The following is a 57,671-nucleotide window of genomic DNA, read 5'->3' on the forward strand; positions in this document are numbered from 1 at the left end:
GCAAAGACAGTCCTACAAGAGAACCTTGAAGAAGGTCCATCGTGACCAGCGTTTTCGCAATCACCCGAAGAACGCCAAGAAGGCGCGCAAGGCAGATCGCAGGCAGAAGACAATCGCGGGACGGCTCGTCCGTGAATTAGAGCGAAATCTCGCCAGCAAGAACTTGTTGAACACGCACAAAGAAAAAATCGAGCTTTTCAAAAAAGTTCTGGAGCAGAAGAGGTGCGACAAGAACAAAATCTATTCGCTACACGAACCCGAAGTAAAATGCATCGGCAAGGGCAAGGAATACAAGAAATACGAGTTCGGCAACAAGGTGTCAATCGCCCGGAGCTACAGCGGCATCATTGTCGGCGCGGTCTCGTTCAGGGACGAGTATGACGGACATACGATAGACGATACGCTTGACCATGTCGAACAAATGCTTGGATTCAGGCCGAGCCAGGCCGCATGCGACCGAGGCTACCGCGGACAAAAGGAATCCGGAACGACAAAGATCGTGATACCGGACGTCCCGAAGAAAAACGCGACTTACTACCAGAAGGAAAAGGCTCACAAGCTTTTTTGCAAGAGGGCAGGCATCGAGCCTATCAACGGCCACCTGAAAAGCGACCACCGTATGGGTAGAAATTTCTACAAGGGAATCTTTGGCGACATGCTCAATGCAAAGCTTGCAGCAGCGGCGTTCAACTTCAAGAGGGCCATGAGGCGCTTTTTTGTCCTGTTGGAATGGCTATACTGTTTTTGCCTTCTGTGGAACGGAATGAACAAAAAATGCGAACGTCCTTATCTTGCGTTCGCAAAGTGACCTTTTTAAGGGACGACTAAATAATCGACATGCCCGTGTTTTTGAATTAGATATTCGGCAAATTGTTCAAGCGTTTCTTTTTTCGAAATATCGCCGACAAAGTAATCGCCTTTTTGAATATCAATGATTTCAACCGTTGCGCCTTCTCGCTGAAAAGCGTTTGCAATGGCTTTGCCAATTCCTTGTGCGCCACCGGTTACGACTGCGATTTTATTTTGGAAGGTCATAAGATAATATTTCCTTAATGCTTGTTATTTACTAAAACATCCATAATATAATCAAGAACTGCATTGTTTTCTCGGGAAAAACATCACAGTTCATCAATATTCCACTGTTTATTATGTAGATTTCAACCCAGAAATTTCACAGGAAATCGCTTGGAGAAAATAATGAAAAAAAATAGCTATTGCCTTATTTATTTTACTGCAATTTGGCTTTGCACAAGATGAATTTTCACCTTCGACTTATGATTTATATTTTTCTTCGATTCAACTGGATTCTGCTGTAATCGAACAAATGAATTTTTGCGATTCTATAAAATCAAAAAATGGTTCTGCATTAGAATGCGCTTCGAGTGTTTCTTCAATCGAGTACAATTCGTTAGCGGATACTTCTGTTTATATTCTCATTCAAAAAGAAAATGATTTTATGAGTGTTATGCTGACTCGAACTTCGCAAACTTGTGAAGACCCGATTCAAAATGATAAAGCGGTGGGAAATCCAGGCGTTTTAACTTTAAGCGAAGTTTTATTAACTGAACTTTTGCGATTAGAAAATTGGGGAGTTGTTAAAAGTTCAAAAGAGTCTTTAGAAAAATTTTTGCGTCAAGAAATTGAAGCGATGAAATCAAAAGGTAGTTGTGACGATATTGAAGCAACTGAATATACAGAAGGCGTTGGCGCAAATCATATTGTAGGACCCGCTTGCTGTTCTGTCATTCAAAATAAAACGGCAATTTTCCCAATTAAAATTGCTACGCCAAATTTTGGTATTCAAAAAATTGCACAAGGAAAATTTCGCATCGAAGGTGTAAATGCAGGCGTTGAATATAAAGTTTTTGATATGAACGGAAAATTATTGCAGCAAAAAAATCTAAATGGAAATAGCATTCAAGTGCCGCATCAATCTGTGATTTTAGAAATCAATGGAATGCGAAAAGTTTTGAAATAAATTTTCCCGCTTCATTTTTTACACAAGCTTTATCCATTTTAGATTATCTGTTTTAGATAATAATTTTCCCTTTTGCTTCATCAAGAATTTTTTGAACATCGGCGCCGTCGATGTCTAAATTTTCGGCTTTGATAAGTTCAACGTTTGGAATGCCAAATTGCGTCGTGCAAAGTTCTTTAATGTAATCAAAACTAAATCGCGGATCAAAATTCCCGCCCGAAGTGACGACGTAATAAAGTTTTTTCGCTTTGCATAAACCCATCACGCCTTGCGCTCCATATTTACAAACGATTCCAATCGTATAAATATTTTCGATGTAGGTTTTCAAAAGCGCAGGGAACGAAAAATCCCAAAACGGAGCGGCGATTACAATCGTATCGGCGGCGGCAAATTCGCGCGCATATTCAAAGCATTTATCATTTAAATTTCCTTGGGCAATTTGTTCGCCTTCGTAAATGAGCGATTCGCACGAATGCGGTTTCAAATTTAACGCATCGAGTTTTCGTTCTGTAAATTCACCGCCCAATTTTTTTAGCAAATCCAAAGCGAGTTCATTGGTTCTTGAATTTTTTCGCACGCAAGCATTGATATATAAAATCATTTTGAAATTCCTTTTTGAGTTCACATCAAAAATAAGAGAACTCCGTTTTTGAATTTACAAAAATTTATTTGCGCAAAGTTTCCCATTCGCTTTTGAGAATTGCCCACTGCATCGTGTTTTCGTAGCGTGGAGATCCGTCGGCATTTTTGACAAAGCTTACAAATTCTTTGAACAATCCTTCAAAGCGCATACCCAATTTTTTGCAAAGATTTTGACTTGCGGTGTTGTAATCTTCGGTGTAAGCGTAAATGCGACGCGCCCCTTTTTGTGAAAAAAGATAATCGAAAAATGCGTGAGCCGCTTCAAACGCAAAGCCTTTCCCTTGATACGCTTGATTTAACATCCAGCACGGACTGAATGTATCTTTGGGGGAATCTGTATGCGGTTCACCTGATTCGGGATACGCGTCAATTTCGCCAATGACTTTGCCCGAGTCTTTTAACACAATTGCAAAATAATATTCCGTTTCGCTCGTGCGCTTTTGCATTTCTTTTTGCGCATCTTCGAGCGAATTTAACTTCATACTTTGAAAGCAATTTACCGCGGGCTCTTTTAAATATTCCAAAACATCGCTTGCATCGGTCAATACAAACGGGCGTAAAATCAATCGTGCAGTTTCAAGTTTCATTTTGAACGCCTTTTTGGGATGAATGAAAGAAATTAGACTTTAGAGATTTCTAGGTTCAACTTTTAATTTTTCAGTTCCAATTCATCGATTTCATGGAATTCAAATTTTGCGTTTTCCATTTTAAGTTCGATGATATGTCCGCCTTTTTGTTTATCGTTTGAAATAAAATGAAAATGCCAACCGGTTGAATTTAATGAGCTCATAAAATTCGGGCAAAAAAGTCCGACTAAATCGCCGTCTAAATTTTCATAATCAAAAATTGTTTCATCCGTTTTCATCACAACGGCTAAAGGCTTAAAAGGTTTCACTTGTTTGTATTCGCTGCGTACTTTTATTTTTGAAAATGCTCCGCTTAATTTAATCACATAAAATCGATTCATCTTGGGCGAGATGATTTCATTTAATTTTTGAATGAGCGATTCGTAATTTTCAATTTTTGAAATTGCATACGATTTAGAATTTTCAAAAAAAGTCACATTGGCAAATGGGACTGTTTCCTTATCGTCTGCAATTTCAACAGTGCCATTTCCTTTTGCTTTATAAACGATGCCGTCAAGCACAATCATTTCGCCATCGATGGCATCAAACGTGCCAACGCCAAAGTCGCCTTTTTCCTTTAGTTGCTTTACGCTTATAAGTCCATCGTAATCGCCATCTAGCAGGCGGCTCAAAAAAGAAATTTGAAAAAGAGGGAACATTTTTTACTTCACATTATGTTTTGATGTTCGCTTAAGTAAAATTAAATCTCGATAAAGCAAGCGTGTTTGTAAAATTTTCGAATCTTCAATTTGCCTATATTTTCGTTCTTGCTCTTCGCTGCTAAAAATTGGATTTAATCCACATTTTTTATAAAATTCTAACAGCCAATTTTCATTATATGCGTCTACAATTAAATGCCTACATCCCGATTTATTTTCATCGCCAGCAAACCACTGTGCAACAAATTCAATAATTTGAAGTCCAAGATTGTGTCCTGAAAAACGTCGATCAACTCCTAAACGTCCTAACAAAACCGCCGGGTAATTGATTTGATTTTTTGAATGATGAACTTCATAGCCTACCTTTTTTTGTCTTGAATTTGGCAATAATCGGGTAAATATGCTAGCATTTGCAACAGTAAAAGCCGCTGCAATTTGATTCAAATTATCACGCGGACTAAATAAATATGTTTTTCCAAAGAGTTCATCTTGATATTGTAAAGCGTCATTTCTAAAAAATTCATTAATATCTTCACGTCCACAATCAAACGATTGTAAATCACAAGAATATTCCCCTAAAGTTGAAAACGAAAAATCAGAAAGATTCATTTTGCATTCTTTCTTTTTTCTTGATCTATTCTAGAATTTTTTATAATAGAAAGACACCACGCTTCTTTTTGAGCGCTATATTCTGAACCCGCTAAGTGCTTTGAATTATAATTTGATTGATTAACAAAATTCTCAGCAGCATCTTCAGTTAAAATAGGGACTGTGCTAATTGCTAAAGCCATATTCTAAATATAAATAAAGCTTTAACATTTTTCAATAGCTACTTCTATTCCACATCGATGCGTTCAATTTTAAAAATCACGGGGCGCGTGCCGTCATTGCAGCAAGAAATCATGACTTTATCATCATTCATCCAGCCATGCATTATGGCACCGCCTTGCAGCGCGCTGTAAATATAGCGGCTAATCGCATCCCATGCTTCAGAACAAAAAGGCACACCTTTTTCACCACAATGTTTTGTGCCCGGCGACTCTAAAACGCCTTCGTCTGCTTTCCCTGATTTTACAAGGGTTCCTTCGCCCATGTGCCAATAGTCATCGCGTTCATCGTTTCTGTAAAAAATGAATTCATCGCCCACATTGTAGCACGGGCATTTTCCGCTGGTGGGGTTTGCGCAATATTGCTGTTGCAATTCGGGGAATAACTTTTTATCTAAGACAGTGACTTTTACACGATGTTCCATTTTTAATTCCTTTTTTATTTCACATAAAATACGCGGTTTTCTTTTCGCTTTAATGGCTTGGGGGTATCACCTTCGATGTAGCCCAAAGCGCAGTGCCCAATGCCTTCGTATTCGTCTTCGATGCCCAAAGATTTTAAGAAATTTTTTCCCCATTCGGTTTCAAATTCTTCACGGGCGCGGTGAATCCAGCACGACCCTATTCCAAGCGAATGTGCCGCAAGCATCAAATTTCCCATGACTAAACTTCCGTCGTAAACGCGGTTATACCAGTCTTTTTTTGCAAGCACGATGATCATACAGGGCGCTCCATAAAACGGATCAAAGCCTTCATTCCAGCCGCCAATTTTGCGATTCATTTCAGAAATTTCATCGCGGAGTTTTTTATTCGAAACTTGAATCATAATCGTATTTTGTTTGCCTTTTCCGTTGGCAGCAAAAAGGCCTGCTTCAATAATTTGATCCAAAATTTCTTGCGGAATTGCATCCGATTTAAATTTTCGAATGCTTCTGCGTTCTTTGATTTCTTTCAAAACTTCGTTCATAAAAACCTCTTTTTTTGTAAAAGGAATATATAAATTTATCAATTTGATAAATCGATTATTTTGAAAAAGGAAGAAGTGAATTTATTATATTAGTAAAAACATTGGATGCTTTATGATTTTATACCATGGCAGTTATTTGAAAATTGAAACGCCTAAAATTTTACGAAGCAATCGCGCTTTGGATTTTGGCGATGCATTTTATACAACTTCTGATTTAGAACAAGCATCAAAATGGGCAAAAATTTCTGCTAATCGAAATGGAATAAATCAAGCAGTTGTTTCGGTATTTGATTTTGATGATTCAAAACTGCAAAATTTAAAATTTCTGTATTTTGAAAATCCTAATAGCAACTGGTTAAAACTTGTTAGTTCATATCGTTCCAAAAAATTGATCGCCGATGAATTGGATTTAATTATCGGACCTGTTGCAAACGATAGAACCTTTGATGTTATTCAACTTTATTTAGCAGAAATTTACAACGAAGACGAAACGATAAAAAGACTTCTGCCTTTTAAATTAAAAGATCAGTATGCTTTCAAAACAGAAGCCGCATTAAAATTTTTGAAATTTTCAAAAGAGATTTTATTATGAGCGATCTTGTATTTCCTTATTTTTTAGAATACTACGATAAACAAGTTGTCACGATGATTTGTGAAAAATATTCGATGAATGAATTTGAAGCTCTAAGACGATTCATTAAATCAAAAACATACGAGATGCTTTGCGACAAAAACTTTGAAATGTGGTACTACGGATACCCCGCTATTTTTAACATTTGGGAAAGCGAACAGATTACCGGTGACCCTAGAAACTCAAGCTATATTAAAGGAATCTAATGTCAAAAGAAATGGAATACTTTATTTTTTTGCTTGAGCAATACGCCAGATATAAAAGCTCAACCGCAAATAAAATCCTTGAAAAATGGGATGCATTAAATATTACGCAAAAAATTTTTGACAGTTATTGGCGTTATCATACCGAAGCAATCGAAAATGCTTTTGCTGAAATTGATAAGTGGAGCGAAAAATAAAGTATATTCAAACGCATGAAATTTTCTTGTGCCTTTATTTTATTATGCCTTTTCCTTGCCGCTTGTGGAAGCGATTCTTCAAATAATGCCACGGCAGAAATTTCATCTGAAACTTCATCAGCGAAAAATTCTTCTAGCAGTATCGTAAAAGCAGAATCATCCAATTCGCAAAGTTCATCAGACAATGGCGTTTGTACTAGCTGCGATAATTTTACGGCCGCAGATCCTGTGCTTACAAAAAATGGCGGTTACGGTTCTATCACAACATACGGAAGCATCTCTGCAAAAGAAACAAGTTTCGGCGGCGCTTGTAATTACGGACAAACGAATATTCAATATTACGCTGCGATTCATGTGAATGTTTCGCCAGGCGATAATTTAGGACCTTGGCAAGGCGGCGCAATCTGCGGAGCTTGTGTCCGCGTAAAAGCACGAACTCCGGAAGGTTTCAAAGAAGTCACCGTGCGAATTACAGATCGCTGTCCCGATGCAAATTGCGGAGTCGATTTGGGCGGTGCTCCTGCCTACGACATCATGGGCGAAAAAGTTGGCAGATATTCTGGCGAATGGGAATTTGTAAGTTGCGAAAATGTCAAAGGCGTGTGGGGAGATTCCACAAGTGTCTTCGTCAAAGAAGGCGCAAGCGCTTACTGGAGCATTATACAAGTGCGAAATCCAAAAGATGCCGTGAAAGAAATTTCGATTGTAAAAGCAGGCGCAAACGATTTGCCCGAAGCATTAAAATTTGCGACCGAAGCCGAAAACTTTTGGACGGTTCCAAAGTCCGTTCTTCAAAATGATAGCGATTATCTTTTGCAAATTCAATATCGAAGCGGCGCGCCGGACACCTTGAAAATCAAAGGATCCGAGCTTGCTCTTGGTAATGCAAATTATTATATCTGATAAATTTTCCATTTTAAAGATTTTTATTTTTCCGTCATGAAAGTTTTAAGCGAACGCACCAATCATTTTACCGAATCCGTTATTCGCCACATGACCCGCATTGCAAACTCTTGCGGAGCAATCAATTTATCGCAAGGATTTCCCGATTTTGACCCGCCTGCGAAATTGCAAAATCGCCTAGCAGAAGTTGCGCACGAAGGCCCTCACCAGTATGCGATTACAATTGGCGCAAAAAATTTCCGCGAAGCCGTGTGCAAAAAACAAGAACATTTCAGCGGTTTACGTTACGACCCTGAACGTGAAATTGTGATAACTTGTGGCAGCACCGAAGCGATGATGATTACGATGATGTCGGTCTGTAATCCGGGCGACAAAGTGGTAATATTTTCTCCGTTCTATGAAAATTATACCGCGGACACAATCCTTGCTGGCGCAACACCGATTTATGTGCCGCTTTCACCGAAGGATTTTTCGTTTGATGCCAATGTGCTCGAAGATGCGATGAAAGAGCCGGGCGTGAAAGCGCTCATTCTCTGCAATCCGTCGAACCCGAGCGGCAAAGTTTTTACCCGCGACGAACTTAAAATAATTGCCGATCTCGCTATCAAATATGATTTGTATGTAATTACCGATGAAGTTTATGAACATATCGTTTTTGCGCCGAGCAAACATACTTATATGGCAACGCTTCCCGGTATGCGTGAGCGCACGATTGAATGCAGCAGTTTATCTAAAACGTATTCGATTACGGGCTGGCGCTTAGGTTACATCTTAGCTGCTGAACCCATTATGGAGCGCATCAAAAAAGTTCACGATTTTACAGTTGTTGGAGCCGCATCGCCTTTGCAAGAAGTCGCAGTGACCGCAATGAATTTTGGCGATGAATATTACCGCGATTTGCAAATGCATTACACACACATGAAAACATTATTCACCGATGGACTTCGGAATTTAGGTTTTAAATTTTCAGAACCGCAAGGCACTTACTTTGTCATGATGGACATTTCGGAATTTGCAAAAAACGGAATTATCGATGACAACAAATTCTGCATAGACATGGCACAAAAAGTGGGCGTTGCCGCAGTTCCCGGCAGCAGTTTTTTCCGCGAAAATGTCAACAACTTAATTCGTTTTCACTTTGCGAAAAAAGACGAAACTATTATCGAAGCGCTGAACCGTTTAGAAAATTTGAAAAAGAAATGATTTAGTTGGCGAGATTCAAAGGCAAATTTTTTTCGCATTTTCCGCTTTCTATTCCGAAATTTTGTGATTTTCACAGTTTTTCGGAATAATATGTTCCCCAAAAACTTTTGCTCTGAGAGAATTTTTCGATTCGCAAAATAAATTGCTTTAAAAGATCACTTTTTCGAGTTTCAAAAGTTCAATTTTATTGGGAATGCCACCGCTGTAGCCGACGATTTTTTGATTGGAACCGATAACGCGATGACAAGGAATGATAATGCAAATGAGATTGCTTCCGACTGCGTTCCCGACGGCGCGAGCAGACATTTTGGGAATGCGTTTTTCCTTTGCGATTTTGTCTGCGATTTCTTGATAGCTGAGAGTTTTCCCAAAGGGAATTTTGAGCATGATGTCGATGACTAATTTTCGAAACGCGGTCAAGTTTTCGATTTTAAAAGCGGGTGTAAAATTCGGCGATTTTCCGCTGAAATAAATATCTAACCAACGACAAGTTTCTTCAAAAATCGGAAGCGATTTTTCTTCGATGTTGGAATCGAATGAAATCATTTTTGAGCCTTCGAAGAAAAGTCCGGTTAAAAATTCCCCGTCGCTCGTCAAATAAATATCCGAAAAATTTTCGGGAGTTTTATAGAACCATTTGTATTTCATTTGACTTTTTCAGTTTTTAATTTTTCTGCGGGATCCGTTAATTCGGGGATTGCGCCGCCTGCGATTGCCCATAAATAAAGGCTTGCCACGGTTCCATACGGTGAATATCTTTTGCGATATTTTTCAAATTTTACTTTGTCGATTTTACGATGTCTGTAAAGCATTCGCATGCCGCGTAAAATGGCTAAGTCGCCGAAGCTTACAATGTTTGAGCGCTGCATACAAAATGTCATAATCATTTCCGCAGTCCAAACGCCGACGCCTTTTAACGAGGATAATTCTTTGACAACTTCTTCGTCGGATTTTTCGTTAATTTTTTCTAAATCAAAAATGCCGTCGTTTACTTTTTTTGCAAAATCTAAAATGTATTCCGCTTTTTTAAAAGTCATTCCAAACGATTGCAATTTTTTTGGCGATAAATCAGAAATATTTTTTGCATTCACCATTTTGAGTGAATCGTTCAAGCGCTTCCAAATTGTCGCTTGCGCTTTCGTTGAAATTTGTTGTGCGATAATCTGATGCACAACTGCCGAAAATAAATCCGAATCCACTTCGCGTTCCACATGCCCGATTTTTTCAATCGCAAAAGCAAGGCGTTTGTCTTTTGCTTTTAAAAATTCAATTTCTTTGTTGCCGTACTGAAAAAACATTTTCAATTTGATTTTATTTCGGGAGTCCACACAAAATTTTGGGGAGAAAGTTTTTCTTCTCCCGAAAAACGATAAGCGGTTAAAAGTCCATTTCCTTTAAACGATGCAACGCTGTAATCTAAGCAACAAATGTTTTCGCGAAATAATTGCGGTTCGCCTTCAAGCCAATAATGGCCGAAAAAATCGGGGCGTTCTTTTTCGCTATAAAAATTGCGTTTTTGAATTTCTGACGAAAGTGGCTGCGGCGGAATTTTAACTCCCGGCTGAAACGCCAAATCGCGCAGCGTTTTATTTTTCGGATCAATCCACCATTTAATACGCGCGAGAGTTCGAAGCACATCTTCGCTATCGTGATAGAAAGCGCCATCTTGTAATTTAACTTCGGGACCTTTGACCGTATCGTCAACGGCGCGGCGAATGGCTGCATTTTCTTTTTCAAAAATGCGGCAAAGATTTTCGCGAGATTTTAATGTTTCCAAATTTTCCCGGCGAAGAATTTGAATGTTTTCTAAATCAAAACAAGCGTGCTGCGCACGGAATTGTGGCGTTTCTAAAAAAAGCGGAAGAGTTAAAAACCAATCGAGAACTTCGGAAAATTCTTTTTGCGCATAACGATACGATTCCATCGTTTTTGTGTGAATGAGAATTTTATTGATGGAATGTTCCCGCAAAAAATCGCCCGCAGAATTTTTCGTCCAAAAACAGAGCGCATTAAATTCATGATTTCCGAGAATCGCTTTCGCAGTTCCCGACTCCACCATTTTGCGAACAATGTTTACCACGCCGCGCGCATCCGGACCGCGATCAATGTAATCGCCCAAAAAGACTGCAGAACTTTCTGGATGACGATAAACGCCATGCATTTTTTCGTAGCCTAATTTGCGCAAAAGAATTTCTAATTCTTCGCGATGTCCGTGAATGTCGCCGATGAAATCGATCAAAGAGTGCCTTCCTTGAAGCGTTTAATCATCGTGCCCGAAATGCTTAAGCGTCCTGTGTATTCGCCGATTTCAGAACGTTCCACCCATTTGGCTTCGGAAAGTTCCGATTGCTGCATCGTAATTTCTGGAGAGCCATCTAATTCAGCGGTAAAGCCAGCGATGAGCGAATTGGAAAACGGCCACGGTTCACTTCCGATATAACGAATATTTTTAATGGAAATTCCCGTTTCTTCTTTGACTTCGCGAGCGGCAGCTTGTTCTAAAGATTCGCCCATTTCAACAAATCCCGAAATCAAATACGGTTTCGGATCTGGATTATCCAAATTGTGCGCCATCAAAAGTTTGTCATTCCATGTAACCGAAGTGATGACGACGGGGCAAATTTTTCCGTAAACGGTGTTGCCGCATTCTTTACATACAAACGCTCTTTCGTCTGCTTTGCGCGTCATCGGTTCACCGCAATGACCGCAGAAACGATTGGATTGTTCCCAACGCGAAATGTGCGAAGCGACTGCGCCGCCAAATGCAATCGGCAAATTTTGCATTTTCCGAAAGATGCGATCTTTTATCAATTCAAAATTTTCATTTCCCGCAGCGAAATTTCCATCGGAAGAAAAATACGCAACTTCATCGATTGAAAATAAATAATGAAATGTTTTAGAAATACCGGGCATAATCGCTTCGGCATCTGCAACTTTGGGAATTTCATAATCGTCTGCATTTTTTTTGAGCAAGACTAAATTCCGTTTTGTGTAAATTACATAATCCGAATTTTTTGCAGACTGCACACGAAATTCAATGTGCATTACCTGCGGAGCAATTTCATACATCATAAACGTTTATCCTTTCGATGTTCTTTGACAAAAGCGAGCGCACGACTTTTGCGGCGCGCATGTTCTTGTAAATCGACAGCGACATCAAATTCATCGACAATTTCGCGGCCTAAAATTTCTTCAAGAACATCTTCGAGAGAAGCAAGACCTGCGATAGAACCGTATTCGTCAACGACAGCGACGATGTGCCCGCGCTGTTTTAAAAATCGGATGAGCAATTTATCCAAGCTTAAACTGTCCGGAATAAATTGAATCGGGCGCATTAAATTTTTGATGGGAACGTCGCGTTTTCCTTCGGCGAAAAGATTATACGCATCGCGGCGCATAATGAGCCCGACCCATTTTTCTTTGTCTTCGGGATCGTAAACAGGAATCCGCGAAAACGGCCAATTCGAATGTTTATCCAATTCTTCGCCAATCGTACTGTTGAGCGGAAGCGTAAACGCTACTTGATGCGGCGTCATCACTTTTCGCACCGGAATTGAATCGAGCGCTAAAATATTTTTGATCACGGCAGCTTGCTGACGATCGATAATTTCGTCTTTGAGTCCTAAATTCACAAGGCTGTTGATGTCTTCTACACTAACTTCAGGTTCTTCGTTTTTACTTTTTGTCCAATGCTTCGTAATTATTAAGCACAATTTGATGAGCCCAGTATAAGTGAGAAAAATCGTAATGTAATACATGGGCACTGCGCAAATCGGCGCAACCGATTTTGCTTGCTTCACGCCGATTGTCTTCGGCGTAATTTCGCCAAAGAGAAGAATGAAAACAGAGAGAACGATTGGCAAAACAATTTGCACGGTCACGCTAAAATGCGCCACCGCAACGGAAGTCGCCAAATACACGCCCAATGTATTCGAAACCGTATTGAAAATTAAAACCGATGCAATGTAGCGATCGATATTATTTTTCACATGAGCGATGTACTTCGCAGTGAACGCGCCTTTTTTAAGAAGAACATCCACGCCAGAAGTGGGAAAACTGTAAAATGCGGCTTCGGTAAACGAGCAAAAAGCCGAACAACCGAGGCAAAAAATTACAGCGAGAAAAAGAAAGAACATAGTGATAAATTAGAAATTAGGATTTCGAAAGCGAAATAATTCCACGTTCTTGTGCGATGTCTAAAACTTTTTTTCCTTGTTTTTCTGCAGAAGAAAATGTGCATTGCACGATTTCGGGAATGGAAATGGAACCGCCGAAAATTTCAGCTTCGATATTGGGAAGCGATAAATATTTTGTGCGAAGAAAAAATTTCCCGAGAAGATAGGTAAGCGGTTCAATGCGCGATGCCACAAGAATCGGAGTTTCGGCGAGATGCGCTTCGACGACAGCGGAACCAGGCCCACAAATGACAGCTGCAGCCGAGCGAAAAAGAGAATTGCGTTCTTCAGCAGAAGCGGGAGAAAGAATGATTGGAAATTTTTGATGTAATTTTTTCACAAAAAAATTTTGCAAATTTTTCCGCGATGCGACAAATTTTACTTGAAAATTTTTAGAAGTTAATTTATATGCAATAAATGCGTATAATTTTAAATTGCGCTTCGCTTGAGAAAGACGACTTCCTGGAAAAAGCAAAATCGTTTTTGCATTTTTTTTGACGGAAATTTTTGGCAAAGCAGAAAAGGGATGCGGAATTTTTTGTACGTGCAATCCGAATTTTTCATACGCTTGAATTTCTATCGGATAAAGCGCCCGCAATTCTACGAGTTTCCGCGCTTCGGGAGAAAGAAATTTTTGAATGCGTTTCGGTTTCCACGCCCAAATTTGCGGCGGTTCAACATAAATGACTTTTTTATTTTGCGCAATCGCTTGTTGCATCAATTTCAAATTGAATCCGGGATAATCAATTGCGACAAGACCTTGGCAATTTTCGTTTTGCAATAATGCGGATAATTTTGCAAAATGTCTGCGCAGAATTTTAAAATGGCGCAACACATCGAAGAATCCATTGACCGGCAAATCATCAAACGGAATGACCGAAAGAAGTCCCGCTGATTGCATACGGATACCGCCGACTCCGATCGCAACAAATCCTTTTCCTAAAATTTCTTGGACAATTTCTTTTCCGAGTATATCACCCGAATCTTCGCCCGCACAAAAAAGCCAAAACGGTTTTTCTGTCATCATTTTACTTTGGCAGAAACCCAAACATTTTCGGCGCCAAATTCTCGTTGCAGCCATTCGAAAAAGTCTGGCGTATAAGCCACTTTGATAACTTGCGCACGCAACGTGTGAATATGTCCGGAAAGAGTTTCAACGTGGAAAACGACTTCGGCAGCGTGCTCGCCTGGGAGCGCTTGCGCCATTTCCATGCGTTCCAAAATCGCGGTCATTCGTTCATCAACAAGTTCCATCGACGAAACGGAAACGTGAATGAAGCTCACCAATTTATTGCGGACTTCATCCATGGAGAACGCACGATCGACAATTATTTGAAGCGAAGACGGATCCAAATTTTGCGGCGTTAATTTTCCGCGGACAATGACGCGGTCATCTTCTCCAAAATGATCGCGGCAACGTTCCCAAGTATCGGGCGGGAAGAAGATGGAAATTTCGCCTTGGAAATCTTGTAATGTTCCCGAGCCCATCGTTTTCGTTTCATCTTTTTTGCTCTGGAAAGAGCGCAGTTTTGTAATGATTCCGCCGACGCAAACAATGGATTTTGGATTTCTGTCCACGATTTCATTGAGTTCACTTTCCGCTAAACTATTCGTCGTAAATCCGCGTAATTCTGGGCGGCATTCGTCAAGAGGATGCGCCGAAAGATAAAGTCCGAGGACGTCGCGTTCTTTATTCAAAAGTTCCATGAGTCCCCACGGCTGCGCTTCTTCGTAAGATTCATCCATCTGCGATTCTGTGGAGTCTCCACCAAACATATCAAAGAGCGATGTTTGTCCCGCATCTTGATCGCGGCGGTGACGGTTTGCCACTTCAATCGCTTTTTCTACACTCGCCATTAACGTGGGGCGATTCGGCGTTGTCGGCGACATTTTATCAAATGCGCCAGCGAGCACTAAGCTTTCAATCGCTTTCCGCGAAAGCGGTGGACGTTTTTCCGGTTGCTTGGATTGATAATCGCTTACGCGTTTGCATACATCGAAAAGCGTTTTATACGGTCCGTGCAATTCACGTTCAGCGACAACATCTTCGATGACGGGGAGGCCGACATTGCGAATGCCCGCGAGTCCATAAACAACTTGTCCTTTTGCATTTGCCGAAAATACGCCGAGCGAAGAATTGATATCCGGCGGGAGCACGGTAATTCCCATGCGTTTGCATTCTTGCACAATCGTCACAATGTCTTCGGTCTTCCCCATTTTGGAAGTCATCGAAGCCGCCATGTATTCGGGGCCATAATGCGTTTTAAGATAAGCGGTTTGATAGGCGACGTAAGCATACGCCGCAGCGTGACTCTTGTTGAACGCGTATCCGCAGAACGGAAGCACCGCATCCCAAACTTTTTGAATCATCGCAGGATCGTAACCTTTATCCGTGCACTTTTTCTTAAATTCCGGTTCGAGCTTCGCCATTTTTTCGGGCATTTTCTTCGCCATGATACGGCGAATATTGTCAGCGCCGCCCAGCGTGTAGCCGCCGAGAATTTGCGCAAGCTGCATCACTTGTTCTTGGTAAACAATCACGCCATAAGTTTCACCGAGAACCGGTTCCAAATCCGGATGATAACAGTCAATTTTTTCTTTGCCTAATTTACGATTGATGAAGTGCGGAATTTGATCAATCGGGCCCGGGCGATAAAGTGCGTTCATAGCGATCAAATCGCTGATACGAGAAGGTTTTAATTCTCGCAAATATTTCTGCATGCCCGGAGATTCAAATTGGAAAACCGCTGTCGTCATTCCGCGACTGAGAAGTTCAAATGTCGCTTTATCATCCGTCGGAATTTTATCCATGTCCACATCGATTTGGTGCGTTTTCTTCACCATATTGACAGTGTCTTGGATGATCGAAAGGTTGATAAGTCCGAGGAAGTCCATTTTCAGAAGGCCGATGTCTTCTGCATAATGTTTGTCGTACATGACGACAGGAGTATCCGCAGGATCTGCGCGATATAACGGTGCCAAATTGTAAATCGGCGTCGGCGTAATCACCACACCGCAAGCGTGCACACCCGTTTGACGCGGCAAATCTTCGAGCTTTAACGCAATGTCCCAAAGTTCTTTGTAGGCTTCGCGACTATTGACGAAAGCGTGAAGCGGTTCGGGATTGTAATCGTCCGAAACCGGTTTTCCTTTTTTGTCTTTGCCGGTCCACGCATCGTTCAAACTAAAATTCAAAACGCGCTGCGGAAAATTGCGGATAATCGCATCGGCTTCGCGGTGATCAATTCCAAGTACGCGAGCAACGTCCTTGATGACCGCTTTGGATTTTAACATGCCGTAAGTGATAATTTGTCCGACGCAATCCGAGCCGTATTTCTGCGTCACATAATCGATGACTCGTCCGCGATCACGGTCCGAAATATCCGTATCGATATCGGGCATCGAGACGCGTTCCGGATTTAAGAAACGTTCAAAAAGGAGACCGAATTTTAACGGGTCAATGTTTGTGATGCCGATGATATAAGTGACGATAGAACCTGCAGCCGATCCACGTCCCGGACCCACAGGAATTCCATGTTCCCGCGACCAGTTAATGAAATCCCAAACGATGAGCAAGTAGCCGGCAACATTCATATTGCGGATACAATTCAATTCTTTGTAAACGCGATCGCTGACTTCAGTTCCGTGATTCGGATATTGAAATTCTTCGTCGGGATAACGGCGTTTTAAACGTTGATTTGTCAAATAAATGAGATACGCATCCGCATCGCCGCCGTGGCGACTCGTCTTCGTTTTCTCCATGATTTTTTCTACCGCAGCTTTGTCTTCGGCGGTAAAAGTTTCTACGGTTTTGCCTTCATTTTTTGCGCAGTAATCTTTCGCTGCATTTGCAAACGCGAGTGGATAACCTTTATTGTATTCGTCTTCCATCACGCGGTAAATTTCTTTGCATTCTTCGGATTCTAAAAATTCTTTCGGAATCGCATAACGCGGCCAGAAGTCATCACCAATTCCCGTTTTGACTTCAAAGAAACAACGCTCCGCAATTTTATTTGAATTTTCAATCGCTTCGGGATGATCGGGAAAAAGCTCCCGCATTTCTGCTTCCGTGCGATAGTAAAATTGATCTGTCGGAAAACGTTTATCGGCGAACTCTTTAAATTTTTCGACGAGAGCAATGCAACGCAACGCTTTGTGCGCCGCTGCATCTTCGCGACGAATATAATGCACATCGCCAACCGCGACCAATTCACGATCAAATTCTTTAGCCAGTGCCGTCGTAAAAAGATTCAGCGTCTTTTGCGCAGCAATTCCGTTATCGCAAAGAGAGAAATATAAATGTTCGCGGTCAAAAATTTTTGTGAGCGATTCCATAAATGCTTTTGCCGGAGCTTCTCTCCCCGCAGAAACATTGATGCCGTAACGGCTAAAGAAATCGCCCGCGATAGCGATAATGCCTTCTTTGTGCGCTTCGATAATTTCGAGAGGAACCGAAGGAATTTCTTCCCAACGTTTCGATTCTTCGTAGCGGTAACTCACAATGCGAAGCAGATTGTAATAACCTTTTTCGTTTTCCACTAATAATGTGAGCCGTTCATAAGTCGAAGGATCTTTGAAATTGGCGCCCGATGTATCCACATAAATGTGGCAACCGTAAATTGTTTTAATCGGCGGGAGACCTTTTTCTTTCCGCTTTTTGTTCAACGCCTTGCCGCGCGTCTGAAATTCCAAAATGCCAAACATCGCGCCGTGATCGGTGAGCGCAATCGCTGGCGCATTATCCGCTTCTGCCGCCGAAAAAATATCGTCTAATCGTGCAGAAGATTTTAAAATGGAAAATTCAGAATGAACTTGGAGATGAACAAAACTCATAAAGAATTCCTCAGGATTCGCGAGCCATTCGAAGTTGAGCTATCGATTCGAGCGGAAGATTAATCGATTTACCGCTCGGTTCTAATGTAATTTTTGCGATAAACGGCACTTTGGAAAAATGCAATTCTTCGACTTTGAAACGAATTTCTGCGGGCAATTTCGGCGCAGCCGTTTTCTGATTTTTATCCGCGACTTTTTGCGAAATTTTCGCTTCCAAAGATCCATTGGTCGAACGCGCATAACGGAGCACTTTGAAAAGATCTGCCATTGCAAACTTCTGATAATCGCCGCCGTATTTCGTCGTGCCAAGTGCCGCAGAAACTGTATTGCCATCGCTCTCGGGTTTGAACGCGGCATCGGGAGTTCCTTCTGCCGTCCAATGCAACCAAAATTCTTTGCTCCAATCCGTATTGCGGAATGGTTCGACTGCGGCATCATTTGTCGGATTTGCCGGTTCCAATCCGTAATGCTTTAAGAGTTCGCGAATTTTCGGCTCAAATTCCGGTTTAATGATAAAGCCGTAGCCTGGAATGGATTCGTCCACCATTTCCATAAACGCGGGAAATTGATTCAACGCTTCGCGCACTTCGGCATTGTTCATTTTCAAAAGGCGCACCGAACTAAACGACGAATCATAATAGCACGCGGCCCATTCCTGCATCGCCCCGAGCACATTTTCCGGTGCGTTAATCCAACCTTCAAAACTTTCGGTAATTTCTCTAGAAAATCCCGTTTTTAATCCGTTCAAATACGAATCGCGCGTAATCGCAAAACGCAAATACGGTTCATCGTTTTTGACTTCGGCTAAGCACGCCGACATAAAGAGAACGCGCGGAGCGCTCTTCACCGAAATAATCATTTCAAAATTCGGTAACGTCGAAATTTGTGCGCCGAGCATCGGAGAAGCCGAAGCCGAAAGCCAATCCTTCGCCCATTCGCTTAAACGTACCGCGACAATTTTTCCTGCGTTGACGGAAAATTCAACCATTCCCAAAAGCCAAAGTTCTGCAAGAGGCTTCGGTAATGTGGACCAGAAAATGTCCGCGGTTTCTTGCGGGAGTCTAAACGATGGATCTAAAGTCCACAAAATCCGCTGCGCATTCACCACCGAGAAATCGCGCTTGATGGAGAAAAGAACATGTTTGAAAAATTCTTCGTTTCCATGAAAACGGCGCTGAATCCACCATTCGAGAATTTCTGTTTTTAAACGGAATCCGTTGTGTTTTAAAAATTCAAATGTCGCCTCGGTAACGAGCAAATCCATGCCGCGTTGCTCAATCCAATTATGCGTCGACAAAAATTCGAGAATCAAATTGCATTCTTCGCGAATCGCATCGGGCGAAACTTGTTTGGCATAAGTGAAAGCTTCTTCGCAAAATTGAAAGGAGCGCCGATGAATATTTCCTGCGCCATTCATTTTTAATTTGCCGAGACGCGCAAAAGCGAGCATTTGGCAAAGATGCCAAACCAACATATCTTCGTAACCGACGAAGCGCATTTTTTCGTCTGCGGAATTTTCAGGCGTCAAAAGAATCGTCTTCAAAAAATCGTCGAAGCCGAGATACACATAAGAACCTTTCTCAGTTCGATTGCGGAAAATGTAAAGATTCTTTGCGGCATCGAGCAAGAAAAGTTCTACTTCATCGCGTTTGTTCACCGGCGCTGCTAAGCGAAGCTCATTCAATTCGAGTCCGCGACTTTCGCTGTGATAAATCAAAAAAATGCAAAGCCGTTTCCACGGTTCTAGCGACGTGTAAAATTTTTCAAATCGTTCGATATCTGTAAAGAATGAATTCGTTTCCGAAAGAATTTTTGCATTATTCAAAAGCCCCTGCGCGCCAAAGGCTTTCGTATGCAATTCCTTCAACTGAGGTTTCGAGAGTTCATTCAAAAAATCTTTTACAGCCAACATAAAATCTCCACAAGAGACGCCAAAGATAGAAAATTTACCGCTTACAAACCGAGAAGTTTGCGCAACTCTTCCACGCTGTGAGCCACCTCATGTTTAAAGCCCCACAAGCGTGTAAAGCTTTTGCCGTAAGGTTCGCGGACAAGTCGATTATCCAAGAAGAGAGCCGTTCCCGAGTCCGATTCACTGCGAATTAAACGCCCGAGACCTTGACGCAATTCCAAAAGTGCTTCAGGAATGTACAAGCTCTTAAACGCATTTTCGTTTTTCTCTTTTAATTTATCAGCGAGTCCTGCGATGAGCGGATTCGACGGATTGGGGAATGGAAGTTTTGGAATCACCAAAAGTTCGAGCGCACTTTCGGGCAAGTCAATTCCTTCCCAGAAAACTTGACAACCGAGCAAACACGCTTCGCGTTTTTTGCGGAACATTTCGACGAGGCTATCCATGCCGCCATCGATTTGCTGACACAAAAGCAACTTGTTCATCTTAGCAAAAAGTGGCGCAAGCGCTTGATGCGATTTCGTCATGCTGAGAATACTCGTAAACAAAACGAGCGCATTTTTCTTGTTCCCCGGAAGAATTTCCGAAAGCACATTTTCTACGGCAGCTTGGAAATTCGGATCATTCGGCTTCGGTAAAAAGTCTGCGATGATAATGCGACGCTTTGCGTTCACATCAAATGCCGACGGATAATTGCGCACAAACGGATGTTTGAATTTGCTCAACTTGGGCGAAAGCATTCCCATGCGTTCTTCAAAATAGTCAAATGAATTTTGCAGAGAAAGAGTTGCCGAAGTAAATGTGGCGCTTTTAATCCACGGATAAAATTTTTCTGTCCAATTATTTCCCGGATAAAGCGGAATGGCGCGGAGAATCGCCGTATGCGGATTTCCCGGTTCTTCCATATAAAATACCCAATCCTCTTTTCCGGCGGCGGTGATAAATGCAAAGTCTTCGTTAAAGCGGCTGATTTCCATCGCTGCGCCTTCGAGATTGCGCGCCATTAGTGCAAACGCAGAATTATTCCGCAGTTGCGAACAAATATCTTCGGCAATCGCTTTGACCGCATTACACGATTCAATAACCGTTTTCGGATCCGTATCATATTCCGCAAGAATTCCTTTGGTATAGCGGAATCCGTCGGCTTTATTTTTGAAAACTTTTTTGCCGAGTTTTAAGAAGAATCGATGCAACGATTTTTCACATTCCATTGTCGCTTCACGCAATTTTGCGCAAGCATCTAAAAGAGAACTTTCCGCATTAGCTTTCGTCAGTTGCGCTTCCATTTCGGCGACAAGACCTTTTTCTTGCGCTTTCGGGTGCACGAGAATTTTCGTAATGTTTCGCAAACGGAAAAAGCGAACCATTTTTCCAAAGCTCGCGTGACTCATCGCCGGGAGACGATGCGCTTCATCAAACACGATATGTTCGTATGTCGGCAGCAGCGCAAAATCGAGTGCTAAATCCGAAAGGAAAAGCGAATGATTGATGAAAAGTAAATTGGCTTTTGCCGCTTGGCGTCTTGCGTTTAAGCCGAAACATTTTTCGTAAAAGCGACATTTTTCGCCGAGACAAGTCGAAGCGTCGCTTGCAAATTTATTCCACAGCAAACGATTGCGAGAAAGATTAAAGCCCGTATTTTCGCTGCCCTCGCCCGTTTTCGTCTGTTCCACCCACGGGATGAGAGTCATAAAAGTTTCGCGTTCATCCGGAGCGAGCAAAACATCCGGCGATTTTAAGTGCTCTTCAAATTTTCTCAAGCAAATGTAATTGCCGCGGCCTTTGAGAACGAGCGGAGAAACTTTTCCTCCGAAAAGCGAAGCAATCATCGGAAAGTCGTGTTTAGAAAGTTGCTCTTCCAAAGTTCGCGTTGCCGTACTGACGACGACGCGTTCGCCCGCAGCCGCTTTTAGCGCAGCCGGAATTAAATAAGCGAGAGTTTTTCCCATTCCCGTTCCGGCTTCCAAAAGCGAGATGCCGCCTTTATACATATTGCGTTCCACGACTTCTGCAAAATCTAATTGCGAATCGCGGGCAGAAAAATTCGGAATCACCGCAGACAATTTTCCGCCTTGTCCAAAAAATTCACGCACACGTGGCAAGCGTTCTTTTGCCGAAGAAATTTTCGGCGGCGTTACCGATTCCGGTTCTTGCGTCAAAAGTTCTTCGTGAGAAGGTGTGCAATCTTCGAAAATTTTTTCCCAAACAGTTCCGCAAGCAAATCGGGCTAAATGATGTTTTGCAAATGCATCCAATTTTTCAATTTCTGCAAGCGCCATCCAAAAAAGTTTTCCGCAAGCATCTGCATCGGGAAGCGCGCGGTGCGCGCGTTCGCGCTTGATATTCAAATACGAAACCAAAGTTTCCAATTTGTGATTGGGCACAGAACGGTAAGCGATTCGCGAAAGCGCAAGAGTATCGAGCACCGGATTTTCTTCAATCGAAATGCCGACTTTTGCAAAAGTACTGCGCAAAAATTTGGAGTCAAATTGTGCGTTGTGTGCGACCAAAGGATAATCGCCGATGAATTGTCGAATTTGACCCGCGACTGTTGCAAAGTCCGGAGCGTCTGCTAAATCGGCGTCCGAAATTCCCGTAAGCGATGCGATGAACGGGCGCAAATTTTGTTTTGGCTTAATCAAAAAATCTTTGCTTTCTTTGGGTTCGCCATTTTCAAAGCGTTCCAAGGCGACTTCGATGATTTCGTCATGTTCAAAATCAAGACCCGTCGTTTCTAAATCAAAAGCTACATAGACATTCGGTTTCATTTTTATCCTTTATTTTTCCGGAAGCTTTGGCATCCGCGAAAGTACATTTTCATCGAGAATATTTGCGCCGCGTTCAAGAACAAGTGTATCGGCCATCATGCGCCACGGCATGCCATATTCCAAATCAAAAATTTTCCCCGCAAAGGGAACATCCAACGAATCTTTTGTCCGGAAATAATCCATCAAATATTTTCCTTCGGTGAGATCGTCGATTTTAAAATCGCCATCGGAAGAGCAACGCACCACATTAAATTTTTCTTCGCCCGCTTTCCGAATTCGCACACGCGTATCGGATTTTCCGCCTGGAATTTTTCCCGAAAGAGTCGCAAGTTGTAATTTCGGAACCGTTTCAAATTTCACCCACTGCCGCGTTTTCATCGTGATAATCGTATCGCGAATTCCGGTGACGCTATCCGGCGATGACAAAGTGGAATCCGCATAACGTTCCAAAAGTTCCACTTTCGCATCCGTTAAAAACTTTTCTTCGCCAAGGACAAAGAAACGCACCGGATCTTTGCGCAAAATTTTCACCGGCAAAGTATCTTGGTTTTGCACGAGCAATAAAACCGTTCCCAAATAATTCAAAAGCGAATCGGAAACCGGAGTATTGTAAGCGACGAGAATCGAATCTTCGGGGAAAACATTTTTTGCGCCCGAAGACGGTTCCGTTGCCGAACGACTCGGCGGAAGCGTATCGCCTTTACGCTCTGTCCATTCGATACTAAGAGTCGCCAAGCGATGATCCAATTTGCGTCCGAGAGAATCGCGGCCGTATTTGCATTCAAATGTGTAAGATGAATCGCGATTGTAAAGAGAATCAAAATAAAATTGCATATCGTTTCCGCGCGGCATCCGGAAAATTGCCGTCGGATAAATTCGCGAAGAATCTGGAGTAATCAAAGCGCAATTTTTGAAATCAAGAAATGCGCTGTCGATGAAAATATTTTTTGAAAATTTTGCGGTGAGCAAAGCGCGTCCCGCTTGAGAAATCGATTCCAACGAAATCGGCGTCGTATCTTGATCCGCTAAAGGAAGCCAAAGCGTATCCGAAAATTCCGGCGTTAAATTTAAATCGTAACCGTTAACGCCTGCGATTTCTACGGAAGGTTCAATTTTTTGGTTGCCGTTTTGATCCAAGAAAGCGACGACGCGGTAACGCCCCGCTTTCAATCCGCCCAAATGAAATCTGCCAAGGCTATCTGTCTGCGTCGAAAATAACGGCTGTTCTTTCACTAATTTCGGAATTGAATCCGCTTCAAGAGTTTGCGTTGAATCGCGATATTTATTCAAGTAATGATGCGAAGAACGTTCCTTAGCACCGATAAGGAAAAGGCCGACCGTCGGATATTGCTTATTACGAATCATCGTCGAAGTAATCATCGTCCGCCCCGAAACCGAAAGCGAATCGATAATCGGTCCCGTAGAAAATGTCAAACGAAACGGATCGGCAACGGCGTTTCCGCGCAAATCTTTTAGCCCGCTTGCAATCGTCACCGTATAAGTCGTATTCGAATCTAACTGCGCCCGCGACGTAATATAAAGTTCATCGCCATCGACTTCAAATCGCAATTTCTTTTCGAGCGGTGGAGAAATCGTCACAGCGCTTCGCGGAATCGTCGGTGAAATCCATTCGTCAAATTGCAAATGAATATTCAATTCCGAAGAAATATTCACAGAACCCGGCGACGGATAAACTCCCGCAACACGCGGCGGATATTTGTCTTCGGGACCTCCGCCAGGAGCGACAGAAGTTGCGCAATTCAAAACGAAAAGCGCAAACGAAAACAAAATGACGAAGCGAAATTTCATCGCCGATTATTCTCCGATCATGTGAATGATTTTACCAATTCGCGTCCACCGAATTTTGAACGGAATTTTAAACCACGAAATCGGATTGCTGAACGAAAATCCTGCATCGGAATTTTCAAAAGAAAAGTAAACAACGAAAGCTTTTGCTTTGATATTTCGCGCCGAAACAAATCCCCAATAACGACTATCCGCTGAATTATCGCGGTTATCGCCCATCATAAAATAGACCGGATATTTCACCACATAATTTTTCACCGGCGTTCCATCGACAAGTAAATTTGCCGAAAGCGAAAGCGAAGAATCGAGCGAAACATTATACGCTAAATCGCCGAGTTGAGCGCCTTCAAAATAATCGTAACTCACCGGGCGCATAAAACCGTTATAACGTCCATTCGGATCAAACCGTGGCAAAAATCCGCTTTGCGCTAAACGTTTAAACATCAAAAATTTTGCAGGCCCCGTAATCGTATCGCCTTGCTGCAAACCTTGTCCGATAATTTGACCTTGCGAAAGAACTGCATTTAACAAAAGTCCGCGATCGTTTTCCACAGGCACGCGGAAATTTTCGAACAAGTAATCATCTACTTCAACGGAATCGCGATAGAGCGAAAGCGAAAGTTCAATTTTTTCTTCCGGATTTTCTTGCGCCATCAGCGACTTCATCCACCAAAGTTTCGGAAGCGAAAGATTTTGCAAATCGATTGTATCGCCGACAGCGGGAATGCGCGTTGCGCTCAATTCATCGCGAGCAACTCCCGTCCGCGAATAAGCCGTATATTTTCCTTTGCCTGGAAGTTTCTTTTGTTCCACGCCATTTTGAAAAAGTACGCCGTGATGCACTGCGATGGTATCGCCCGAAACAGCGATGCAGCGTTTAATGAAATCTTTTGGACCGTCTGCGTAATGCACCAAATGCGGATTTCCCGGAATCGGTTTTGAATCCCAATAGAAATTTCCGAACATAAGTCCATCGGCTAAATGCGTGTAACGCTTCGCATCGTAATCGGGATAAGCAGGTTCTCCCGGATAACGGAAGATAACGATGTCGCCCGCTTTCGGATCGGTAAATCCTGGGAACTTTGAATGCGTAAACGGAATCGGCGAACCATAAGTAAATTTCAGTCCCAAAATGAAGTCGCCCGTTAAAAGCGTATCTTCCATCGAACCGCTCGGAATTTGGAACGCTTGAATCACATATTGAATCACCACCAACGCGCACGCGATGGGAATGATAAGTTCTCGCAAAAGCATTTTGATGCCGCGAGAAACGGAAAATTTTTTAGAATCCATAGATTTTTACAAGATAGAAATTTTTGCATTTTCCCTTTTTAAAAAGTCTTTTCTTTAACCCCGTTATTTTCTATTTTTCGGAGCATGATACAATTTTACGAAACCTATCGCGGACTCATCATCCTCGTCGCCATTTCCATTCTCGCCCTCATCATTTCCCGTCATCTGCTTTATCCATTCTTCAAAAAAATTGCTGAAAAAAGTTCGAATAAATTCGATGATTTGTTAATTCAGCGTCGCACGATTGAACGCGCAGTTCACATTGTGCCCGCGATAATTCTCTACGTCGGGATGCCTCATGTTTTAGCTTCGACGACCGTTCTTTTTCACACACTTTACACGCTGAATAATCTCTATTTTATCTTCATCGGATTTCTCATTTTCGATTCATTCTTACACGCTTGCGCCGACCACATTCTTTTAAATTCCAATAAGCAAGGGCTTCCGATTCAAGGCGTTCGCCAAGCGATTCTCCTCGTCGGATTTCTCGCCTGCGCCATTCTCGTGATTTCGCAAATTACTGGGAAAAGTCCCGTCATTCTTCTTTCAGGCTTAGGCGCTCTCGCTGCAGTGTTTATGTTAATTTTCCGCGATCCGATTTTAGGATTTACTGCGGGCATTCAAATTGCGATGTTCGATCTCGTCCGCACCGGCGATTGGATTGAAGTTTCCAAAGAAGGAATTGATGGAACCGTCGATGCGGTTTCGCTTACAAGTATTCGCATTTCGAATTGGGACAATACGACAAGCGTTCTCCCGACATACAGTCTCGTTTCGACGACTTTCAAAAACTGGCGTCAAATGCAAGACACGAGCCGTCGCCGCGTGCAACGTTCCATTTTAATCGATGCCAATTCTCTGCACACACTTTCTGCGGATAAAATGCAAACTCTCGAAAAAAATCCGCTGTATGCGCCTGCGCTTCAAAAACTTTCCTCGCGTTTATCTGCCGGCGAATTGCCTTTAAATTTAACCGCCTTCCGTCTTTGCATTGACGCATTCCTGCGCAGCATTCCCGAAATCGATCCGAAATATACGCTGATTGTCCGCGAAAAAGAATCGAACGGCAAAGGCATTCCGCTCGAAATTTACATCTTCACTTCCATTTCGCAATGGGCAGCATACGAAGATTTTTCATCGACTTTGGTGGATCGCTTAATCGCAAAGCTCCCCGAATTTGATTTGAAACTTTATCAATTAAGCCAAGCGGAATAATCCGAATCGGCGAAAAAGACAAAATAAAAAGCAGCGTTCATGCGCTGCTATTTTTTTATAAAAAAGGCATCGCATCGGTCTCTATACGCTCGAAGCTACTCTTTTAGAAAGATAGCCCACCTTCCTTTTCAGTTTTTCAGGGTCAAAGACCGAGCATAAACATCGAAGAAAGAGATCGGAGCTGAATGAATCTTGTTAGATCGGGCATAACTACCGAAGGATGCCTTTAATAATATACTTTGGAAAATCAATTCGCGCAACTTTTTCTTGTCGAATTATTTTCCTGAGTTCGTCATTTCTTTGTCATTTGACGAAATCTTCGCCAATTCATCTTCCAACATGGAGCATAAAACGCCAGCGACTTTTTGACTTTCCAAGTATAATTCCTTGTAACGCGCATGACGACGGCGCATATCAAAAAGTTCCGAAGTGATGTCCATCGCCATCAGCAATAACTGCTTACGAGCGTCCATTCGCGCATCCGAATTGACATAAAGCTGGACTTTCTTCGTCACATATTCGACGATTGCAGAAAGTTCCGCATCGGTTAAATCCGTTTGAATTTGAAACCGATCATTGCCGATTTCAACGCGAGTGGTATGTAAAGATGAATCAGCGTCCATATTTACCTCAATCTTTCATTCCGACGCCAAATGAATCGGTGGCTGCAAACCACCTTAGCCGAAAAAATCGGGCTGAGCAGACTCCCCTGCCGGTTTCTGCGAATCATCGGCGGCTGGCTGTTCTTGCGATTCTTCACCCGGCGACTGCACCGGAATTTCGGTTCCGAGTTCGTTTTCAATCGTCGAAAGCAAAGTCTGGAATTTTTCTTGCGCACTCTGAATTTCTTCGCCTTGTTCGCTCACAACGCGGTCCATATCTTCGAGCTTTGCATCCTTTTCGGCAACGGAAGCCTTTATCGATTCCAATTCCGATTCGCGTTCTGCAAGAGTCGCCTTCAGCGCATCCAATTCGGAATTCTTCGAAGCAAGTTCCGCTTTGACATTTTCAAGTTCCGCAGACTTGTTCGCAATTTCCGCTTGAGCTGCTTCAATTTGCTTTGACTTTTCTGCGACTTCCGACTGAAGAACTTCTTCGTTTGCCGCCTTGGCTGCGATTGTTTTTTCAGCAGCGAGCTTTTCGCTTTTTAACGTGCGAAGAGCTTCGAGCATCGACTGAATTTTCTGAGAGAGAGCGTCCAAATTTTCAAGATTCATTTTCAAAAACTCCTTTTTCACAAATATAGTTTTTCATCGTCAATTTTCGTTTGACGCAGATCAATTACCGCTGAAATTCTTCGCTTAAAATTTCTTGCAACGCTTCTAAAAAGACTTTGGCTTGTCGGCTAAAAACCGGATTCTTTTTCCACACAAAAACAAGTCCACTTTCGCATTTCGGAGAAAGCGGTTTAAAACATAAATGAGAATTTTCTCCGGTATAAGTCAATTTGTCCAAAGTCAATGCGCAGCCGAGACCTTCATCAACCATTAGCGCTGCGTTAAAAATCAAATTATACGAAGCGATGATATTCAGCGAATCCAAACTTTTTCCAAGCCAACCCGAAAACCAGTTAGTGCGTTCTAACTGCGCCGAAGTAATGAGCGGCAAATGCAAAATATCTTTGGCGCACACGCGCGATTTTTGAGCAAGCGGATGATCTTTTCGCATTAAAATTCCCCAAATATCGCGGTCGGGCAAATTCAAAAAATCATATTTAGCGCGATCGATCGGATCGATTAAAAGTCCAAAATCTAAAAGTCCGCGATCCAATTTTTCCATCACATCTTGAGCGTTTCCGCTGAACAAATGAAAACGAATTTTCGGATAGCGAATTTGCACATCGCAAATCGCACGAATGATCAAACGCATTCCATCCGTTTCGCCCGCGCCAATGTAAATGTCGCCTGCGATTTCTTCGTCCGCAGCCGATTTCAATTCACTTTCTGTTTTATCCACTAATTCGAGAATTTCTTCAGCGCGTTTTCGAAAACGCAAACCTTCTTCGGTCAAAAGGGTGCGCTTGCCTTTGCGGTAAAAAAGTTTCACGCCAAGTTCTTCTTCTAATTCTTGCATTTGCCGAGAAAGAGTTGGCTGCGTGACAAATAAAACATTGTCGCCGGCTTTAGAAAAACTCTCTTCTTGCGCAATCGCCAAAAAATATTTCAAAGTCCGAATTTCCACGAAGAAAAAATAACAATTCGAAAACTTGCGCCGTAGACTGCGTTCTCTTTATTTCACCTTTCTAATTTTTTACATTTCCATTACACCTTGGAGATAATATAAAACTCTATTTTATTCGTTCCCTCGCTGCGATTGCTTTTGCAACCGCAGCACTTACTTTTAACGCTTGCGACGATTCGAGCAGTGCTTCGGACGACGCAGAAATCAGCAGCTCAAGCGAAGTCATCGAAGACGAAAGTTCGAGCAGTGAAAAGTCCGACCTTTCGAGCGACTCAAAAGAAAAAAGTTCTAGCTAGAAAGAAGTAAAAAGCTCTTCCAGCAACGAAAAATCAAGTTCTAGCGAAGCATCTAGTTCCAGTTCTAAAAAATTAAATTGCGGAAGTTTCGCTGGACTTTGCGTGGAAAGTGAAAAAGACCTTCCTGAATGCACAGAAAAAAATCTTTTAGATTCGGCTCATGTGATTGGAAAAGATTCTTATAATTTCCGTTGCGATAGAAATACAGCCGGCGAATATAAATGGCTCGTCTATATGCATGTGCATGCAGGCGGAGAAGCGCCTGATGTCGGAGCATCGTCTAGCTCAGCGGCGCAAAGTTCTAGCTCTGTTTCAGAAGCTTGCGCAAAAGTCGAAGGAAATTGCCTTGATAAATTATCTGAACTTGGCGAATGCTCTGAAGAAAATTTAGACTACAAGGTTTATGTTGTAGAAGACGGAAACACTCATACCTGTTCAAAGAAATCTTCGGGCGAATATGCTTGGTTTACAACTTGGAATGTTCATGGATCAGGCACCACTCCCGAAGTGGGAAAAAATTAAAAATGTAAAGTAAGCCTTTGGCGAAAAAAGGAGCTTAGATTTTTCTAAGCTCTTTTTTTAATGACGATTTTTCTCATTTCACTTTTCTTCGACGAGTTGAATTTTACTTAGATTAGAAATAAACCTAGGCGTTGATTTGAGTGTCTAAAATCAATACGCAGTTGAATCAAAATCAGCAAGCCTTTGAAGACTATTCTAAAATGAGATGAAAATTTATTCGTTTGCGTGTTGCATAATTTAATGCGATTTCTGCTATAAGTTTTTGTCCGCAAGACCTGTTTTAATTGAGATGATTTTCGAAGCTGTTTTAATGATTGATTTTACAGAAAGAAATTTACATGTGCCACTAATCCGCATTTTTTATGGGAAAATTTTAAGAAAACACTTGACAAGAAAAGAAATTTATTTTAATTTTGTTAGAAATTAGCGAACATCTAACTTTTATTGAGGTAACCATGAGTACTTTTGGAGATTTTGTGAGAGAGAAAAGACTTGCAAAGCACATACATCTTAGAGCACTTGCAAAAGAGATTGACATTGTTCCTGCGTATATGAGCGATATTGAAAAAAATCATCGTTACCCACCAGCAAAAGAAAAAATCTTTAAGATTGCCGAAGTTCTGCAGCTTACTGAAGATGAACGCAACGAATTATTTGACCTTGCTGGCGAAGCTAAAGAAGGTATGATTGCTCCAGATATTTCGGATTATGTAAAAAATCAAAATACAGCTCGTCTTGCATTGCGCAAGGCAAGAGATTTGAATCTTGGCGATAGGGAATGGGTGAAAGTGATTGAAATGTTGGAAAAGGAAAAGAACAGTAAACGATGAAAATTGACGAGTACACTGACGAACGTTTAGATTTATTTGGCGATGAACTAAATCGCCGATTTGATGCATCACGCTTAGAAAATGCGAAAACATTAGATGTTTACGACGTTGTTGATTTTGTCGGGTGTACTCCTGACTGGAAATATTTATCTCCCGATCAATCTGTTTTTGGAATGACCGTTTTTGAAACAACAAATTTTTACGAGTGGGAAAAGCCTATTTTTACGCAAGGTGATTTACCAAGAGAAATCGTGGTAAAAAAAGGAACCATTCTTATTGATAGAACATTAAATGAAGGCTGTAAACAAAAACAACAGATGGAAAATTTTACAGTCATTCATGAATGCTTTCATTGGTTACTTCATAAGAGATATTTTGAAAATATTGTTGAAGATGGTATTCTATGTTGTTCACAATCAAGTATTTTCAAGGAAAGTGCTGTATTAAACGAAACAATTAAAATTCTAGAGCATCAAGCGAATCGCTGTGCTGCAAGTTTCTTGATGCCAAAACAGGCTGTAACGGCGGCATTTATGGAAGCAGCGAGAATGCCGCAGAAACCGCTCCCTTTGCGCTACATGACTAAATATGTTGCTGAAACAGCGAATCTCTTTAATGTCAACTTTAACCCGATGAAATACAGATTGCAAGATCTGGGTTTCATTCAAAAGTAGAGGAAAAATATGGAATGGATTGAAGATTTAACCCCGATGTTTATGGATGTCGCCAAAGATGAAAAAGGGCTAGTAGGAATAGATTATGGCTATCAGTATGAACCAGAGTATGAGAATCATTTAATTCGAATTAAATTTGATCGTAACGAACAGCGCGTACTTGATTCGTTGTTAATTGAATTGATGACTCAGTTCCACATGTATATTGGTAATGATGAAATGAGCACGATGGAAAAGGGTAATATAAAAAAAGCGATAGAAATATCTAGGAAATTCGCAGATGAAGCTACAGAATCTAAAGAGGTTTATGAAAAATTTATCCATCAGCTTGAAAATGCCGTTATGTATGATAGTGAAGTATTCTTTTGAATAATTCATAATGACAAAAAATAATGCAGAATTTTATTTCAAATGTTAGAAATTAGCGAATATCAAACAAGGAGAAGTAATGAAGATAAATCTGTATGCAATTATTGCATCATTAGAGAAAACTTTAAAAAATAAGGGAGTTCCCTTTAAAGAAGGATTTCCTTTGGTTCCCTCACAAATGCTGGTAGATGAAATTCCCGAAGACATCCTTCCGCATCCAAATCACTTAAAAGCGAAAAATCCTAGCAAGACTTTAATTTGCAATTTTTCACAAGATGATCTTCTTTATTTATCGCTCAAGGAACTTGATAAGCGCATTGCTATCTGGAAAAACTTTATGGGAATCTGCGGATTTGACTTTAGCGCAAGAATAGGTGATGAAGAGGTCAGCCAAGATTTATACCTCTACATCAACAAGCTCTTGGATTCTTATGTTGCTCTAAATGGCATAAAAATTCTTCCAAATTTTAGAATTGCAGGCTCAATATCATCATTGAATGTATTGCGGATATATCCTTCAAAATCATCCTTTGCCGTTGGCACTTGGTTGTGGAGGAAATGAAGAATTAAATATCACTCTACTTCGATATAAGCTGTTTTTTGCAAGGCCAAAGCATTTAATGATTTACGGAGAGTTAAAAGATACATATCGTGAAATTTTAGACGAATTTGGAGTTCAATACACGGTATTTGAAGATTATAGTAAGCGTAGCCGTAAAGGCGAATTTAAGTAAGGAGAATCTATGGACGCAAAACGAAAATATACGCGACTAGTTGAAAAGGTTAAACATGATCTAGAGAGCGATGAAGCCTTTTTTAAGAAAATTAAAGAAAGAAATCGTAATCAAGAAAAATACAAGGAGCTTTGGGAAAAAGTAAACATAGATGAAGTTGTTAAAAAATTTGCTCCGGGCTCCGAACCCATTATCAATGAAAACGGGAAAATCATATTCAAAACTCCCAACAGCAATATTCAGGTTGTTGCAGAAGCGACTATTGGTAGTGTTAGAATTCAAGATTTAACCATGGAAGAAGGTCGAGAGTATTTGGATTTAAATGGAAACCGAATGAATAATATTACCGAAAATGGAAAAACTCGAGGTTTACCAAAAAAAGAGTATGAGTTGAAAACTCATTTTCGAATAAAGAAACTAAACGAGATGTGATACGTATGAAAGGAAGACAATATCAATATCAAAGTTTTTTACTTCAATGTCCTTATTGGAACATTGAACTTGAAAAGTACCGAAGAAAATTGCCTAAAGATATTCAGTTATTTGTTTATGAGAGGAATCTTTTTGATTTCCCAAATTATCAAAGAATGATTCCTTTAACCTATCTAGATTATAACATTGATACTCAAAGCGATTTAAATAAACTTGTTTATTCTATGCGTGATGTTCAAGCTCTTTATATTGTCGATAATCGAGAGAAAAGCGACAGCATCTTTGTAAAGAAGCATTCCGAGGCAACGAAACAAGCCTTCATTTGGCAAATTGAAAATTTGGGAATTTCTTGCTATTTGGCTAGTATTAATTAGACCATTTCGTCAACTGTTTCGAATCAGTGCGGTCAGTTTTTCTTTTGCAATATTGCTGCTTGAGTAATTTTCATCACCGTTTTGACATTGAGCAAAAAGATTTCGTTCTCGCCATTTTGCGTATGTCGCATGATGCTGTCTTATTGTTAATGAAGTTTTTGTTCTATGCCTAAAAAGCATAGAACTCCATAAAAATAAAGTATTTGCTATTCAAACTTTCCTCTGCTATATTTTGAACAAACAAAAACAAGTGAGGAAAAAATGAAAACTGAAAAAATTTTGAAAGGCGCAATTTGTGCAATCGGAGCCGTTGCGATTTCTTCTTTCTTAGCATATCATGAATCGAAAACTCAAAATGCGGAGCAAAAAATGTCTAAAAATTCTGTCGCAGATTCGGAGAAAATAACAGCAGGCGTTGTCGAAGAAAAATTAAATCTTGTTAAAGAATGGGACAAAGTTTTTCCACAAAGCGATAAAGTCTTTCATTCAAAAATTACATTCCACAACCGCTACGGAATTACTCTTGCCGCAGACCTTTACATTCCCAAAAATGAATCGTTAAAAGTCAACGGAAAATTCCCCGCTGTTTCTGTGAGCGGGCCTTTTGGCGCAGTAAAAGAACAGAGCTCGGGACTTTACGCACAAACTCTTGCCGAGCGCGGATTTTTAACGATTGCCTTTGACCCCAGTTTTACCGGTGAAAGTTCTGGAACGCCTCGAAATGTTGCTTCGCCCGATATTAACACCGAAGATTTTAGCGCATCGGTTGATTACCTTTCGACCCGCGAAGATGTCGATGAAAATCGCATTGGCATTTTAGGAATTTGCGGTTGGGGTGGCATTGGCATTAACGCTGCCGCCATGGATACGCGCATCAAAGCAACTGTCGCATCGACGATGTACGACATGACGCGAGTTTCTGCAAATGGTTATAACGATGCAAACGATAATTTTGAAGCGCGCCACAAAATGCTTGTCGCCTTAAATCATCAACGCACGAAAGATTACAAGCAAGGTTATTACGACCGCGCCGGCGCAAATTTACTTCCCGAAGAACTCACCGTTCAAACGCCGCAATTCATTAAAGATTACACCATGTATTACGAAACGAAAAGAGGATTTCTTCCGCGTTCAAATAATTCTGTCGGCGGTTGGAACAAAACTTCGACGCTTTCGTTCATCAATTTGCCATTCTTAAAACGCAGCAACGAAATTCAAAGCGCCGTTTTAATCGTGCACGGCGAAAAAGCGCACAGCCGTTATTTCAGCGAAACCGCTTTTCAAAATATGACAGAAAATGGGAAAGGAAAATTTACCGCGAATAAAGAATTGTTAATTATTCCCGGCGCAAGTCACACCGATTTATACGATAATTTAGAGAAAATTCCTTTTGATAAAATTGAAAATTTTTATCGTGAATATTTAAAGTAGAGGTTTTTATGAAACGCGTTTTAGTGATTTCTTCAAGTCTTCGCAAAGGAAGCAATTCCGAAATTCTCGCCAAAGAATTTGCAAGCAGCGCAAAACTTGCCGGGAACGATGTAGAATTGATTTCCCTTGCAAATAAACAAATCGCATTTTGCAAAGGCTGCCTCGCTTGTCAAAAGAAAGGCAAATGCGTCATCGATGACGATGCGAATGCGATTACCGAAAAAATGAAAAATGCCGAAGTCATTGCATTTGCCACGCCGATTTATTATTACGAAATGAGCGGACAATTAAAGACAATGCTTGACCGCGCCAATTCACTTTATGCAAGCGATTACCATTTCAAAGAAATTTATTTGCTCGCCTCTGCCGCCGAAGACTCTCCTTCGACTTATAAAAATGCGCAAAACGGAATTAAAGGTTGGATAGCATGTTTTGAAGGCGTCAAATTCAAAGGGACAATTTTTGCCGGCGGCATGAACTCTCCCAAAGATGTCAATTCTCATAACGACATTTTGCAAAAAGCAAGAGACGCAGGGCAGAAAGTGTAAAAAAATCGCCTCAAAAAATATTACAAGAGTGCACTCACAGTGTGCTCTTTTTTTCATTAAAATCAACAACAATAATTTCAAAATCAAAATGTCTTCAACGATTCGGTAAATTCAAATCATCCCACAATTCTTTTGGAGTGTTGTAGATTTTTGCCTTAGAATTTTTAAGCAAATTGTCGCTTTCAGCAAGCGCTTGTTTTAATTCATCGGAAGATGTTGGGAATACTATATCTAAAGAACTATCTAATTAAAAGCTTAGCCCATTCAGGAATGTCATCGGTATATTTCTTAGCGATTACACCATCGGAATATCGAAACAGAAGTCTGGGCATTTCGTTTTCAACAGAATTATCGTAAATGTAAAGCCTGTCGACTAAAGAAATTGCCGCAGCGATATTAACGATAGACTTTTCATAGCGACTTATAATTGTTGAAATTGGGACTTCATGGCCGCCATTGGAATATCTTTTGGCAATTCTTAAAATATTTATTTCCGGTGAATTTGTACAAATAAAGAAAATGTTGTTTTTCCAGAACCGTTAGGACCAGCTATAATGCAAAGAGTAGGTTTCATAATCTATCTCTTTTAATGTCGTCTGCAAGTTCTTGAAAATACTTTTCTTTAGCAAGTTCTGCCTTTTTAGAACTTTCGATAGACGATTCTTTGACTTGACGCATCAACTCTTCAAGCTGTTCGTCGGTCGGGTCTTCGAGCGAACTTAAACGAAAATCTTTAACAGACTTGCTCATCGATTACATTTTACTTTCCATAAAACCCTAGATAATACAGTATTTTAAAATTTTGAAACATAAATGCAGACCTTGATGTCTCTCTGAGTGAAACGAAAGCCTAGCACTTTTTTGCAACAAGGAACGCTCGAAAAAACGCTCAATTCAAATTTTTATAAAAGCTCTAGCCAAAACTGTTTTTTTTCTTACATTATTTTATAAAAATTAAACTAGAGTGCACTATGATATTGAAAACAATAAAATTGCTTCTTTTATTCGTTATCCTCATTTTTTTTGCAATAAAAGTTATTCCGTATATAACTACTCAATTTGACTATACTAATTTTTTTACAGAAATTCATTCTAGTTTTCCCGTTTTATATAATGGAAATACAATTCTAGATTCAAATCATATAAAGGCGGATCTTTCCACAATAAATAATGGCGTATCTATTTTAAATCCTTTTATCGCAATTGCTGCAGCAATTGTTACAGGGCTTGCATTTTTTGTGCAGTACACAGCAAATCAGCAATTAAAAAATGACAGTGCAAAGCAGCAAGAAGAACGACAATTTTATGAGATGCTAAAAATCCATCGAGAAAATGTTGAAAAATTTGATATTGTAAGTGCTGGGGTCGGCGCTCAATATTCAAGAATTATTCCAGATTCTAACGGAATCACAAAATTAAGAGAAATACCTGCAATTCAAGAATATGTTCATCACCACCATAAAGGGCAAAATGCAATTCGATGCATGTTGCATGAATTTTTATTTTTGTATGCCTGTTTTCAGTCAAATGAAAAAATAAAGAATGATTCTCTTCAAGATCAAAATTTCAAAAAAGCCTATGCTGTATTTTTTGAAGGAATTGAAAGAGCTTTTTCAGCGGAAGACAAATCACAAGATGATTACAAAAATTTGAAAACAGTAAAAGACGCAATTCATTCTCAAAATTTTAACAAATTGCAAAAAATAGAAGAATTATCAAAATTTCATCAATTAGAACAATCAATTCTATTTCAAGGACATCGGCACATTTTAAACGCATATTATCGAAATTTATTTTTAATTGTTAAATCTGTTGTAAAATCAAATATTTTTGATAAAAAAGAAAAAGAGAAATATTTAAAAATTTTACGCGCTCAAATGCCTGATGAGGAACAGACTTTACTCTTCTTTAATTGGAAATCTGGATATGGATCTGCGTGGGAAGATAAAGACAATCATTTCTTTACAAAATGGAAAATGATTCATAATATCGAACTAAAAAATTTTGAATATTCGGAAGATGGAAAACTCTATAAAGATGAAAATGATTTATATAAGGAATTCACTAATCTAAAAGAAGCTGATAAAAAAGATTTATTTGAATTTGTATCTAGACGAAATAAATAAGCTAAGCATATTCGATTCATTTGTCGCGGAATTAAAGGCTTGCGATTTTTAAAATCCATTCGTATAATTTTTAGGCAGTCCAATTTTCAACAAGTCGATTTTAAATCGATAGAAATCAAATAAAGTAAAAACTTCATTTTCAAAATCTTGTTTACGATAATAATTTGAAAAATTATAATGTTCGTCAAATGGCTCAGTTTTACAAATTCTTAATGAAAAGATATTGGCAATTTGCGTCTTAAAATAGACTTCGATAATTTCAATATATTTTCTGATAATTTGTCTTAATTGAAAATCAAAATGATAGCGTTCGTAAATTGCAAAAGAAAGACCGAGCAACTCAAAGGTTTACCCGGTTTGATCCCTAAATTCTTGCGAATCATAGGCAACTCTGTTATTTTTAATTTAGGTTAATGTTTTTGAAATGTCAAGGTGAATAATGTAAAATTTTTTTTTGGAGAATAGAGGGCGACAGCTCTCGTGTCATCCTGAACGGAGCGTAGCGAAGTGAACGGATCTAGCATTATAAAGAAATTTCTTGACGAAATTGTTTTTTTCTTACATTATTACGTAAAAATTTTATCATGGAGTGTTAAAAAGATGAAACTGTTTCATTTTGGAATAAAATCAGCAGCGGTTGCGCTTGGTGCGGCATCGCTTTTTGGGCTCAGCGCTTGCAGCGATGATTCGAGTTCCAATTCCAACGCATTGGATTTCGACGTTATCGAAACTTTAACCGAAGCGGATTCTTGCCGCACAGAAATTGCGGGAGATTCCATTTTCGTCAAAGACGAAGCGCAAGTTTACGTTTGCAAAGACAGCGTTTGGGAAAAAGTAAATTTAGAAATTTCGTCTTCTTCGGAAAAATCTTCAAGCAGCGAAGTTTCCAGCTCCAGCGAAAAAGTAAAAAATGTCGCGACCGAAAAGGACTTGGGAAAGTGCTCTGCAAAACTTGACGGTGATGCGATTTTTGTAGAAAATTCTTCAACTTATTTTGTATGTGCCGAAAATATTTGGGTGCAGTTGAAAGAAGTCAAGGAATCAAGTTCGAGCGCTCCCAAAAGTTCGAGCAGCACAAAGTCAAGTTCTAGCATCGCGAAAAGTTCGTCTAGCGTTTCTTCGAGCTCGGAAAAGCACATCGTCGAAAATTTCGAAGATTTAGAAAAATGCTCTGACAAGAACGAAGGCTTTGCTGTTTACGTCGAAAGCGAATCGGCTTATTACGCCTGCAAAAATTCGCAGTGGGTCAAGTTCACCGAATACGTTGAAAGTTCCAGCAGCAAAATGAGTTCGAGCAGCGAACGCAAACGCATGATTGAAACGTTTGACGAAATTGACGAATGCACCGAAGAATTGGACGGCGAAGCGGTTTATGTCAAAGACGAAATGATATACTTTATTTGCAAAGAAGACAAGTGGGTCAAATTCCAGGAATATGTCGAAAGCTCAAGTTCAAAAGAAAAATTATCATCAAGTAACAGCGAAATTGTTGCGGACACTGCTGTTGATTTAGGCTTAAGCGTGAAGTGGGCAAACATTAACATTGGGGCGGCTGAACCAACAGATTATGGTGATTATTATGCCTGTGGAGAAACCAAAACAATTGCTACTGCAAAATGGGGGGAAAAATGGAGGGTACCAACAAAAGACGAGTTTCAAGAACTTTTAAATAATTGTCGTTGGTATTGGGGATCTGAAAAAAATAGCCTCGGGATATCAATTAACGGATATTTTGTAAAAAGCAAGAAAAACAACAACATGATATTTCTTCCAGCTGCAGGATATCGAGGTTCCGTTTTGTCTTTCGCAGGCTCTGGCGGCTACTACTGGAGTTCTACTCCTGACTACTACTCATTGTACTTCGAATCAAATAGCTATCATATGAGCGAAGGCAGCCGATGCAGCGAAGGCCAATCCATCCGACCTGTCTTAGCTGAATAGCGTAGCGATTGACACTCGCTCAAACCTTATAACAACACCGCCTGCGGCCCACAAAATCCGCAGGCGTTTTCAATTTTTTCAAATATTAGATTTCTCTATCAAAATAAATCCGAATGACTCCCCGTATCGACTAATTCTAGAATCAAAATTTCTTCAACGATTCGGTAAATTTAAATCGTCCCACAATTCTTTTGGAGTGTTGTAGGTTTTGGCTTTAGAATTTTTGAGCAAGTTGTCGCTTTCGGCAAGAACTTGACTTAATTCATTTGAGAATTTTGAGTATTTTGCTTCAGTGAACAGTCCCGAATATTCGTGCGTTGAAAGTTGGTTTTGATATGCGCAATCGTTCGACTCATCAACGTAACGACATCCTTCAAATCGTTGTAATGGTCCAGGCGATTTTGGTTTACCGCAAAGCCCTTGACAAGGTAGTCTTTTAAAATTGAAGTCGCCCAGCGGCGGAATTGAACGCCCTGCTGGCTTTTGACACGGTATCCTACCGAGATGATGACGTCTAGTGTATAAAACGCAACCGCTTGCTTGATATTATCAACACGCAAATTTTGCGTGTTGTTCTCTTTATCAAGCTCATTTTCTGCAAAAACATTGTTAATGTGTTTACGAATCGTTTTCTCGTCGCGAGAAAATAACAAAGCCATTTGATTGGCTGTAAGCCACACTGTGTCGTTTTCGAGCTGGACATTTAATTCGATTTTGCCGTCTTCGGTTTTGTAAATTGCGATATTTGATTTTTGTGAATTCATAAATTCTCCATAAAAAGATAGAGGTGCCTTTTGCGGCATCTGAAAAAAATGATTTTATTATTTATTGGATGCTTTGAAAATGAATACAGGCGAGGGTCTTCCTCGGCATTACTTGGCAAAAGCCGTCGCGCAAGTCGTGTTCTTGCGAGCTATCCTATTTCACGTTCAAAAAGTTAAACGACTCGCCCGTGGATGCATACGCCTCTGTCAGCGAGATGAATGAAATCATTTTAAATATAAGAAAATAATTTTCCACACTTCATTATTTGTCACTTTTTGTCATTTGAATTTAATTATATTCATAGCGTATAATTTTTAAGCTGCGCTGTTTTTGCTTGTCAGCGCGGAGGAGTTAACATGAAACAGAAAAAAGTTGCCAAATCAATTGATCACCAAGTTGCACTCATCGATGAAAATGTTCTCAAATCTCGGATTTATACCGTTCGCGGTTTAAAAGTAATGCTCGATTCTGACTTAGCAGAAATTTATGGATACAGCACGAAAGCGTTTAATCAGCAGGTAAAAAATAATATCGAAAAATTTGATGATGATTTTCGATTTCAACTGAATCGCGAAGAATATCGGAAAATTCTAGGGTCAAAAATTTTGACCCTAGAACAAGGCAAATATTCCAAAAGTTTGCCCTACGCTTTTACCGAGCAAGGCATTTATATGCTGATGACAGTTCTTCGGGGTGACTTGGCAATTCGGCAAAGTAAAGCTTTAATTCGCCTTTTTAAACAGATGAAAGATTTCCTCATCGAAAATCAACCGATGCTTGGCTACGATCGTGCAAAGCTCTCTGAAATTGCGATTCAAACCGAGCGCAATTCAAATGACATTGCAGAAATTCGTCAAGATTTGCAAAAGGTAATGGATAATTTTGTAGATCCGACAATGCATAAACATTTTCTGATTATGAATGGGCAAAAATTAGAAGCCGATGTCGCTTACACGCAAATTTATGCGATGGCGAAAAAGTCCATTCTGATTATCGATGATTATGTAGGCGTCAAAACTTTGGATTTACTTCGTGGAATTGCAAAAGGCATTGACGTGAAAATTTTTAGCGATGAACGCGGAGCGGAACAAATTACCGAAAATTTTCTTGCAGATTTTAATTCCGTTCGGCCAGATGTGCAAATCATCATTTCGCGAACTCGTGGAAAATTTCATGACCGCTACATTTTTCTGAATTACGATAAATCCAATGAAAAATTATTTCATTGCGGACCATCTTCAAAAGATGCCGGAAGTAAAATTGCAACGATTATGCAGATTGAATGTCCGCAAATTTATCACAAAATTTTGGAAATGCTTATGGAGTAAATTTGAAGATGAAAATGATTTTTGAATTGTTCATTTGAATGCGCGGCTTTGCCGCGCATCGGGGCGTTGCGGGGTGTCCCCGCTAGAAGGGGTAGCGGAAAACGCGCGGCGGAAATTTTATTTTTTCATTTTTGCCGCGCGGTTTACGCGAGGGAGAGACTTCCCCCACACAAATCTTAGAGTTTTACTAAATTTGGAGCAAATTGTTTTTGTGCCCTGAAAAGCCGAAATCGTTGCCGAAGTTGCGTTGCAAAGTCGACGATGATTTTGAGAGAATCCGGTGAAAATCCGGAACGGTCCCGCCGCTGTATGGGAGTACGAAACCGGTGAATTTCAAAACCAGTGAAAGGCAAATCCTTTTGCGAAGGAACCGGAAGTAGGTTTATCCCCGAGTCAGAAGAACTGCGAAAACTTTCGTCTTTGCGAAAGCAAAGAAGAGGAACGATGCGAAAGACATTGCGACTTAAAACGAGCGTGAGTTTCGTTGTTTTTGTTGTGAGTTCGTTTGCGAACTTGTGGGCTTCTGATGTCCAAGATTTGGGCGTTTCTGAAATTTCTGCAGAGCCAGTGAGCCCCAAAAATATCGCTCCGAGTTACGAAGAAATTTTGCCGGATGCTTGGGAAGGTCGCGGGCTTTCGCCATCAGAAGTTTTGTCTGCGCTTCCGGGAATTCAAAGTTACAAGCAAGGCGGCATGGGGAGTTTTCAAACCGTGAGCATTCGCGGCGTCGCAGCGCGAAATATTTTGATTTGCATCGACGGAATTCCTTTGAATGATGCGGGCGGCGGCGCTGTAGATTTGGGCGCAATCGATTTAAATAACATCGAAAAAATTGAAGTTTATAAAGATCGTGTTCCCGCAAAATTTGGCGGTTCAGGACTCGGCGGCGCGATTAACTTTATCACCAAAAAAGCAAAGCCCAAAACAGACGGACGCATTTTAGCCAGTTACGGAAGCCATAACGCTTTAGAAGGTTCAGCACAAATTAACCTTTCGCCTAAAGACAGCGTCAATTTTGCAGCGACAATTTCGGCGCGGCACAGCGATAACGATTACGAATTTAAGAATCGAAACGGCACGCGTTATAATACGGAAGACGATTTTACAGACAAACGAAAAAATGCAGAATTTTCGGAATATTCCGGAGATTTTAAGTATCGCATTTTGCATGCGGGCGATTATTTTTCGACATTTTCTGCAAGCGCAACTTACACCGAAGCAGGAAATCCAGGCCACGAAAGTTCGCAAACTCAAGTCGCCAATTTTGTGGGCGAACGTTCCCAACTCGGTTATCGTTTGGAATTTCCCATTCTTTTGAACAGCGTTCTTTTGGAATCGGGAGTGACGGCGACTTTTGAAAAAAATGTTTCTGGCTCGTATTATCCGCTGGATTTTATCGGCTACACCAATCCAGATTTTATTGAATACGGACTTGCCGGTTATCGTTTAAATCCCGAAGTTTTAGCAAATATTATTTTGAATCGCTTCGAAGGAATGATTCGATTTGCTGGAAGCGCAGAAACTTGGGGCGCACGCGGAAGCATTCAAGATTTCGGTTTAACGCGTTACACAATCAGTACGTCTGCAAGCGCAGAATTTGCCGCAATGAATTGGGCGTCAATTTTTGCCGAGGGAAATGTTTTAAAAACAATTGACGATGTCGATGGCGGAAAATTTTTAATGCCCACGGGTACTGCAATCGTCGACGACGCAGAAAATCGAAGCATCAATTTTTCGGGAATGGTGCAGTTGAAATTAGGGAAAAAAGATTCGCACTTTGGTGCAAATGCATCCATTGGACGTTATTTTCGGCAGCCGCAACTGATGGAACTTTACGGCGTTTATCACGGAGTGCTTTCGAATCCGACTTTGAAAAATGAAACCGCAATCCGATTTGAAGTCGGCGGATTTATCGAATCGCCTTCGAAAAAATCCATTTTGCGCATCACTTATTTTAATACGCATTTAGACAACGGCATTTATTGGATTGCCAAAACAAATGCGATGAAAGCTTTTAACATCGGCGAAGCAGAAATTTACGGCGTTGAAATGGAATTGAACAGTCGCCCCATTTCGTTTTTTGAAACGACTTTACGCGGCACAATTCAAAATCCACGCGACAAAGGAGAGCTCAAAATGTATCACGGAAAACTTTTGCCAGGCGAACCCGTGCACAGTTATTTTGTCGAAGGAAAATTATTCTTGCCGTTCCATTTTGATTTGACTTTTGATGCGACATACCGCACACGAATTTACAGCGACCGAATGAATGATACAAGACAACCCGACAATGCGCGTTATAACGCAGCCCTTGGATTTAATCCTTGGGAAAAAACGCGGTTTATTTTTGCCATCACAAATATTTCGGACGAAAATTACACCAACATTTACAGCCCATTTCCAACTCCAGGAAGAGAATTTAAAATCACACTTTTACAAAAATTTTAACCCAAAACTGTTCTCGTTCAAACCGAGAATGTCACTTCAACAAAAGGAAAAGACATGAGTCGAAAGATTCTCCCCCTCATTTTAACCGCCGGCCTTACCGCATTCTTTGCGGCTTGCGATGACAGCAGCAGCGCAGCAAGCGTTGAATGCCTCGACGATAACTGCTTAGATAGTTCTTCGAGCGTAGAAGAAGAAATTTCTTCGAGCAGCGAAAAAGAAAATAAGTCTTCAAGCTCGGTAAAGGATGAAAAATCCTCGAGCTCTGAAAAAAGCGACAAGTCTTCAAGTTCTGTAAAAGAAGACAAATCTTCTAGCTCTACGAAAGATGAAAAGTCTTCAAGCTCGGTGAAAGATGAAAAATCCTCAAGCTCTGAAAAGAGCGACAAGTCTTCTAGCTCTGTAAAAGAAGACAAATCTTCTAGTTCTAGCGAAGATGTTTCGAGTTCTTCCGACGCACCGGAATCTTCTTCGAGCGTTAAATATTTGAGCACAACTCCGAACTTAGCAGACCTCGAAGTTTCGGGCGATACATTGTTTGCCGTATTCCAACGCTTAAATGGTTATTCTGCAGACCAAGTTGGTCTTTTAGCCTTGTATAACCGCAGCACCGGTGAATTGCTCGATACAATTTCTCTTGCAACCTCGACTCCGATGAAAATTCAAATTGCAAACGGCGAAGTTTATGTTTGCACACAAGGCGCTTACGATGCAGCATACTCTTTACCTGCTGATGAAAATCGCGGCATTGAAAAAGTGAATTTGTCCAAGAAAACTTCTTCGCTTTATGTGAGCGGAACAAAACTCGGCGGCGGCGTCAATGATTTTGTCATCAATCAAAAAACGGGTAAGGCATACGCTGTTGTTACATCAACATACGGAAATTCTCCCGTTGTAGAAATTGACCTTTCTTCAAAGGCGACAAAGAAAATTGAAAGCATTAAAAATGCGCCTTATTCCATGGCATACGATAGTAAAAACGGACTTGTTTATTTTGCAGATAACTACATCGATTATACAACATACAAAATGCACATTGGTGTATTCTCTTACGATGGCACAACTCTCACGAGCATTTCGGATAATGACCCTGAAGAAGAAGGTCGCCCTCCTTACAACATCCAAGTGTTAGATGGCGTTCCCTACGTTTTCGTTTCGGATTATAGCACGGGAAAACTTTATATCCATTATGCTGATTCCGAATCCGAAGGCGTTTCGTACTATCAAGATTCTAAACTTGCCGTGGCAAATGGGAAACTTTATTTGATGGAACGCGATTTAGCTAACGGAACTCTTGCAGAAATCAATACTTCTACAGGAAAACCCAACTGGCAATATTCCATTGGCAAAGGCAACGCCTACGATGTCGTTCCGGCCGACGCAGGAAACCTTTGGATTGCTCTCTACAATGTCCCAGAAATTCGTAAAGTTACGACAAGCGGAAAAGTCGTGACAGATGGCGCAATCAATACCGAAAAATTCAGCCGTCACGAATAAGAAAATTCTAAAATTTTCAAAGTAACAAAGATACCCCATCGGGGTATCTTTGTTTTTATCGATTTGACAAGAAAAATTATTTTTTCAATGCGGCGGCAAAATTTTCAAGATTCGATTCTCCCGCGAGATTCGGATACGCTTTGCGAATTTTTGCGGTCAATTCTTTTGCATCTTTTGATTCTGCTGCTAATCTTTTTAGCGCATTCAAATATTCAATTTTAAATGTGACAGCTTCTTTCGTCGTCGAGCCGCCGTGACTGCCGACAAATAATTCTGCACCCGAAGCAAGCGAAGATTTTGCCGCCGCAATTTCTGCATCTACCGCAGCCATGCTCGAAATTTGTAACGCCGAAGGATGCTCTTTCGCCGGAGCCCAATGCGTTAAATAAACTTTTCCGCCGATGCAAATTCCTGCCGCCGGGAAATCGGTTGCTGCGCCTTTTTCAAACCGGAATGAAATTCCTGCAAGAGTTACCGTTTCGCCGAATTTTACTTCTGTCGCTTTGCTCACATCCGGAAGGATGACTAATTTTCCCGCCCACTGTTTTTGAAATCCCTTCATCATGCCGCCGTAAATCGGGCCGACTAAAAAGGATTTCATGCCTTCGGCGACGTAAAGTTTTGAATCTTTCACCGCACCTTCGTGATAATCCGTAATGGACGCGACAATCGGCTTTTGAAGCTTTGCCACATAAGCGTCAAATTCCTTAGCATTTTCTTGGAAAAGTGGAACTTCCAAAACGACAAGTTCTGATTTCCCTTCGACGATAAAACTGGCATCGCCCATGACATCGCCCGAATTATAAACGTGCATTTTGAAAGCACCGAAATCGTAAGCGGTGAAATTTCCGGCTTGAGCAATCGCTGCCGAAAGAACTGTTGCTGCAATCGTTGTCTTTGTCATTGTTGACTCCTTTTTGAATGTTACTTTCTTTTAGAGAGTTACTCTCTTAAAGAATTTTTGAGACGCTTATAAGATAAGAAGAAATTTTTCAAAATACAAGAAGGCACAAAAAAGTGCCGTAGGCACTTTTCGGTAACTTTTGGGAATTTAGAGTAAAATTAGAGACTTGCTTTCTAAAAAAATTTTGATTACTTTTATAAAGTCACTTTCTAAAAGGAATCATTATGGCGAAATTAGAAATTTTAGATGAAAATTTTCCCACTTGTCCGATTCGCAATGTGCTGAGCCGCATTGGCGATAAATGGTCAATTCTAATTCTCTACACGTTAAATCAAAAGCCGGCGACGCGTTTCAAAGAATTGCACCGCAGCATTCCCGATATTTCACAAAAGATGCTCACTTCTACATTAAAAACTTTAGAAGCCGATGGACTGATTTTACGGAAAGCATTTCCCGTTGTGCCGCCACGCGTTGAATATTCCCTTTCGCATCGCGGTGAAACGTTAATGCCGATTATTCAAGAGCTCATCGATTGGGCACTGCAAAATATGAAGAAAATTGTGAACGAGCGAAAAAAATCGCAAGTCGCTTAATTCATTTTTCGTCGCAGAGAATCCAATTTTCATTCGGTTTTCTCTGCGCATACACATTTTCTAAAAATTGTAAAACTGAAAATTTTTCGCGGGCAATAAACCGTTTGTGACTTATCAAAAAATATTTTGCATTTAAATTTTTAAGAAATTGAATTTGCGAAAATAATTGTTGCACATTATACGCATCCGGTTTTCCGTGACCGACCATCGGATAATTTGCGTCGCCGAGAAATGCATATTCCGCAGCCATAAAAATCAATGAACCTTTTGCGTGACTATTCGGAATGGGCGCAATTTGAATATGCAATCCATCATCCAATTCAAATAAATTTTCGATTACATTTCCTGCGTGCACATGCTTCCACGTTTCTTTTCCCACATAAAGTTGATTCCAAGAAATCTGCGATAAATTGCCCGCATGATCGTGATGAAAATGAGAAAGAATGACATTCTTCGGTAAATTTTTATCCAACGAATTGATGAAATTTACCGCTGCATCATTTGCGCCGACATCAAAAATCCACCACGCTGATTTTCCACGAATCGCATACACATCTGCGCTTAACGGCGAAGTTTCCGTTGCGTCTGCCGCGTTACAATGTAAAATCCAATCGGGAAGATGCTGTTCCATTTTTGCGATTACGGAAGAGTATTCCCCACCGAAAGATAAATTTCATACCATTCTTTTTTCGAAAGGTTGATTTCAGTCGCTTGCGCAATTTCGGCGAGGCGCTTTATTTTTGTCGTGCCGACGACCGTTTGCATTTTCGCGGGGTAGCGCAAAATCCAAGCGATTGCAACCGCAGCCGCTGTCGTCTTTTTTTCTTCGGCGATGCGATTTAACACGGCATTTAATTGCGGGAATTTTTCGGAACCGAGAAATGTTCCTTCGAAAAATCCGAATTGCAAAGACGACCAACTTTGCACTGCAATTTGATGCAGTTGACAATAATTGAGAATGCCTCCATCGCGCATGACCGCAGCGTCATTCGCTAAATTCACATTGACACCCGCTTGAATCATCGGCGTAAACGCACAACTTAGCTGCACCTGATCAGCGACAATTTCAAAAGGCAATTCCGTGCGCAACATTTCCATTTGGAACGGATTCATATTGCTTACGCCAAAATTCAACACTTTCCCTTCGCGGTGTAAAATTTCAAAAGCTTGCGCAATTTCAGCGGGCTCCATTAACGCATCGGGGCGATGCAATAGCAGCGAATCCAAATGATCCGTTTTCAAACGCGAAAGACTTGCGTTTACCGCATTTACAATGTGCTCTTTTGATAAATCATACCATGTAAAATCCGAATCAACTCGGATGCCGCATTTACTTTGCAAAAAAACTTTTTGCCGCAATTCTGCATTTTGCGCAAAGACTTCGCCCAATACCGATTCCGCTTTTCCAAGCCCATAACAATCAGCGGTATCCAAAAAATTGATTCCGCAATCGAGAGAAGCTTTCACTAAATCGGCGACATTTTTTGTTGTCATTTCCGACGTGCGCATCATTCCTAAAATGATTTGCGAAACTTGAGTTTTCTCTTTGCCAAAAGAAATGAACTTCATAACTTCCTCGTTTTTTTGCAGAAAATTCCGCGGCGATAAATTTCACCGGCTGCGATTTTATGCGATTCGCCTTTTTCTTTTACGTTTTCGCTAATTCGAATTTGCGTTGTTTTGTTAATCGGCGTATACAAAATCCAATGCACAGGAACTGCGTGAAAACGCCCGTCGCCGCCAAAAACATTGACATAATCTGTCTGCGGAATTCCTTGAAATCCGTAAGCGGTTACCGCAATTTCGGAATCGCCATTTTCGTCATCGCTGACAAGTTCTGTTTTCAAAATACAATCGGTTGCGCATTTCGCAGGCTTAAATTTTTCTTCGCCCATATAATTAGCAATCGATTCCCATTCCCACGACGACGATTTATTTTTATCGACATCGCGATAAATTGTTTTGCGCGTACGCATTTGCTGATAAAGTGGAATCGCTAAGAGTGGCGCCATCGCAAAGTAAACCGCGCGGAAATATTCCTGATTGATTTGCATGAAATTTTGTCTACAATGATTAAAATCGTAATCGACAAATTGCGCTGGATTTGTATCGAGATTCGCCGCCGTTAAATGTTCGGGGAAAATCACATTGATTTTTTTCTGTTTGAAGAATGTAAAATCATCGCCATACGAAACCGTTTTATCTTTGATGAGTGAAAGCATTTGCTGTTGCGCAAGCGCTGTAAAAAGCAAACGATATTCGACTTCATCGGTGCGGTCTTTTGTTTCGAATAAAGTTTCAAATTCATGATTGCTCATGAGAGTGTATTGCGAATCGTCTTTGAGATTTTGCGAAAATTTTTTGAGTTCTTTCAATTTTCGTTTGCGACGGAAATTTTGCATGAAACTTTCTTCGACTAATTTAGAAGGCCGCCGCGTAAATTCCAATTTCGGAGCCGCTTCGTTTCCGTAAATGACAAATCCTACTTTGCCGTAACGCGGACAAGGCTTCGTCACCGTCGCAGTCAATATCTGTGAACGCCGCACCCGTTGCCTTTTTCCATTTGCTCCAATCGTCCAATCGGACCAATAAATGGTGAGATGTCCCGTGTAAGTTTCCGTTCCCATTTCATAGGTTTTCGAATTCGCGATGACAAATGGGTTGCCGTTAATTTGTCCGCTATGCGCAAATAAAATCGACGAATTTTCATTTAATGAATTATCGTATTGAAATTCATTTTGCAATTCCATTAAACGTTCACGCGTAAAGAACGGATCAAATTCTAATTTCGGAACTGTTTGATGAATGATCTGCGCCGGAATATCCCAACCGAAAAGTTCGTTGAGCGGCTGCATAATTTTATAGGCGGCGTCTTTTTTCTCGGCGATGTTCGATTCTAAATTTTCAATGACTTCATCTAATTCTCGGATGACGCCATTTAAATAGGCGAAAATAAAAATGCCGATGCCAACAGCAATGATTGTGCAAATAATTCCCGGCAAATTATCTTCGGTAAATCCCCAAACCGTTAGCAGTCCGCAAATCGCAATCCAACAAAAAATGCGAAGCCATTTCCAATGCGAACGCGATGTTTCATACGAATCTTTTTCATTCGTCAAATTGAAAATTTCCAAGCACAAATCTTGATTCGCTTTTTTATCGATTTGCGAAGCTTGGCAAAGTTCTTCGAACGCATTTTTTGCATTTTGCAAAAAGAGTTCTGCGTACTCGTTTTTGAAGCGTTCGAGCGGATCGTAAACAGTTTCTTCCATAAGCATAAAATGCGGGCAGCTTGGCTACCCGCGTTCCGTTATTTTGAATTAAAAGAATGTGCTACGAGCGCGCGCTTTTGTTTCGGCGGATGCGGTAAATGGAATGCGAGTCGTGTAACCGGCACGAGCTGCGACAATTTGCTTTGTCGGCCACGAGAAGACATCGGTATTCCACTGATTCACGGTATCGTTGTACAAATTTCGTGCGGCGGTAATTTCGCGCTGCAAATAATCATTCTGCTGCATCGCATCGGCAATCGCTGCGTGTGCTTTTAATTCGGGATACGCTTCGACTTGCGGGAAGAGGCGTCCGAAGCTGCGATCCAAATCACGAGAAACTTCGTTGCGAGATTCTTCGGTCAAGTGCCCGCGACCGCTGCGGAAAGCCGCCACCGATTTCATCACATCTTTATCGAGGTCAATTGCTTTGGCGACGAGCGGTGCTACGTTCTGCAAAATTTGAACGCGCTGTTCCAAGTAATTGTCAATCGTTGAAGCGTCTGCTTGAATTTTTTGCTGCAGTTGCATGAAATAATTCTTCGCACCAATTTTCATAAACAAGAAAATAATGCCCGGAATAATTCCGCAAACCCAGAGAAGAATTTCAAATAATGTAGATCCGAAACCGACTTTCACCGGCAACTGTTTTTCGATCACATTGATATCGCGACCGGCTTCGTTGACAGGACCCGTCATTTCATCTAATTCGTTTGCCATAATAGCTCCTTCCTTTTGAATCTGTTTTTAAAGTAGATTTTTTTTGCTGAAAAATCCAACTTTTAATGCGCCTCTAACCAGTTTGCGCCAAAGCCGACCGAAGCGACGAGAGGCACGCGAAGAGTCATCGCATTTTGCATTTCGCTCTGCACAATTTTTCCGAGTTCGTTTACACGATTCCGCGGACATTCAAAGAGCAATTCATCGTGAACTTGAAGAATCATTGTGAGCGGAAGAGAATCTGCTTGAATGCGATTTGCAACGCGAATCATCGCCGTTTTAATGAGGTCTGCGGCACTTCCTTGCACCGGCGTATTCACCGCCATCCGTTCTGCCATTTGACATTCTGTGCGATCCGCAGAATCGATGCCCGGAATTTCGCGGCGGCGACCTGTGAGAGTTTCGACGTAGCCGTGTTCGTGCGCAAATTTTTTGATTTTTTCGACGTAAGCTTCGACACCGCGATACAAATTAAAATAGCCGTCGATGAACGCTTTTGCTTCGCCCATCGGAATATGCAAATCGCGAGAAAGTCTAAACGGAGTCATGCCATAAAGAACGCCGAAGTTCACCACTTTGGCGCGGCGGCGTTCGTCCGCAGTCACCGCAGAAGGCTCTTTTCCAAAAACCGCAGCAGCGGTCAGCGCATGAATATCGGTTCCGCTGTTATACGCTTCGATCAATTTTTCGTCTTCGCTTAAATGTGCGAGCATACGCAATTCAATTTGCGAATAATCCGCCGAAAGAATGACATTATTTTCGGGATCCGCAGGAACAAATGCTGCGCGAATTTTTTTGCCTTCATCAGAACGGACCGGAATATTTTGCAAATTCGGATCGCGACTTGAGAGGCGACCCGTCGCCGTTCCCCACTGCACAAAATTCGTGTGAATACGATGCGTTTCTTTGTTCACCAAAGTCGGGAGAACTTCGACATAAGTATTCTGCAGTTTTTTGATTTCGCGATAATTTAAAATCGCTTGAATGAGCGCCGCGTCTGCTTCGGAAAGTTCAAATTCGTGCAGTAAACGATCCAAGACTGCGCTGTCTGTGCTGCGGCCTGTCGCCGTTTTCTTTAACACTTTTAATTTTAAATCATCGTAAAGAACTTCGGCAAGTTGCTTTGGCGAAGCGATGTTAAACGGTTTTCCGCCCGAAAGTTGATAAATCACTTCGGTGATTTTTTCCAAGCGTTCGCTAAAATCTTTTGACAATTCTTCGAGAGATTTTAATTGAATGGACGCGCCGTTTTCTTCCATATCGAAGAGGACTTTAAGAATCGGCATTTCCGTTTCATTGAAATGTTTTTCGAGTCCGCATTCGTTCAATTTTTTCTGCAACGAATCCCATAATTCAAAAGTAGCGGCTGCAGTTTTCGCAGCATATTCGCCCGCGTCTTCTACAGCGACTCGTGAAATGGGAATTTCATTTTTGCCGCGACCGACGAGAGATTCTTTTGCTGTAATTTCAATTCCCGCATGACGCAAGCAAAGTTCTTCGAATTCGTATTTGGATTCTCCCGGAGAAAGCAACCACGCTGCAATTTGCGCATCTAAAACGGCGGGAGGTTCTACGCGTTCGTCCATCGCCCGCGATAACACATGAAGCGCAGTCTTTGCCGAAAACATGCGCCATTTTTTTTCTGCGATGGTAAATGCCGGAACAAACCAATCCGAAAAATATTCCGTATCGATATTGTTCAGAGGAATTCCCATGTCATCGGTATGGCCGAGCGGAACATAAAATCCTTTATCCGTTTCCGTCGCAAATGCAACGCCGACAATTGCGGTTTCCATTTGATTTTCTCCGTCAAAGAGAACAGAAATCGCCGGCGATTCTGCGGCTTCTACCGCTGCGGTCATTTCGTTGAACGCTTTTGTTGTGCGCACCACGACCGTTTCAAACGGCTTCGCTTCGCGCTTCGGTAATGCGCCCGAAAATCCCGATTTCGACGGAACATTTTCTAAGAATCGAAGCAAACTAAAAATTTCATTGTCTTTAAAAAGTTTCGCTAATGCATCGCTTTCGAGTCCGCGGAATTCGAGTTCGTTTAATGTTCCTTTAAATCCGCGAGAAGATTGAATCGTTACCAATTCACGAGAAAGGAATGCGTTTTCTTTTCCTTTTTCCAAATTATCGTGCAAACCTTTCTTCGTCACTTTATCCAAATTTGCATACAAATTATCCAACGATCCAAATTCGGTTAAAAGTTGCACTGCAGTTTTCGGACCCACTTTTGCAACGCCGGGAACATTGTCCGCAGAATCGCCCATGAGCGCTAAATAATCGCGGATTTGTTCGGGCGGAACTCCGTATTTTTCTTTGACTTCAGCGGGGCCAAAATCAATTCCGTCCGCCCCTTTTTCTAAATGAAAAAGATGAATGCGATCGTTGACAACTTGCGAAAGGTCTTTGTCTTTTGTGATGAGAAAAATTTCTTCAAATCCTTCGCGATAAGCAACCTCGGCAGCAGCAGCCATAACATCGTCGGCTTCGTAACCTTTTTCGGCGAGGACAGGAATTCCGCTTACTTGAATCGCTTCGTCCAAAAGCGGCATTTGCTTTGCCATTTCTTCGGGCATCGGGCCGCGATTTGCTTTGTATTCGGGATAAAGTTCATGGCGAAATGTCGGCGCACTCACATCGCGGACAATCGCAAAATGTGTCGGTTTATGCTTTGCTAAAATGCGGAGAACGGTTCCCCAATAACCGTGCACCAATGAAACATCCAAGCCGTCTTTGTTGATGAGCGGATTTTTTGCATAAGCGTAAAACATGCGAAACGCGAGCGCAAAAGAATCCAACAATAAAAGTTTTCTTTTTTCAGACATTGACGACTCCTAAATTTTGCACCGAGAAAACTTTTTCAATGCGCAGCAAATAGCCGCTGCTTTTACCACCATAACTTACCGAAATCACTTGGCATTTATACGAATCATTTCCAAAGTGAAAATAATGCGTTGAATTTTCAGCGACCATCGTTTGCACAATCGCTTCGCGGAACGCTTTGCAGACTTCTGTTGAATCGTTGAGTTCACTGTCAATTCGACGATAATTGAGTTCAGGGAAATAGGTCTGCGCTTTTTCATTTGCGCCCACATAACGGAATGCAGACGTGATTGAAACATAAGCCACTTTCTTTTCATTCTTTTTTACTTCATCAAAAATCAGCGATGACAAATCATAACGTTGCATCCGACAAGCCATAAAGAGAAGAATAATTTCAATAATTACATAAACTGCGGGCATCACAAGCATATCAGAGCCGAGCTTTCGCGAAACAAAAAAGGATTCGCCGCAGACAATGCCGATAATCGCAATGAACGCTAAGTTGTAAAGCGAAACTTTTTTCTTGCGGATGAAAGCGTAAAACCAAACGCCCAAACACGCAAACATATAAAACAAAATCATCAAATTAAAACAAAGATGCAGCGGTCCAAATTCCGCTTCAAAATTGCCAACGCCCATCGTCACAACATACTTGGCACTGATATAATACCACGGCAAAAATCCCGCGGTGCACGCAGTTGCAAAAACGAATAAACTCGGCAAGAAAAGTAAGGTGTAAATTTTTCGGCTCACTTTAATTTGGCAAACATCCAACACGCCGAGGAACGCGAGCATCGGGAAAAATGCTGCGCCGATATAGGCGATTTTATTTGCGAGCAAAGCTTCTTCGATATTCGTCGAAAGCGCTAAGAAGACATGCCCGAGTTGCGCTACGATTAAAAAGTGAAAAATCGAAGTGTAATAAGCGTTCAATCGCTTTTTCGGGAAGAGAAAATACAAGATGAATAAATTGACTACCGAAACAGCAAACATTAAAATTAAATAGGTAATAATCATATTTCAAAAATAAAAAAGCGAATGATTTTCATTCGCTTTTTGTGTCAAGATGACGAGAAAATTCTACAAATTTACCGAGAGTTTTTCGCGCATCGCTTTAACGGTTTCAATCGCTTTTTCCACAGAATTTGCGCGGGCTAAAAGAACGCCCATTCTGCGATGTCCGCCGACTTCGGGCTTTCCAAAAAGGCGAATGCTCGTATCCGGCGTTTCCAAAACTTTTGCCAAATTGCCGAAGACAACTTTGTCCGATTCGCCTTCGACGACAATCGCTTTCGATGCCGACGGACCGTGGAATGCGATATTCGGAATCGGAAGGCCGAGAATTGCCCGCGCGTGCAAAGCAAATTCCGAAAGATCTTGCGAAATTAAAGTCACCATTCCTGTATCGTGTGGACGTGGGCTCACTTCGCTAAAGAGAACTTCATCGCCGCAGACAAACATTTCTACGCCGAAAATTCCGCGACCGCCGAGCGCATCCGTAATCTTCTTCGCAATGTCTTGCGCTTTTTCCAAAACGCTTTTCGCCATCGGCTGCGGTTGCCACGATTCTTGATAATCACCGTTCACTTGGTGATGTCCCACGGGTTCAAGGAAACTTGTTCCGCCGACATGACGCACCGTGAGAAGTGTAATTTCATAATCAAATGGCACAAATCCTTCGACGATAACGCGCGAAGCTTTTCCGGTGCGGCCTTCGTTCTGCGAAATGTTCCACGCTTTTTCAATGTCAGCTTCGGATTTAATCGTACTTTGTCCGTGACCCGATGAACTCATCACCGGTTTGACGACGCAAGGAATGCCCACCTTTTTGACAGCCGCTTTAAATTCTTCTTCGTTATCCGCAAATTGATACGGCGAAGTTTTGAGTCCGAGCTCTTCGGCGGCTAAACGGCGAATGCCTTCGCGGTTCATCGTTAAACGCGTTGCCATCGCAGTCGGAATCACATGATAGCCTTCTTTTTCAAGTTCCACGAGAGTCGGCGTTGCAATCGCTTCGACTTCGGGCACAATGTAATCGGGCTTTTCCATTTCGATAATGCGACGCAGTTCACTTCCGTCGAGCATATTCACGACATGGCTGCGATGCGCCACTTGCATTCCCGGCGCATTTGCATAACGATCGACTGCAATCGTTTCAACGCCTAAACGCATCATCTCGATGATGACTTCTTTGCCGAGTTCTCCCGCTCCGCAAAAAAGAACGCGCGTTGCGCTTTTGCTAAGAGGAGTTCCAAGAGTTCCGAGTTCTGCCATAATTATTCTCCGTGACTATTTATTTTTGCCGTGAGTGCCTTTTTCGTAGCCGTTCAAGCAAGAAACCGCTTTGCTATCGCAAGGAGTGCCTTCGCGTGAAGTCGTTTCTCCGTCGGATTCAAAAATCGCTTTGACCATCCGCGTAAAATCATTCGATGCACCTTTGCCAATCGTGACTTGATAATACAAATCATCATCGCGCGTAAAGACGAGAATTGTCACCGTTTCCCGCGCATTCCATTTCGTTTTCACCGAATATCCGTAAGGAACTTCTTTCACCGTAAACGCTTGAAGCGCAGGCATTTCAATTCCGAAATCTTTCCACGTGACATATTTTCCTTCGGCGCGAGCATTAAAAAATGCCGAAGAATCCGATTCATTTAAAGCTGCCATCGTTTGATTGATTTGAAAATCATAAGTTTCTTGAAGTAGACGCAATTCCTCTTCTTGCAAAGTCAAGCGTTCTTCGGAATCCATTCCCGCAAAAAGCGGTGCGCAGAAAAAGCTGAAAATTGCTGCGACGATTTGAAATTTCTTCATAAAATAATTTTAAAAAATTTTAAGAATTCTGTTTTTCATTTTCTCATTTCTCCGCACTTTTTCGCAAAAAAAATCCCAGCGAATTCGCCGGGATTTTTTGGAGGGAACAGAGAATTTTTATTTGACGACAAGCGCCGTGGACGAAAGCGTTTTCCCTTGCGATGAAACCACTTTCGCCATCCATTTGCCCGCCGGAATTTTTTCAAGCGAGACGCTAGAATTCGCGCCGACTTTTTCTTGCAAGCAGAGTTTTCCGTTAACGCCGAAAAGTTTTAGCGTGCTATTTGCCGGTGCGTTCACCATTAAATTTCTGCCGTTTAATTGCATCGCAATTGAGAACTGCGAACGCATCGTCGTCGGAATCGGAAGTATCGAACCTTTCGGTGCGCCAACAATAAGTCCGCGTCCAACCGTGCTCATGTAAACAGCACCAAAGTGATTGAAATCGCCCACGACGAAGTTTCCGTTTCCGGGGCCGCCGAATTGATGTTTGTCATCGTTAATGCGATCCCAAGTTTTTCCTTTATCGGTTGAACGATAAATGCCTAGCGGCTTATCTGCGCCGCCTGCGATTCCCCAAATGTAAATCGCTTCGTAATCTTCGCCTTCTTTTGCTTTGCCTAAGCCAACCGCAATCGCTGTTGAAACGCCTTCGCATTTATTCCACGATGCACCGCCATCTTCTGTGTAAGCAAGTCCATTTTCAGAGTAACCTTTGGCAAGCCAAACTTGAGCTTGATCCATCGGCACCCACAAATGACCTTCGCGTTTGGGAACGGTGCGGATTAAACCCGAACCATTATAGTAAACGCCTGCAGACTCATTTTGTAAACGATTTGCAGCTTCGGTAAATGTTTTTCCAGCATCCGTTGAAACATACAGCCTACCCATCGAATTCATCACATAGAAAACGTCTGCATCAACAGGGTCTGCGACGATTCTTGCATATTGCGTTTGTTCACCCGTTTCAATCGTTGTCCAAGTTTTTCCGTTATCATCGGAGCGGTAAACTTGTGCACTTTGCTCCGGACGATGTAAAATGACTTTTCCGTCAGACGATAAAACAACTAAACCTTTTGCCCCTTTCGGAGTTCCAATCGAATCCCACGTGGCGCCGAAATCATCGGAGCGATACATTTTGTTGTAATTGATCGATTCATATTGGCCGTAAACGGTGACGACTCCTGTACGCACAAGGGTTCCTGTCTGCG

General features: G+C 41.4%; 58 protein-coding genes, 1 pseudogene and 1 riboswitch (1 of these 60 running past the window's edge). Of the genes and pseudogenes, 24 read left to right on the plus strand and 35 right to left on the minus strand.

The annotated features are described in order from the left end of the window. Positions 1-808: pseudogene (locus tag B0H50_RS01650) on the plus strand (IS5/IS1182 family transposase); the annotation flags it as partial. 5 nt (positions 809-813) lie between these two features. On the opposite strand, the gene B0H50_RS01655 reads toward B0H50_RS01650, so the two are convergent. After that, positions 814-1,035: an SDR family oxidoreductase gene (locus B0H50_RS01655; protein WP_109587145.1), complete on the minus strand. Its 222-nt coding sequence runs from the start codon at positions 1,033-1,035 to the stop codon at positions 814-816. A 430-nt stretch (positions 1,036-1,465) separates the two neighbouring features. Between B0H50_RS01655 and B0H50_RS01660 the strand changes: the two genes are divergently transcribed. Next, entirely contained in the window at positions 1,466-1,978 is a 513-nt protein-coding gene (locus tag B0H50_RS01660) for a hypothetical protein (protein WP_146193656.1), read from the plus strand. A gap of 52 nt (positions 1,979-2,030) precedes the next feature. Here the strand turns inward: B0H50_RS01660 and B0H50_RS01665 are convergent, their stop codons facing one another. From B0H50_RS01665 to B0H50_RS01695, 7 genes are all read right to left on the minus strand, one after another. Next, entirely contained in the window at positions 2,031-2,579 is a 549-nt protein-coding gene (locus B0H50_RS01665) for an NAD(P)H-dependent oxidoreductase (RefSeq protein WP_106197652.1), read from the minus strand. A gap of 64 nt (positions 2,580-2,643) precedes the next feature. Next, entirely contained in the window at positions 2,644-3,207 is a 564-nt protein-coding gene (locus B0H50_RS01670; RefSeq protein ID WP_106197651.1) for a GNAT family N-acetyltransferase, read from the minus strand. A 62-nt stretch (positions 3,208-3,269) separates the two neighbouring features. Next, the gene (gene budA, locus B0H50_RS01675) at positions 3,270-3,905 is read right to left on the minus strand and encodes an acetolactate decarboxylase (RefSeq protein WP_106197650.1); all 636 of its coding nucleotides are present in this window, start codon (positions 3,903-3,905) and stop codon (positions 3,270-3,272) included. Positions 3,906-3,908: 3 nt separating this feature from the next. Next, positions 3,909-4,514: a GNAT family protein gene (locus tag B0H50_RS01680; RefSeq protein WP_109587147.1), complete on the minus strand. Its 606-nt coding sequence runs from the start codon at positions 4,512-4,514 to the stop codon at positions 3,909-3,911. Next, a complete protein-coding gene (locus tag B0H50_RS01685) occupies positions 4,511-4,696 on the minus strand; it encodes a hypothetical protein (protein WP_106197648.1) in 186 nt (61 codons plus the stop codon). Before B0H50_RS01685 ends, B0H50_RS01680 begins: the two co-directional genes overlap by 4 nt. 44 nt (positions 4,697-4,740) lie before the next feature. Next, positions 4,741-5,157, minus strand: a complete 417-nt coding sequence (locus B0H50_RS01690) for a TIGR04076 family protein (RefSeq protein ID WP_109587148.1) — start codon at positions 5,155-5,157, stop codon at positions 4,741-4,743. Positions 5,158-5,171: 14 nt separating this feature from the next. After that, complete coding sequence (locus tag B0H50_RS01695) at positions 5,172-5,699, minus strand: nitroreductase (RefSeq protein ID WP_106197646.1); 528 nt, start codon at positions 5,697-5,699, stop codon at positions 5,172-5,174. A 112-nt stretch (positions 5,700-5,811) separates the two neighbouring features. Between B0H50_RS01695 and B0H50_RS01700 the strand changes: the two genes are divergently transcribed. From B0H50_RS01700 to B0H50_RS01720, 5 genes are read left to right on the plus strand one after another with little or no spacing between them, the layout of a single operon-like run. Next, a complete protein-coding gene (locus tag B0H50_RS01700; protein ID WP_106197645.1) occupies positions 5,812-6,291 on the plus strand; it encodes a DUF3990 domain-containing protein in 480 nt (159 codons plus the stop codon). Further along, the gene (locus B0H50_RS01705; RefSeq protein WP_106197644.1) at positions 6,288-6,536 is read left to right on the plus strand and encodes a hypothetical protein; all 249 of its coding nucleotides are present in this window, start codon (positions 6,288-6,290) and stop codon (positions 6,534-6,536) included. Before B0H50_RS01700 ends, B0H50_RS01705 begins: the two co-directional genes overlap by 4 nt. Next, complete coding sequence (locus B0H50_RS01710; RefSeq protein WP_106197643.1) at positions 6,536-6,730, plus strand: DUF3791 domain-containing protein; 195 nt, start codon at positions 6,536-6,538, stop codon at positions 6,728-6,730. Before B0H50_RS01705 ends, B0H50_RS01710 begins: the two co-directional genes overlap by 1 nt. A 15-nt stretch (positions 6,731-6,745) precedes the next feature. Beyond that, entirely contained in the window at positions 6,746-7,633 is an 888-nt protein-coding gene (locus B0H50_RS01715; RefSeq protein ID WP_106197642.1) for an expansin family protein, read from the plus strand. A gap of 36 nt (positions 7,634-7,669) precedes the next feature. Beyond that, a complete protein-coding gene (locus B0H50_RS01720; RefSeq protein WP_106197641.1) occupies positions 7,670-8,836 on the plus strand; it encodes a pyridoxal phosphate-dependent aminotransferase in 1,167 nt (388 codons plus the stop codon). A gap of 147 nt (positions 8,837-8,983) precedes the next feature. Here the strand turns inward: B0H50_RS01720 and B0H50_RS01725 are convergent, their stop codons facing one another. Genes B0H50_RS01725 through lepB form a run of 11 tightly spaced genes read right to left on the minus strand, consistent with a single transcriptional unit; the run spans position 8,984 to position 25,623 of the window. After that, complete coding sequence (locus B0H50_RS01725) at positions 8,984-9,484, minus strand: methylated-DNA--[protein]-cysteine S-methyltransferase (RefSeq protein WP_106197640.1); 501 nt, start codon at positions 9,482-9,484, stop codon at positions 8,984-8,986. Further along, positions 9,481-10,134 carry a DNA-3-methyladenine glycosylase family protein gene (locus B0H50_RS01730; RefSeq protein ID WP_106197639.1) on the minus strand — a complete coding sequence of 218 codons (654 nt, stop codon included), beginning with the start codon at positions 10,132-10,134 and terminating at the stop codon, positions 9,481-9,483. The genes B0H50_RS01725 and B0H50_RS01730 overlap by 4 nt, the downstream gene beginning before the upstream one ends. A 2-nt stretch (positions 10,135-10,136) precedes the next feature. Beyond that, positions 10,137-11,075: a metallophosphoesterase gene (locus B0H50_RS01735; RefSeq protein ID WP_106197638.1), complete on the minus strand. Its 939-nt coding sequence runs from the start codon at positions 11,073-11,075 to the stop codon at positions 10,137-10,139. Continuing rightward, positions 11,072-11,908, minus strand: coding sequence for an NAD(+) diphosphatase (gene nudC / locus B0H50_RS01740; protein WP_109587149.1), 837 nt, complete (start codon positions 11,906-11,908; stop codon positions 11,072-11,074). The genes B0H50_RS01735 and nudC overlap by 4 nt, the downstream gene beginning before the upstream one ends. Then, positions 11,905-12,972: a hemolysin family protein gene (locus B0H50_RS01745; RefSeq protein WP_106197636.1), complete on the minus strand. Its 1,068-nt coding sequence runs from the start codon at positions 12,970-12,972 to the stop codon at positions 11,905-11,907. Before B0H50_RS01745 ends, nudC begins: the two co-directional genes overlap by 4 nt. A gap of 16 nt (positions 12,973-12,988) precedes the next feature. Beyond that, complete coding sequence (locus B0H50_RS01750) at positions 12,989-14,038, minus strand: glycosyltransferase family protein (RefSeq protein ID WP_158256417.1); 1,050 nt, start codon at positions 14,036-14,038, stop codon at positions 12,989-12,991. After that, complete coding sequence (gene dnaE / locus B0H50_RS01755) at positions 14,035-17,844, minus strand: DNA polymerase III subunit alpha (protein WP_109587150.1); 3,810 nt, start codon at positions 17,842-17,844, stop codon at positions 14,035-14,037. The genes B0H50_RS01750 and dnaE overlap by 4 nt, the downstream gene beginning before the upstream one ends. 10 nt (positions 17,845-17,854) lie before the next feature. After that, positions 17,855-19,756: a hypothetical protein gene (locus B0H50_RS01760; protein ID WP_106197634.1), complete on the minus strand. Its 1,902-nt coding sequence runs from the start codon at positions 19,754-19,756 to the stop codon at positions 17,855-17,857. 41 nt (positions 19,757-19,797) lie between these two features. Continuing rightward, positions 19,798-22,524, minus strand: coding sequence for a helicase C-terminal domain-containing protein (locus B0H50_RS01765; protein ID WP_109587151.1), 2,727 nt, complete (start codon positions 22,522-22,524; stop codon positions 19,798-19,800). A gap of 9 nt (positions 22,525-22,533) precedes the next feature. Further along, entirely contained in the window at positions 22,534-24,333 is a 1,800-nt protein-coding gene (locus tag B0H50_RS01770; protein WP_106197632.1) for an Ig-like domain-containing domain, read from the minus strand. A 6-nt stretch (positions 24,334-24,339) separates the two neighbouring features. Continuing rightward, complete coding sequence (gene lepB / locus B0H50_RS01775; RefSeq protein ID WP_106197631.1) at positions 24,340-25,623, minus strand: signal peptidase I; 1,284 nt, start codon at positions 25,621-25,623, stop codon at positions 24,340-24,342. 84 nt (positions 25,624-25,707) lie between these two features. Here lepB and B0H50_RS01780 point away from each other — a divergent pair, with 84 nt between their 5' ends. Next, a complete protein-coding gene (locus B0H50_RS01780) occupies positions 25,708-26,838 on the plus strand; it encodes a mechanosensitive ion channel family protein (protein ID WP_109587152.1) in 1,131 nt (376 codons plus the stop codon). Between the two features lie 275 nt (positions 26,839-27,113). Here the strand turns inward: B0H50_RS01780 and B0H50_RS01785 are convergent, their stop codons facing one another. The 3 genes from B0H50_RS01785 to B0H50_RS01795 form a co-directional block, all read right to left on the minus strand. Further along, entirely contained in the window at positions 27,114-27,461 is a 348-nt protein-coding gene (locus B0H50_RS01785; RefSeq protein ID WP_106197629.1) for a cell division protein ZapA, read from the minus strand. Between the two features lie 54 nt (positions 27,462-27,515). Beyond that, positions 27,516-28,055 (minus strand): hypothetical protein, encoded by a 540-nt coding sequence (locus B0H50_RS01790; RefSeq protein ID WP_106197628.1) that lies wholly within the window; start codon positions 28,053-28,055, stop codon positions 27,516-27,518. 64 nt (positions 28,056-28,119) lie between these two features. Then, positions 28,120-29,019 (minus strand): LysR family transcriptional regulator, encoded by a 900-nt coding sequence (locus tag B0H50_RS01795; protein WP_106197627.1) that lies wholly within the window; start codon positions 29,017-29,019, stop codon positions 28,120-28,122. A 398-nt stretch (positions 29,020-29,417) separates the two neighbouring features. On the opposite strand from B0H50_RS01795, the gene B0H50_RS01800 reads away from it, so the two are divergent. The 10 genes from B0H50_RS01800 (at position 29,418) to B0H50_RS01840 (ending at position 35,229) form a co-directional block, all read left to right on the plus strand. Continuing rightward, positions 29,418-29,837, plus strand: coding sequence for a hypothetical protein (locus B0H50_RS01800; RefSeq protein WP_106197626.1), 420 nt, complete (start codon positions 29,418-29,420; stop codon positions 29,835-29,837). 455 nt (positions 29,838-30,292) lie between these two features. Beyond that, positions 30,293-30,667: a helix-turn-helix domain-containing protein gene (locus tag B0H50_RS01805; protein WP_109587186.1), complete on the plus strand. Its 375-nt coding sequence runs from the start codon at positions 30,293-30,295 to the stop codon at positions 30,665-30,667. Next, positions 30,664-31,341 carry an ImmA/IrrE family metallo-endopeptidase gene (locus tag B0H50_RS01810; protein WP_106197625.1) on the plus strand — a complete coding sequence of 226 codons (678 nt, stop codon included), beginning with the start codon at positions 30,664-30,666 and terminating at the stop codon, positions 31,339-31,341. The genes B0H50_RS01805 and B0H50_RS01810 overlap by 4 nt, the downstream gene beginning before the upstream one ends. 9 nt (positions 31,342-31,350) lie before the next feature. Further along, entirely contained in the window at positions 31,351-31,710 is a 360-nt protein-coding gene (locus B0H50_RS01815; RefSeq protein WP_109587153.1) for a hypothetical protein, read from the plus strand. 79 nt (positions 31,711-31,789) lie between these two features. Beyond that, the gene (locus tag B0H50_RS01820; protein WP_106197623.1) at positions 31,790-32,272 is read left to right on the plus strand and encodes a hypothetical protein; all 483 of its coding nucleotides are present in this window, start codon (positions 31,790-31,792) and stop codon (positions 32,270-32,272) included. Beyond that, entirely contained in the window at positions 32,247-32,444 is a 198-nt protein-coding gene (locus B0H50_RS13550) for a hypothetical protein (protein WP_146129111.1), read from the plus strand. Before B0H50_RS01820 ends, B0H50_RS13550 begins: the two co-directional genes overlap by 26 nt. Before the next feature lie 9 nt (positions 32,445-32,453). Next, positions 32,454-32,876: a hypothetical protein gene (locus tag B0H50_RS01825; RefSeq protein WP_106197622.1), complete on the plus strand. Its 423-nt coding sequence runs from the start codon at positions 32,454-32,456 to the stop codon at positions 32,874-32,876. Between the two features lie 5 nt (positions 32,877-32,881). Beyond that, positions 32,882-33,250, plus strand: coding sequence for a hypothetical protein (locus tag B0H50_RS01830; RefSeq protein ID WP_106197621.1), 369 nt, complete (start codon positions 32,882-32,884; stop codon positions 33,248-33,250). A 369-nt stretch (positions 33,251-33,619) separates the two neighbouring features. Further along, positions 33,620-34,681, plus strand: a complete 1,062-nt coding sequence (locus B0H50_RS01835) for an alpha/beta hydrolase (protein WP_408609866.1) — start codon at positions 33,620-33,622, stop codon at positions 34,679-34,681. An 8-nt stretch (positions 34,682-34,689) separates the two neighbouring features. Beyond that, positions 34,690-35,229, plus strand: a complete 540-nt coding sequence (locus B0H50_RS01840) for a flavodoxin family protein (RefSeq protein WP_109587156.1) — start codon at positions 34,690-34,692, stop codon at positions 35,227-35,229. Between the two features lie 570 nt (positions 35,230-35,799). On the opposite strand, the gene B0H50_RS01845 is transcribed toward B0H50_RS01840, so the two are convergent. Beyond that, a complete protein-coding gene (locus tag B0H50_RS01845; RefSeq protein ID WP_106197618.1) occupies positions 35,800-35,979 on the minus strand; it encodes a hypothetical protein in 180 nt (59 codons plus the stop codon). Between the two features lie 221 nt (positions 35,980-36,200). Here B0H50_RS01845 and B0H50_RS01850 point away from each other — a divergent pair, with 221 nt between their 5' ends. Next, positions 36,201-37,355, plus strand: coding sequence for a putative phage abortive infection protein (locus B0H50_RS01850; protein WP_106197617.1), 1,155 nt, complete (start codon positions 36,201-36,203; stop codon positions 37,353-37,355). A 48-nt stretch (positions 37,356-37,403) separates the two neighbouring features. On the opposite strand, the gene B0H50_RS13835 is transcribed toward B0H50_RS01850, so the two are convergent. After that, the gene (locus B0H50_RS13835; RefSeq protein ID WP_106197616.1) at positions 37,404-37,694 is read right to left on the minus strand and encodes an Abi family protein; all 291 of its coding nucleotides are present in this window, start codon (positions 37,692-37,694) and stop codon (positions 37,404-37,406) included. 261 nt (positions 37,695-37,955) lie between these two features. Here B0H50_RS13835 and B0H50_RS01860 point away from each other — a divergent pair, with 261 nt between their 5' ends. Continuing rightward, positions 37,956-39,296, plus strand: a complete 1,341-nt coding sequence (locus tag B0H50_RS01860) for a hypothetical protein (protein ID WP_109587157.1) — start codon at positions 37,956-37,958, stop codon at positions 39,294-39,296. A 257-nt stretch (positions 39,297-39,553) separates the two neighbouring features. On the opposite strand, the gene B0H50_RS01865 is transcribed toward B0H50_RS01860, so the two are convergent. Next, positions 39,554-40,060 (minus strand): virulence RhuM family protein, encoded by a 507-nt coding sequence (locus B0H50_RS01865; RefSeq protein ID WP_109587158.1) that lies wholly within the window; start codon positions 40,058-40,060, stop codon positions 39,554-39,556. Between the two features lie 357 nt (positions 40,061-40,417). On the opposite strand from B0H50_RS01865, the gene B0H50_RS01870 reads away from it, so the two are divergent. From B0H50_RS01870 to B0H50_RS01880, 3 genes are all read left to right on the plus strand, one after another. Further along, positions 40,418-41,389, plus strand: a complete 972-nt coding sequence (locus tag B0H50_RS01870) for an ORF6N domain-containing protein (protein WP_109587159.1) — start codon at positions 40,418-40,420, stop codon at positions 41,387-41,389. A 229-nt stretch (positions 41,390-41,618) separates the two neighbouring features. Further along, positions 41,619-41,813: riboswitch (cobalamin riboswitch) on the plus strand. Between the two features lie 20 nt (positions 41,814-41,833). Further along, positions 41,834-43,837, plus strand: coding sequence for a TonB-dependent receptor (locus B0H50_RS01875; protein ID WP_106197612.1), 2,004 nt, complete (start codon positions 41,834-41,836; stop codon positions 43,835-43,837). 54 nt (positions 43,838-43,891) lie between these two features. Next, entirely contained in the window at positions 43,892-45,331 is a 1,440-nt protein-coding gene (locus B0H50_RS01880) for an NHL repeat-containing protein (protein ID WP_109587160.1), read from the plus strand. Between the two features lie 76 nt (positions 45,332-45,407). Here B0H50_RS01880 and B0H50_RS01885 read toward each other — a convergent pair whose 3' ends face one another. Next, on the minus strand, positions 45,408-46,235 hold the full coding sequence (locus B0H50_RS01885) for a hypothetical protein (protein ID WP_106197610.1): 828 nt from the start codon (positions 46,233-46,235) through the stop codon (positions 45,408-45,410). Between the two features lie 224 nt (positions 46,236-46,459). On the opposite strand from B0H50_RS01885, the gene B0H50_RS01890 reads away from it, so the two are divergent. After that, positions 46,460-46,828 carry a winged helix-turn-helix transcriptional regulator gene (locus tag B0H50_RS01890; protein WP_106197609.1) on the plus strand — a complete coding sequence of 123 codons (369 nt, stop codon included), beginning with the start codon at positions 46,460-46,462 and terminating at the stop codon, positions 46,826-46,828. Between the two features lies 1 nt (position 46,829). On the opposite strand, the gene B0H50_RS01895 is transcribed toward B0H50_RS01890, so the two are convergent. The 9 genes from B0H50_RS01895 to B0H50_RS01935 all read right to left on the minus strand — a co-directional run. Next, positions 46,830-47,459 (minus strand): MBL fold metallo-hydrolase, encoded by a 630-nt coding sequence (locus tag B0H50_RS01895; RefSeq protein ID WP_106197608.1) that lies wholly within the window; start codon positions 47,457-47,459, stop codon positions 46,830-46,832. An 8-nt stretch (positions 47,460-47,467) separates the two neighbouring features. Beyond that, positions 47,468-48,397 (minus strand): aldo/keto reductase, encoded by a 930-nt coding sequence (locus tag B0H50_RS01900; RefSeq protein WP_106197607.1) that lies wholly within the window; start codon positions 48,395-48,397, stop codon positions 47,468-47,470. Beyond that, entirely contained in the window at positions 48,394-50,100 is a 1,707-nt protein-coding gene (locus B0H50_RS01905; protein WP_106197606.1) for an MAG1210 family protein, read from the minus strand. Before B0H50_RS01905 ends, B0H50_RS01900 begins: the two co-directional genes overlap by 4 nt. 48 nt (positions 50,101-50,148) lie before the next feature. Beyond that, positions 50,149-50,817: a LemA family protein gene (locus B0H50_RS01910; protein ID WP_106197605.1), complete on the minus strand. Its 669-nt coding sequence runs from the start codon at positions 50,815-50,817 to the stop codon at positions 50,149-50,151. A gap of 62 nt (positions 50,818-50,879) precedes the next feature. Beyond that, the gene (gene polA, locus B0H50_RS01915) at positions 50,880-53,648 is read right to left on the minus strand and encodes a DNA polymerase I (protein ID WP_109587161.1); all 2,769 of its coding nucleotides are present in this window, start codon (positions 53,646-53,648) and stop codon (positions 50,880-50,882) included. Continuing rightward, on the minus strand, positions 53,641-54,663 hold the full coding sequence (locus B0H50_RS01920; RefSeq protein ID WP_109587162.1) for a histidine kinase N-terminal 7TM domain-containing protein: 1,023 nt from the start codon (positions 54,661-54,663) through the stop codon (positions 53,641-53,643). The genes polA and B0H50_RS01920 overlap by 8 nt, the downstream gene beginning before the upstream one ends. Before the next feature lie 63 nt (positions 54,664-54,726). Next, positions 54,727-55,920, minus strand: coding sequence for a formate-dependent phosphoribosylglycinamide formyltransferase (gene purT, locus B0H50_RS01925; RefSeq protein ID WP_106197602.1), 1,194 nt, complete (start codon positions 55,918-55,920; stop codon positions 54,727-54,729). Between the two features lie 15 nt (positions 55,921-55,935). Then, complete coding sequence (locus tag B0H50_RS01930) at positions 55,936-56,460, minus strand: hypothetical protein (RefSeq protein ID WP_106197601.1); 525 nt, start codon at positions 56,458-56,460, stop codon at positions 55,936-55,938. Positions 56,461-56,577: 117 nt separating this feature from the next. Further along, positions 56,578-57,671: the 3' end of a VPS10 domain-containing protein gene (locus B0H50_RS01935; protein WP_109587163.1), read on the minus strand. 1,429 nt of this gene lie beyond the right edge of the window; 1,094 of the gene's 2,523 nt are visible here — the last part of the coding sequence; its start codon lies off the right edge, out of view; the stop codon is at positions 56,578-56,580.

The sequence above is a fragment of the Hallerella porci genome (genome assembly GCF_003148885.1).
GTDB lineage: Bacteria > Fibrobacterota > Fibrobacteria > Fibrobacterales > Fibrobacteraceae > Hallerella > Hallerella porci.

Coding starts and splice junctions, on each gene's coding strand:
- B0H50_RS01765 (WP_109587151.1), bottom strand. CDS start 22,524: ATGAAACCGAATGTCTATGTAGCTTTTGATTTAGAAACGACGGGTCTT.
- B0H50_RS01880 (WP_109587160.1), top strand. CDS start 43,892: ATGAGTCGAAAGATTCTCCCCCTCATTTTAACCGCCGGCCTTACCGCA.
- budA (WP_106197650.1), bottom strand. CDS start 3,905: ATGTTCCCTCTTTTTCAAATTTCTTTTTTGAGCCGCCTGCTAGATGGC.
- B0H50_RS01700 (WP_106197645.1), top strand. CDS start 5,812: ATGATTTTATACCATGGCAGTTATTTGAAAATTGAAACGCCTAAAATT.
- B0H50_RS01860 (WP_109587157.1), top strand. CDS start 37,956: ATGAAACTGTTTCATTTTGGAATAAAATCAGCAGCGGTTGCGCTTGGT.
- B0H50_RS01895 (WP_106197608.1), bottom strand. CDS start 47,459: ATGGAACAGCATCTTCCCGATTGGATTTTACATTGTAACGCGGCAGAC.
- B0H50_RS01890 (WP_106197609.1), top strand. CDS start 46,460: ATGGCGAAATTAGAAATTTTAGATGAAAATTTTCCCACTTGTCCGATT.
- B0H50_RS01760 (WP_106197634.1), bottom strand. CDS start 19,756: ATGTTGGCTGTAAAAGATTTTTTGAATGAACTCTCGAAACCTCAGTTG.
- purT (WP_106197602.1), bottom strand. CDS start 55,920: ATGGCAGAACTCGGAACTCTTGGAACTCCTCTTAGCAAAAGCGCAACG.
- B0H50_RS01730 (WP_106197639.1), bottom strand. CDS start 10,134: ATGTTTTTTCAGTACGGCAACAAAGAAATTGAATTTTTAAAAGCAAAA.
- B0H50_RS01720 (WP_106197641.1), top strand. CDS start 7,670: ATGAAAGTTTTAAGCGAACGCACCAATCATTTTACCGAATCCGTTATT.
- B0H50_RS01875 (WP_106197612.1), top strand. CDS start 41,834: ATGCGAAAGACATTGCGACTTAAAACGAGCGTGAGTTTCGTTGTTTTT.
- B0H50_RS01900 (WP_106197607.1), bottom strand. CDS start 48,397: ATGAAGTTCATTTCTTTTGGCAAAGAGAAAACTCAAGTTTCGCAAATC.
- B0H50_RS01695 (WP_106197646.1), bottom strand. CDS start 5,699: ATGAACGAAGTTTTGAAAGAAATCAAAGAACGCAGAAGCATTCGAAAA.
- B0H50_RS01840 (WP_109587156.1), top strand. CDS start 34,690: ATGAAACGCGTTTTAGTGATTTCTTCAAGTCTTCGCAAAGGAAGCAAT.
- B0H50_RS01850 (WP_106197617.1), top strand. CDS start 36,201: ATGATATTGAAAACAATAAAATTGCTTCTTTTATTCGTTATCCTCATT.
- B0H50_RS01825 (WP_106197622.1), top strand. CDS start 32,454: ATGGACGCAAAACGAAAATATACGCGACTAGTTGAAAAGGTTAAACAT.
- B0H50_RS01710 (WP_106197643.1), top strand. CDS start 6,536: ATGTCAAAAGAAATGGAATACTTTATTTTTTTGCTTGAGCAATACGCC.
- B0H50_RS01660 (WP_146193656.1), top strand. CDS start 1,466: ATGCTGACTCGAACTTCGCAAACTTGTGAAGACCCGATTCAAAATGAT.
- B0H50_RS01845 (WP_106197618.1), bottom strand. CDS start 35,979: ATGAGCAAGTCTGTTAAAGATTTTCGTTTAAGTTCGCTCGAAGACCCG.
- B0H50_RS01705 (WP_106197644.1), top strand. CDS start 6,288: ATGAGCGATCTTGTATTTCCTTATTTTTTAGAATACTACGATAAACAA.
- B0H50_RS01785 (WP_106197629.1), bottom strand. CDS start 27,461: ATGGACGCTGATTCATCTTTACATACCACTCGCGTTGAAATCGGCAAT.
- B0H50_RS01680 (WP_109587147.1), bottom strand. CDS start 4,514: ATGAATCTTTCTGATTTTTCGTTTTCAACTTTAGGGGAATATTCTTGT.
- B0H50_RS01870 (WP_109587159.1), top strand. CDS start 40,418: ATGAAACAGAAAAAAGTTGCCAAATCAATTGATCACCAAGTTGCACTC.
- B0H50_RS01745 (WP_106197636.1), bottom strand. CDS start 12,972: ATGTTCTTTCTTTTTCTCGCTGTAATTTTTTGCCTCGGTTGTTCGGCT.
- B0H50_RS01780 (WP_109587152.1), top strand. CDS start 25,708: ATGATACAATTTTACGAAACCTATCGCGGACTCATCATCCTCGTCGCC.
- B0H50_RS01690 (WP_109587148.1), bottom strand. CDS start 5,157: ATGGAACATCGTGTAAAAGTCACTGTCTTAGATAAAAAGTTATTCCCC.
- B0H50_RS01805 (WP_109587186.1), top strand. CDS start 30,293: ATGAGTACTTTTGGAGATTTTGTGAGAGAGAAAAGACTTGCAAAGCAC.
- B0H50_RS01910 (WP_106197605.1), bottom strand. CDS start 50,817: ATGGCAAACGAATTAGATGAAATGACGGGTCCTGTCAACGAAGCCGGT.
- B0H50_RS01830 (WP_106197621.1), top strand. CDS start 32,882: ATGAAAGGAAGACAATATCAATATCAAAGTTTTTTACTTCAATGTCCT.
- dnaE (WP_109587150.1), bottom strand. CDS start 17,844: ATGAGTTTTGTTCATCTCCAAGTTCATTCTGAATTTTCCATTTTAAAA.
- B0H50_RS01725 (WP_106197640.1), bottom strand. CDS start 9,484: ATGAAATACAAATGGTTCTATAAAACTCCCGAAAATTTTTCGGATATT.
- polA (WP_109587161.1), bottom strand. CDS start 53,648: ATGTCTGAAAAAAGAAAACTTTTATTGTTGGATTCTTTTGCGCTCGCG.
- B0H50_RS01820 (WP_106197623.1), top strand. CDS start 31,790: ATGAAGATAAATCTGTATGCAATTATTGCATCATTAGAGAAAACTTTA.
- B0H50_RS01750 (WP_158256417.1), bottom strand. CDS start 14,038: ATGATGACAGAAAAACCGTTTTGGCTTTTTTGTGCGGGCGAAGATTCG.
- B0H50_RS01930 (WP_106197601.1), bottom strand. CDS start 56,460: ATGAAGAAATTTCAAATCGTCGCAGCAATTTTCAGCTTTTTCTGCGCA.
- nudC (WP_109587149.1), bottom strand. CDS start 11,908: ATGATGTATGAAATTGCTCCGCAGGTAATGCACATTGAATTTCGTGTG.
- B0H50_RS01865 (WP_109587158.1), bottom strand. CDS start 40,060: ATGAATTCACAAAAATCAAATATCGCAATTTACAAAACCGAAGACGGC.
- B0H50_RS01835 (WP_408609866.1), top strand. CDS start 33,620: ATGTCTAAAAATTCTGTCGCAGATTCGGAGAAAATAACAGCAGGCGTT.
- B0H50_RS01810 (WP_106197625.1), top strand. CDS start 30,664: ATGAAAATTGACGAGTACACTGACGAACGTTTAGATTTATTTGGCGAT.
- B0H50_RS01715 (WP_106197642.1), top strand. CDS start 6,746: ATGAAATTTTCTTGTGCCTTTATTTTATTATGCCTTTTCCTTGCCGCT.
- B0H50_RS01685 (WP_106197648.1), bottom strand. CDS start 4,696: ATGGCTTTAGCAATTAGCACAGTCCCTATTTTAACTGAAGATGCTGCT.
- B0H50_RS01665 (WP_106197652.1), bottom strand. CDS start 2,579: ATGATTTTATATATCAATGCTTGCGTGCGAAAAAATTCAAGAACCAAT.
- B0H50_RS01790 (WP_106197628.1), bottom strand. CDS start 28,055: ATGAATCTTGAAAATTTGGACGCTCTCTCTCAGAAAATTCAGTCGATG.
- B0H50_RS01920 (WP_109587162.1), bottom strand. CDS start 54,663: ATGATTATTACCTATTTAATTTTAATGTTTGCTGTTTCGGTAGTCAAT.
- B0H50_RS01905 (WP_106197606.1), bottom strand. CDS start 50,100: ATGGAAGAAACTGTTTACGATCCGCTCGAACGCTTCAAAAACGAGTAC.
- B0H50_RS01655 (WP_109587145.1), bottom strand. CDS start 1,035: ATGACCTTCCAAAATAAAATCGCAGTCGTAACCGGTGGCGCACAAGGA.
- B0H50_RS01815 (WP_109587153.1), top strand. CDS start 31,351: ATGGAATGGATTGAAGATTTAACCCCGATGTTTATGGATGTCGCCAAA.
- B0H50_RS01770 (WP_106197632.1), bottom strand. CDS start 24,333: ATGAAATTTCGCTTCGTCATTTTGTTTTCGTTTGCGCTTTTCGTTTTG.
- B0H50_RS01885 (WP_106197610.1), bottom strand. CDS start 46,235: ATGACAAAGACAACGATTGCAGCAACAGTTCTTTCGGCAGCGATTGCT.
- lepB (WP_106197631.1), bottom strand. CDS start 25,623: ATGGATTCTAAAAAATTTTCCGTTTCTCGCGGCATCAAAATGCTTTTG.
- B0H50_RS01670 (WP_106197651.1), bottom strand. CDS start 3,207: ATGAAACTTGAAACTGCACGATTGATTTTACGCCCGTTTGTATTGACC.